Source organism: Burkholderia sp. BCC1640 (assembly GCF_902833125.1).
Lineage (GTDB): Bacteria > Pseudomonadota > Gammaproteobacteria > Burkholderiales > Burkholderiaceae > Burkholderia > Burkholderia diffusa.
This window is the reverse complement of sequence record NZ_CADFEF010000016.1, coordinates 56,204-112,756: the sequence shown is the minus strand read 5'-3', so window position 1 is coordinate 112,756 and position 56,553 is coordinate 56,204. Positions and strand designations below refer to the sequence as shown.

At 68.6% G+C, this 56,553-nt stretch carries 49 protein-coding genes and 1 riboswitch (2 of these 50 only partly in view); of the genes, 24 read left to right on the top strand and 25 right to left on the bottom strand.

All coding sequences use genetic code 11. The features are described 5' to 3' along the window. Positions 1–942, bottom strand: the 5' portion of a protein-coding gene (locus HWX25_RS18810; protein ID WP_175909639.1) for a Fe(3+) ABC transporter substrate-binding protein. The gene continues 102 nt to the left of window position 1, outside the view; 942 of the gene's 1,044 nt are visible here — the first part of the coding sequence; it begins with the start codon at positions 940–942; its stop codon lies beyond the left edge, outside the window. Between the two features lie 242 nt (positions 943–1,184). On the opposite strand from HWX25_RS18810, the gene HWX25_RS18805 reads away from it, so the two are divergent. Next, positions 1,185–1,346, top strand: coding sequence for a hypothetical protein (locus HWX25_RS18805; protein WP_006476417.1), 162 nt, complete (start codon positions 1,185–1,187; stop codon positions 1,344–1,346). A gap of 160 nt (positions 1,347–1,506) precedes the next feature. Here HWX25_RS18805 and HWX25_RS18800 read toward each other — a convergent pair whose 3' ends face one another. After that, on the bottom strand, positions 1,507–2,874 hold the full coding sequence (locus HWX25_RS18800; protein WP_059815875.1) for an amino acid permease: 1,368 nt from the start codon (positions 2,872–2,874) through the stop codon (positions 1,507–1,509). A 301-nt stretch (positions 2,875–3,175) separates the two neighbouring features. Beyond that, positions 3,176–5,467, bottom strand: a complete 2,292-nt coding sequence (locus HWX25_RS18795; RefSeq protein WP_175909637.1) for an FUSC family membrane protein — start codon at positions 5,465–5,467, stop codon at positions 3,176–3,178. 181 nt (positions 5,468–5,648) lie between these two features. Between HWX25_RS18795 and recC the strand changes: the two genes are divergently transcribed. Genes recC through arfB form a run of 4 tightly spaced genes read left to right on the top strand, consistent with a single transcriptional unit; the run spans position 5,649 to position 15,374 of the window. Beyond that, positions 5,649–8,987, top strand: coding sequence for an exodeoxyribonuclease V subunit gamma (gene recC, locus HWX25_RS18790; protein ID WP_175909635.1), 3,339 nt, complete (start codon positions 5,649–5,651; stop codon positions 8,985–8,987). Beyond that, positions 8,984–12,688, top strand: coding sequence for an exodeoxyribonuclease V subunit beta (recB, locus tag HWX25_RS18785; RefSeq protein ID WP_175909633.1), 3,705 nt, complete (start codon positions 8,984–8,986; stop codon positions 12,686–12,688). Before recC ends, recB begins: the two co-directional genes overlap by 4 nt. Next, positions 12,685–14,973: an AAA family ATPase gene (locus tag HWX25_RS18780; protein ID WP_175909631.1), complete on the top strand. Its 2,289-nt coding sequence runs from the start codon at positions 12,685–12,687 to the stop codon at positions 14,971–14,973. The genes recB and HWX25_RS18780 overlap by 4 nt, the downstream gene beginning before the upstream one ends. Beyond that, positions 14,970–15,374 (top strand): alternative ribosome rescue aminoacyl-tRNA hydrolase ArfB, encoded by a 405-nt coding sequence (gene arfB, locus HWX25_RS18775; protein ID WP_063548829.1) that lies wholly within the window; start codon positions 14,970–14,972, stop codon positions 15,372–15,374. Before HWX25_RS18780 ends, arfB begins: the two co-directional genes overlap by 4 nt. 55 nt (positions 15,375–15,429) lie before the next feature. On the opposite strand, the gene HWX25_RS18770 is transcribed toward arfB, so the two are convergent. The 5 genes from HWX25_RS18770 to thiC all read right to left on the bottom strand — a co-directional run bounded on the left by HWX25_RS18770 (position 15,430) and on the right by thiC (position 21,073). Beyond that, positions 15,430–16,710, bottom strand: a complete 1,281-nt coding sequence (locus HWX25_RS18770; protein WP_175909629.1) for an EAL domain-containing protein — start codon at positions 16,708–16,710, stop codon at positions 15,430–15,432. 438 nt (positions 16,711–17,148) lie between these two features. Next, on the bottom strand, positions 17,149–18,075 hold the full coding sequence (locus HWX25_RS18765) for a DMT family transporter (protein WP_059815859.1): 927 nt from the start codon (positions 18,073–18,075) through the stop codon (positions 17,149–17,151). A gap of 134 nt (positions 18,076–18,209) precedes the next feature. Then, positions 18,210–18,458 carry a hypothetical protein gene (locus HWX25_RS18760; protein ID WP_059523584.1) on the bottom strand — a complete coding sequence of 83 codons (249 nt, stop codon included), beginning with the start codon at positions 18,456–18,458 and terminating at the stop codon, positions 18,210–18,212. Between the two features lie 209 nt (positions 18,459–18,667). Next, on the bottom strand, positions 18,668–18,883 hold the full coding sequence (locus HWX25_RS18755) for a glycine zipper 2TM domain-containing protein (protein ID WP_059449419.1): 216 nt from the start codon (positions 18,881–18,883) through the stop codon (positions 18,668–18,670). A gap of 258 nt (positions 18,884–19,141) precedes the next feature. After that, positions 19,142–21,073, bottom strand: coding sequence for a phosphomethylpyrimidine synthase ThiC (gene thiC, locus HWX25_RS18750; protein ID WP_175909627.1), 1,932 nt, complete (start codon positions 21,071–21,073; stop codon positions 19,142–19,144). Positions 21,074–21,197: 124 nt separating this feature from the next. Further along, positions 21,198–21,314, bottom strand: a riboswitch (TPP riboswitch). Positions 21,315–21,583: 269 nt separating this feature from the next. Between thiC and HWX25_RS18745 the strand changes: the two genes are divergently transcribed. The 3 genes from HWX25_RS18745 (at position 21,584) to HWX25_RS18735 (ending at position 23,359) form a co-directional block, all read left to right on the top strand. Further along, complete coding sequence (locus HWX25_RS18745) at positions 21,584–21,820, top strand: pentapeptide MXKDX repeat protein (RefSeq protein WP_175909625.1); 237 nt, start codon at positions 21,584–21,586, stop codon at positions 21,818–21,820. A gap of 88 nt (positions 21,821–21,908) precedes the next feature. After that, complete coding sequence (locus tag HWX25_RS18740; protein ID WP_059523575.1) at positions 21,909–22,541, top strand: cytochrome b/b6 domain-containing protein; 633 nt, start codon at positions 21,909–21,911, stop codon at positions 22,539–22,541. 29 nt (positions 22,542–22,570) lie between these two features. Beyond that, positions 22,571–23,359, top strand: coding sequence for a molybdopterin-dependent oxidoreductase (locus tag HWX25_RS18735; RefSeq protein WP_059523572.1), 789 nt, complete (start codon positions 22,571–22,573; stop codon positions 23,357–23,359). Between the two features lie 50 nt (positions 23,360–23,409). Here HWX25_RS18735 and HWX25_RS18730 read toward each other — a convergent pair whose 3' ends face one another. Together HWX25_RS18730 and HWX25_RS18725 are read right to left on the bottom strand one after the other, a co-directional pair. Beyond that, a complete protein-coding gene (locus tag HWX25_RS18730; protein WP_059523570.1) occupies positions 23,410–23,682 on the bottom strand; it encodes an XRE family transcriptional regulator in 273 nt (90 codons plus the stop codon). Next, positions 23,679–24,032: a type II toxin-antitoxin system RelE/ParE family toxin gene (locus HWX25_RS18725; RefSeq protein ID WP_059691135.1), complete on the bottom strand. Its 354-nt coding sequence runs from the start codon at positions 24,030–24,032 to the stop codon at positions 23,679–23,681. The genes HWX25_RS18730 and HWX25_RS18725 overlap by 4 nt, the downstream gene beginning before the upstream one ends. Positions 24,033–24,526: 494 nt before the next feature. On the opposite strand from HWX25_RS18725, the gene HWX25_RS18720 reads away from it, so the two are divergent. Then, entirely contained in the window at positions 24,527–25,708 is a 1,182-nt protein-coding gene (locus HWX25_RS18720; protein ID WP_175909623.1) for an EamA family transporter, read from the top strand. Between the two features lie 21 nt (positions 25,709–25,729). Here HWX25_RS18720 and HWX25_RS18715 read toward each other — a convergent pair whose 3' ends face one another. The 7 genes from HWX25_RS18715 to HWX25_RS18685 all read right to left on the bottom strand — a co-directional run bounded on the left by HWX25_RS18715 (position 25,730) and on the right by HWX25_RS18685 (position 32,929). Then, the gene (locus tag HWX25_RS18715) at positions 25,730–26,929 is read right to left on the bottom strand and encodes an MFS transporter (RefSeq protein ID WP_175909621.1); all 1,200 of its coding nucleotides are present in this window, start codon (positions 26,927–26,929) and stop codon (positions 25,730–25,732) included. Between the two features lie 214 nt (positions 26,930–27,143). Beyond that, positions 27,144–27,968, bottom strand: coding sequence for a phosphodiesterase (locus HWX25_RS18710; RefSeq protein WP_175909619.1), 825 nt, complete (start codon positions 27,966–27,968; stop codon positions 27,144–27,146). Positions 27,969–28,006: 38 nt separating this feature from the next. After that, on the bottom strand, positions 28,007–29,038 hold the full coding sequence (locus tag HWX25_RS18705; protein WP_059691138.1) for an ABC transporter ATP-binding protein: 1,032 nt from the start codon (positions 29,036–29,038) through the stop codon (positions 28,007–28,009). A 24-nt stretch (positions 29,039–29,062) separates the two neighbouring features. Then, positions 29,063–29,959, bottom strand: a complete 897-nt coding sequence (locus HWX25_RS18700; RefSeq protein ID WP_059691139.1) for an ABC transporter permease subunit — start codon at positions 29,957–29,959, stop codon at positions 29,063–29,065. A gap of 10 nt (positions 29,960–29,969) precedes the next feature. Next, positions 29,970–30,794, bottom strand: a complete 825-nt coding sequence (locus HWX25_RS18695) for an ABC transporter permease (protein ID WP_059815829.1) — start codon at positions 30,792–30,794, stop codon at positions 29,970–29,972. 16 nt (positions 30,795–30,810) lie between these two features. Beyond that, entirely contained in the window at positions 30,811–31,839 is a 1,029-nt protein-coding gene (locus HWX25_RS18690) for an ABC transporter substrate-binding protein (protein ID WP_059523556.1), read from the bottom strand. 64 nt (positions 31,840–31,903) lie between these two features. Further along, positions 31,904–32,929 (bottom strand): substrate-binding domain-containing protein, encoded by a 1,026-nt coding sequence (locus tag HWX25_RS18685; RefSeq protein WP_175909617.1) that lies wholly within the window; start codon positions 32,927–32,929, stop codon positions 31,904–31,906. Positions 32,930–33,971: 1,042 nt separating this feature from the next. Here HWX25_RS18685 and HWX25_RS18680 point away from each other — a divergent pair. The 9 genes from HWX25_RS18680 (at position 33,972) to HWX25_RS18640 (ending at position 44,715) form a co-directional block, all read left to right on the top strand. Next, a complete protein-coding gene (locus tag HWX25_RS18680) occupies positions 33,972–35,120 on the top strand; it encodes a porin (RefSeq protein ID WP_175909615.1) in 1,149 nt (382 codons plus the stop codon). A gap of 200 nt (positions 35,121–35,320) precedes the next feature. Further along, positions 35,321–35,947: a flavin reductase family protein gene (locus tag HWX25_RS18675; RefSeq protein WP_175909613.1), complete on the top strand. Its 627-nt coding sequence runs from the start codon at positions 35,321–35,323 to the stop codon at positions 35,945–35,947. A gap of 406 nt (positions 35,948–36,353) precedes the next feature. Beyond that, positions 36,354–37,586, top strand: a complete 1,233-nt coding sequence (locus tag HWX25_RS18670) for a 3-methyl-2-oxobutanoate dehydrogenase (2-methylpropanoyl-transferring) subunit alpha (RefSeq protein ID WP_175909611.1) — start codon at positions 36,354–36,356, stop codon at positions 37,584–37,586. Positions 37,587–37,588: 2 nt separating this feature from the next. After that, entirely contained in the window at positions 37,589–38,632 is a 1,044-nt protein-coding gene (locus HWX25_RS18665; RefSeq protein ID WP_059465554.1) for an alpha-ketoacid dehydrogenase subunit beta, read from the top strand. A gap of 1 nt (position 38,633) precedes the next feature. Next, positions 38,634–39,971 carry a dihydrolipoamide acetyltransferase family protein gene (locus tag HWX25_RS18660; RefSeq protein ID WP_175909609.1) on the top strand — a complete coding sequence of 446 codons (1,338 nt, stop codon included), beginning with the start codon at positions 38,634–38,636 and terminating at the stop codon, positions 39,969–39,971. Between the two features lie 5 nt (positions 39,972–39,976). After that, positions 39,977–41,368: a dihydrolipoyl dehydrogenase gene (gene lpdA, locus HWX25_RS18655; protein WP_175909607.1), complete on the top strand. Its 1,392-nt coding sequence runs from the start codon at positions 39,977–39,979 to the stop codon at positions 41,366–41,368. Positions 41,369–41,530: 162 nt separating this feature from the next. Then, a complete protein-coding gene (locus tag HWX25_RS18650; RefSeq protein WP_175909605.1) occupies positions 41,531–42,160 on the top strand; it encodes an NAD(P)H-binding protein in 630 nt (209 codons plus the stop codon). A gap of 131 nt (positions 42,161–42,291) precedes the next feature. After that, positions 42,292–42,969, top strand: coding sequence for an SOS response-associated peptidase family protein (locus HWX25_RS18645; protein ID WP_175909713.1), 678 nt, complete (start codon positions 42,292–42,294; stop codon positions 42,967–42,969). Between the two features lie 315 nt (positions 42,970–43,284). Next, positions 43,285–44,715, top strand: a complete 1,431-nt coding sequence (locus tag HWX25_RS18640) for a cytosine permease (protein WP_059523535.1) — start codon at positions 43,285–43,287, stop codon at positions 44,713–44,715. Between the two features lie 161 nt (positions 44,716–44,876). Here the strand turns inward: HWX25_RS18640 and HWX25_RS18635 are convergent, their stop codons facing one another. Together HWX25_RS18635 and HWX25_RS18630 are read right to left on the bottom strand one after the other, a co-directional pair. Further along, positions 44,877–46,082, bottom strand: a complete 1,206-nt coding sequence (locus tag HWX25_RS18635) for an MFS transporter (RefSeq protein WP_059523533.1) — start codon at positions 46,080–46,082, stop codon at positions 44,877–44,879. A gap of 478 nt (positions 46,083–46,560) precedes the next feature. Continuing rightward, on the bottom strand, positions 46,561–47,472 hold the full coding sequence (locus HWX25_RS18630; protein WP_175909603.1) for a LysR family transcriptional regulator: 912 nt from the start codon (positions 47,470–47,472) through the stop codon (positions 46,561–46,563). Between the two features lie 172 nt (positions 47,473–47,644). Between HWX25_RS18630 and HWX25_RS18625 the strand changes: the two genes are divergently transcribed. Then, positions 47,645–48,565 carry a pyridoxal-phosphate dependent enzyme gene (locus HWX25_RS18625; RefSeq protein WP_175909601.1) on the top strand — a complete coding sequence of 307 codons (921 nt, stop codon included), beginning with the start codon at positions 47,645–47,647 and terminating at the stop codon, positions 48,563–48,565. A gap of 276 nt (positions 48,566–48,841) precedes the next feature. Here the strand turns inward: HWX25_RS18625 and HWX25_RS18620 are convergent, their stop codons facing one another. Continuing rightward, the gene (locus HWX25_RS18620) at positions 48,842–49,858 is read right to left on the bottom strand and encodes a DUF2242 domain-containing protein (protein ID WP_175909599.1); all 1,017 of its coding nucleotides are present in this window, start codon (positions 49,856–49,858) and stop codon (positions 48,842–48,844) included. A gap of 129 nt (positions 49,859–49,987) precedes the next feature. Next, positions 49,988–50,881, bottom strand: a complete 894-nt coding sequence (locus HWX25_RS18615; RefSeq protein WP_175909597.1) for a LysR family transcriptional regulator — start codon at positions 50,879–50,881, stop codon at positions 49,988–49,990. 109 nt (positions 50,882–50,990) lie between these two features. Here HWX25_RS18615 and HWX25_RS18610 point away from each other — a divergent pair, with 109 nt between their 5' ends. Both HWX25_RS18610 and HWX25_RS18605 read left to right on the top strand, forming a co-directional pair. Then, positions 50,991–51,746 carry a TerC family protein gene (locus HWX25_RS18610; RefSeq protein WP_059523522.1) on the top strand — a complete coding sequence of 252 codons (756 nt, stop codon included), beginning with the start codon at positions 50,991–50,993 and terminating at the stop codon, positions 51,744–51,746. Between the two features lie 60 nt (positions 51,747–51,806). Further along, complete coding sequence (locus HWX25_RS18605) at positions 51,807–52,109, top strand: zf-TFIIB domain-containing protein (RefSeq protein WP_059523520.1); 303 nt, start codon at positions 51,807–51,809, stop codon at positions 52,107–52,109. Positions 52,110–52,217: 108 nt separating this feature from the next. On the opposite strand, the gene HWX25_RS18600 is transcribed toward HWX25_RS18605, so the two are convergent. Both HWX25_RS18600 and HWX25_RS18595 read right to left on the bottom strand, forming a co-directional pair. After that, positions 52,218–52,628 carry an Hsp20/alpha crystallin family protein gene (locus HWX25_RS18600; protein WP_175909595.1) on the bottom strand — a complete coding sequence of 137 codons (411 nt, stop codon included), beginning with the start codon at positions 52,626–52,628 and terminating at the stop codon, positions 52,218–52,220. Positions 52,629–52,644: 16 nt separating this feature from the next. Beyond that, the gene (locus tag HWX25_RS18595) at positions 52,645–53,085 is read right to left on the bottom strand and encodes an Hsp20/alpha crystallin family protein (RefSeq protein ID WP_175909593.1); all 441 of its coding nucleotides are present in this window, start codon (positions 53,083–53,085) and stop codon (positions 52,645–52,647) included. A gap of 251 nt (positions 53,086–53,336) precedes the next feature. On the opposite strand from HWX25_RS18595, the gene HWX25_RS18590 reads away from it, so the two are divergent. After that, the gene (locus HWX25_RS18590) at positions 53,337–54,254 is read left to right on the top strand and encodes a 3-hydroxyacyl-CoA dehydrogenase NAD-binding domain-containing protein (protein ID WP_175909591.1); all 918 of its coding nucleotides are present in this window, start codon (positions 53,337–53,339) and stop codon (positions 54,252–54,254) included. A 39-nt stretch (positions 54,255–54,293) separates the two neighbouring features. On the opposite strand, the gene HWX25_RS18585 is transcribed toward HWX25_RS18590, so the two are convergent. Together HWX25_RS18585 and HWX25_RS18580 are read right to left on the bottom strand one after the other, a co-directional pair. Continuing rightward, positions 54,294–54,572, bottom strand: a complete 279-nt coding sequence (locus tag HWX25_RS18585; RefSeq protein WP_059523512.1) for a DUF4148 domain-containing protein — start codon at positions 54,570–54,572, stop codon at positions 54,294–54,296. A 176-nt stretch (positions 54,573–54,748) separates the two neighbouring features. Then, positions 54,749–55,597, bottom strand: a complete 849-nt coding sequence (locus HWX25_RS18580) for a LysR substrate-binding domain-containing protein (RefSeq protein ID WP_039322076.1) — start codon at positions 55,595–55,597, stop codon at positions 54,749–54,751. A gap of 333 nt (positions 55,598–55,930) precedes the next feature. Here HWX25_RS18580 and madL point away from each other — a divergent pair, with 333 nt between their 5' ends. Beyond that, positions 55,931–56,326 (top strand): malonate transporter subunit MadL, encoded by a 396-nt coding sequence (madL, locus tag HWX25_RS18575; protein WP_059449382.1) that lies wholly within the window; start codon positions 55,931–55,933, stop codon positions 56,324–56,326. Between the two features lie 11 nt (positions 56,327–56,337). Next, on the top strand, positions 56,338–56,553 hold the 5' end (the start) of the coding sequence (gene madM, locus HWX25_RS18570; protein ID WP_175909589.1) for a malonate transporter subunit MadM. 552 nt of this gene lie beyond the right edge of the window; only the first 216 of its 768 coding nucleotides appear in the window; its start codon is at positions 56,338–56,340; its stop codon lies off the right edge, out of view.

The window sequence follows — 56,553 nt, the reverse complement described above, 5'->3', positions numbered from 1 at the left end:
CGCGATCACCGGATCGAGCTTCACGTTCGCGCGCACCGGATATTCGTAGTTCGCCTGCGCATACAGCGCCTGCGCTTCCGGCGACACGAGGTACTCGAGCAGCTTCACCGCGTTGGCCTTGTGCGGTGCGTGCTTCGCGACCGTCGCGCCGCTGATGTTCACGTGCGTGCCGCCGCTTTTCGCGTTCGCGAACGTCGGCCGCACGACCTTGATCGCGTCGCCCCACTTGCGCGCATCGGTGCCCGGCTCCGCGTTCTTCATGTGACCGACGTAGTACGCGTTGGCAAGACCGACGTCGCAGATGCCACCGAGGATGTCGCGCGCGACGTCGCGGTCGCCGCCCGTCGCCTTGCGGGCGAGGTTCGCCTTCACGCCCCGCAGCCACTTTTCGGTCGCGGCTTCGCCGTCGTGCGCGATCATCGCCGCGACGAGTGCCGTGTTGTACGGATGCTGCCCCGAGCGGATGCAGACCTTGCCCTTCCATTTCGGATCGGCGAGATCCTCATAGCGGAACGCGTCGACCTTCAGGTCCTTCTCCACGTACAGCACGCGATCGCGCAGCGACAGCGCGTACCAGTCGCCTTGCGCGCCACGCAGGTTCGCGGGAATCGCCTCGTCGAGCACCTTCGAGCGCACCGGCTGCGCGAGGCCGCCGTCGACGAGGTCGAGCAGGTTGCCGATGTCGACCGTCATCAACACGTCGGCGGGCGACTGCGCGCCTTCCGCCTTTACGCGCTCGAGCAGGCCGTCCTTCACGAACACCGTGTTGACCTTGACGCCGCTCTGTTTCGTGAACGCGTCGATCAGCGGCTGGATCAGCTTCGGTTCGCGGGTGGTGTACAGGCTCACTTCCTCGGCCGCGTGGGCCAGTGGCGCGAATGCGGCGGCGGCAAGGGCGAGGGCGCCGGCGAGCGGCAGCAGGCGGGTGCGCGGATTCGACATGGAGACTCCGATGAGGCAGGCGGACGAAGAAGCGTTCCGGGGCGTGCCTGCCGCCCGAGCAACCCGAAACATTACAAAGCGAAAGATTTCGGATTCTAGATCGAAATGGGAATGATTATCAAATGAAAGGTGTCGGAAAGCCGGGAGGAAGATGGGAGGGAGGTGTGCTACCGGGGCGTCGCAGCGCAGGCGCAAGCGCGTAGAATGCCCGCTTCAACGAAATCGACGGAGCCGTACCGACCATGAACGATCAGCGCAAGAAGAACCCTGTCCGCAACGTGAGCATCCTGATCGTCGTGGCCGTGCTGCTCGTGATCGGGACGATCCTGTATAACGCGATCTCGCAGAAGCACGCGTACGACGAGGCCCATCCGGCCGAGGCCGCGAGCGCCGCGTCGCACTGACTCCGGCGCGGATGCGCATGATCGCTGCACGGCCCGGACGGGCCGCCAGCGATGCGCAGGAACGGCAGGAAGAGTGGAAGCGGGGGGGCGGCGCGAGGCGTCGCGCCGCGATAGATGCGGACGCCGAAGCCCGCGCGCCGCGTGGAAGGTCAGTCGCGCGTCAACGTGACGCAGGCGCAAATTTCGGGCGGATTCGTGCGTAGAACACGAGCGCGAGCAGCGCGAGCCATGCCGCGCCGACGTAAAGCGCGACGCGCGTATCTTCGAACCAGCCGAGCATCACGATCACGAAAGCCATGAACGCGATCGTCAGCGCGGGTGCGACGGGCCACAGCGGCACCTTGAACTTCAGCGCCGCGACCTCCGTGCTCGACAGGCGGCGGCGCATCGCGACCTGCGACAGCAGGATCATCAGCCACACCCACACGGTCGCGAACGTCGCGATCGCCGCGACCACCAGGAACACGTCCTTCGGCATCAGGTAGTTGAGCAGCACGCCGATCAGCAGCGCGCCGGCCATCACGAGCACCGTGACCCATGGCACGCCGTGCCGCGACGTCGCCATCAGCACGCGCGGCGCCTGGCCCTGCCGCGCCATCCCGAACATCATCCGGCCCGCGCCGAAGATATCGCTATTGATCGCCGAGATCGCCGCGCTGATCACCACGAGGTTGAGAATGGTCGCCGCCGACTTCACGCCGAGCGCCGAGAAGATCTGCACGAACGGGCTGCCGTCGCTGCCGACGCCTGTCCACGGGCTGATCGACATCAGCACGACCATCGTCAGCACGTAGAACAACAGGATGCGCGCGGGCACCGCGTTGATCGCGCGCGGAATCACGCGCTCAGGATCCTTCGCCTCGCCGGCGCTCATCCCGATCACCTCGATGCCACCGTACGCGAAGATCACGACCGACAGCGATGCGATCAATCCGCCGATCCCGTTCGGGAAGAAGCCGCCATGGTTCCACAGGTTCGCGAATGTCGGCACGTCGGCCGAATGGCCGAAATGCATGCCGGTCAGCAGGATCGCGACGCCGCCGCCGATCATCGCGACGATCGCGCCGACCTTGATGATCGACAGCCAGAACTCGAGCTCGCCGAACACCTTCACATGGCACAGGTTCAGCCCGCAGATGATCGCGACGACGCCGAGCACCCAGATCCATTGAGGGACATCCGGAAACCAGAAGCCCATATAAATGCCGAATGCCGTGATGTCGGCGATCGCGACGATCACCATTTCGAGCGTGTAGGTCCAGCCGGTGACGAAGCCCGCGAACGGGCCGAGGTTTTCGGTTGCGTAGTGGCCGAACGAGCCGGCGACGGGCTCGCGCACGGCCATCTCGCCGAGCGCGCGCATCACCATGTAGACAGCCGCGCCGCCCAGGATATAGGCCAGGATTACCGCCGGGCCCGCGAGCTGGATCGCGGACGCCGAGCCGTAGAACAGGCCGGTGCCGATCGCCGAGCCCAGCGCGAGAAAGCGGATGTGCCGCGCGCTCAGATGGCGCTGCAAGTTCTTCATCGAGTCTCCGATATCGTTATGCGACGGACCGGGCGAACGGGGCCGGCCCGGTTGGCTCAAGTTGTATATACAACTTGAAGATGTCGGAATGATAACAAGCCGGAGCCAGCGACCGGAATCGGGTATTCCCTGACTGGCGCAACCGGTGTAATCGGAGGTGGGGCCGTCGCGCGGCGGACGCGTCGGCCGTATGTGGCGTGCGGGTCATGCTTCGGGAGGGAGTTGCGGGAGCGGGGAGCGCCGCCGGCCGGCCCGCTTGCGTGCGTGCGCGGGCGGCCGGCGGCGGAACGACGTCAGGGCCTCATGCGGGCAGGCGGATGACGCTCGCGTCCTTGCGAATCAGCAGCGACGACGCGAGCATCTGCTTGCACTGGTGCGCGAGCACCTTCAGGTCGTGCGTGAGCTCGGCGCCCACCGCGTCGGATTTTTCCGCGGACACGACCATTGCGTCGAGGTCGCGGGTGATCTGCTTCGTCGTGTCGAGCTGGTCGGCCGGCGGCGGCTCGCCGGCTTCCGCCTTCTCGAGGTTCTCGAGCACGGCGGACAGGCCGCGGCGCAACGCATCGTCGTGGACGATGTTCTCGTCGGCCGCGCACGCGCTGCGGATCAGCGGCGCGGCGGCTGTGATCTGGGCACCGAGCACGTGCGTCTGCACGAGCAGGTCGTTCAGCTCCGGCACGAAGCGCTGGTGCGCCTTTGGCTCGATCATCATTCGCTGGAACGCCTGGCCGAGGTTCGCGAACGCGATGTGCACGTCCTTGCGTGCGAGGCGGTAGCGGTAGTCGTCGTCGAGGGCGGTGGCCGGCGTCTCGATCGCCGCGGCGACGACCGGCACGACCGCTGCGCCGTCGGCGGCCGGCACGGGCGGCGGCGACACGCCGCGCCCGGCGCGCCACACGGCCTCGAAATACTTGCGGGTCGAGGTCAGCATGTCGGTGACGAGCTTGCCCATCAGCCGGTATTCCCAGTACGGGAACAGGCGGCTCGCTGCGATCGCGATCATGCAGCCGACCACGGTGTCGATCGCGCGCTCGCCGATGATCCGCATGCTGCCCGGCGCGAGCAGGTGGAACATCAGCAGCACGTAAGACGACGTGAACACGACGCTCGCCGCGTAGTTGAACAGCAGCAGGCTGTAGCTCATCACCATCGACCCGAACATGATCGCGATCAGCAGGTGCGGCTCCTTGACCGTGTAGATCAGCGCAATGCTCGCCGCGCAGCCGATCAACGTGCCGACGATACGCTGCGCGTTGCGCTGCTTGGTGAGCGAGTAGCCGGGCTTCAGGATGATGATGGTCGTCATCACGATCCAGTAGGCGTTCGTGAGCGGCAGCAGCCGGCCGAGCCAGAAGCCGACCGCGACCGCGATCGTCACGCGCAGTGCGTGGCGAAAGCTCGGCGAGCGCATGTTCAGGTTGGAGAAGATCAGCAGCGGCGACATCCGGCGCCGCTGCAGGAAGCGCGTGAGCGCCTTGTCGATCTTCAGTTCGGTCTGCTGCGGGTCGGTATGGCCCGACAGGTTGCGGCGCATCCGGTCGATCAGGCGCGTCGCGCTCCAGATGCGCCGGAACGTCGCGAGCACGGCTGCGTAGGCTTCCGCGTTGGTGGCGGGGAAGTTCTTCTTGCGCATCAGCTCGATCTCGTACTCGATCGCGCGCAGTTCGGCCTTGACGCTGATCCGCGAATGCGGCGCGCGATTCTCGAGCACCGCGAGGCCGATTTCCTCGAGGTCGCGGGCCGCCTTGCGGATCAGGTCGCGGTAGAAAATGATCAGGTCGGAGCCGCCGAACGTGTTGCGCACGAGCGGGTAGTCGGTGTGCGCGCCGACGAACAGCTCGTGCAGGTCGACGCTGTTGATGAACAGGTTGTACATCGTCGTACGGCCGGGGTCGAGCTTGCCGCGGCGCAGCTTCGGCAGGTTGCGCAGCACGATGTCGCGCGCGGTTTCCTGCGTTTCGACCGCGGTGATCTGCTTCGCGACGAGATTGCGATAGCACTCGTCGAGATCGGCATCGAGATCGTAGAACTGCGCACGCGCGAGCAGGTAGTCGGCGCACGCGAACAGGCTTTCGGCGAGCGCCTGCTGTTCGATCCGGCGCGCCTGCCATTGCGACACGAGCGTCGCCCAGTACGTGTACCAGAGGCCGCCCGCGAGAATCCAGCCGGCATTGACGAACGCTTGCAGCGGCGTGAACTTCTCCTCGAGCGTCATTACCATCATGAACAGCGTCGCGAAGCTGATCTGCGGCCAGCGGTTGCCGTAGACGACGATCAGCGACAGCACGAACGTGAGCGGCACGATCGTCAGCCATAACGCGAAGATGTTCGGCGTGGCGAGGCCGGTCGCGAGCGCGGCCAGGAAGCCGATCACGCTGCACGCGAGCATTTCGTTGTGCTTGTACTTCAGCGGGCCCGGCATGTCGACGACGCACGCGCCGAGCGCGCCGGTCGAGATCGTGAAGCCGAGCTCCCGGTTGTGAAACACGATCAGGCACAGCACGGCCGGCAGCGATACGCCGACCGCGATCCGCAGGCCACCGAAAAAGTACTGGCTGTAGAAAAACTTTCTGATTTCGACCGAATAGCGCATCGATGGGCTGAATGACAGACGAAGACGCCCGGGGCGGCGTATTGACTGGCGACGAGTCTATCGTATTTCGTGATCCGCAAAACCTGGCCTTTCGGACGAGGTTCGCCGCGACGGTCCTTTTGCTATCCTTGGTGCTCCCGTTCGCACGGCTTGGCCGGCGCGAGGCTCCGACACCCGCTTCATGCTCCATCTCTTCTATTCGAACCGTCACGAAACGCTGGCCGACGCGCTGCTCGACGACCTGGCCGCGTTTCCGGCCCGCAACGGCCCGTGGGCGCCGCAACAGGTCATCGTGCCGAGCGCGGCGCTGCGCCGCCGTCTGGAACTCGACATCGCCGTGCGCCACGGCGTGTGCGCGAACGTCGAGTTTACGTATCTCGCGCAATGGCTGTGGGCGCAGATCGGCCGCGTGCTGACGGTGCCCGCCCGCTCGCCGTTCGCACCGGACCGCCTCGTGTGGCGCTGCTACCGGCTGTTCGCGCAGGGCGCGAGCGGCGCGCCGTGGCTCGCGTCGCCGCGGCTGGCTGCGTATCTGTCCGCGTCCGACGACGCGATGCGCTACGAGCTCGCACAGCGCGTCGCGGCCGTGCTCGATCATTACCTGACCTATCGGCCCGAATGGCTGGCCGCATGGCAGGCCGGCGAGTCGGTGCTCGCGGGCGACGTCGCGCCGCGCGGAATCAGCGATGCCGCACACGACGACGAGCACTGGCAGGCGGCGCTGTGGCGCGCGCTGCTTGCGGAGCTGAGCGACAGCGGCACGCCGCCCGCGCATCGCTTCCTCGTGGAGGCGCGCAACCTCGATCCCGAAACCGTCGCGCGTGCCGACTGGCCGGAATCGGTCAGCGTGTTCGCGCTGCCGACGATGCCGCCGCTGCACGTCGCGCTGCTGCGCGAGCTGTCGCGCTGGATCGACGTGCGCGTCTATGCGCTCAATCCGTGCCGAGAATTCTGGTTCGACATCGTCACCGCCGCGCATGCCGAGGCGCTCGACGCGGCCGGCCGGCTGGACTATCAGGAAGTCGGCCATCCGCTGCTCGCGGAGTGGGGCCGGCAGACGCAGGCGCAGCTGCACATGCTGCACGAACTGACTGAAAGCGCCGCTTCGGGCGATGCGTCGCGTTTCGTCGGGAATCCCGCGCCGACCTGGCTCGCGCGCGTGCAGAATGCGATCCTCGACCTGCAACCGGAGGCGGAGCTCGGCGAAGCGCCTGCCGAGCGCGGGATCGAGGTGCACGTATGCCACAGCCTCGCGCGTCAGCTCGAGGTGCTGCATGACCGCCTGCTCGCGTGGTTCGATGCGGACGCGACGCTGCAGCCGTCCGATGTGCTCGTGGCGGTCGCCGATCTCGCGGCGGCCGGGCCACTGATCGATGCCGTGTTCGGCACCGCGGGCGCCGGCGGCGCGCGCGTGCCTTACCGGATCACCGGCCTGCCGCCGTCGCAGGCGAACCCGGTCGCGCGCGTGCTGCTCGAATGGCTCGCGTTGCCGGAACGGCAGGTCGGCGCGCCCGAGTTGGTCGAATGGCTGCGCGTCGACGCGGTGGCGGCCCGTTACGGCATCGACGCAACCGCGCTCGAGACGGTTCAGACCTGGCTCGCGGCCGCCGGCGCGCGGCGCGGGCTGTCGCCGACGGTGAGCGACGATGCGGCGGTGCCTGCGCCGCGCCATACGTTTTCCGATGCGCTCGCGCGGCTCTTCCTCGGCTATGCGATGCCCGAGGGCGCGGCACCGGTCGGCGCGTGGCTGCCGATCGAGGCGGCAACCGGCAGCGAGGCCGAACTGCTCGGCCGGCTCGCGCGCTTCACGGACGATCTCGACGGCTTCTCGCGACGGCTCGCCGACGCGCACACGCCACGCGCATGGAGCGAACTGTTCGCCGACACGCTTGCTCGGTTCTTCGACTCCGGTGCCGCGTATGCCGATGCGCTCTCGGGCGTGCGCGACGCGCTCGACGCGATGCTGGCCGCGATGACGGAAGGCGCGCCCGACGAAGCCTTGCCCGCGGCCGTCGTACGCGCGGGGCTGGCAGCCGCGCTCGACGATCCGGCGCGCGGCGGGGTGCCGTGGGGCGGCGTCACGTTCTCGTCGCTGACGAGCCTGCGCGGGCTGCCATACCGCGTCGTGTGCCTGCTCGGCATGGACGACGGCGTGCTGCCGAGCCTCGCGCGCGCGGACGAGTTCGACCTGATGGCCGTGTTGCCGAAGCTCGGCGACCGGCAGCGTCGCGACGACGAACGCAACCTGTTCCTCGACCTGCTGCTCGCCGCGCGCGACCGGCTGCTGATTGCCTATACGGGGCGCAGCATTCGCGACAACGCGCCGTTGCCGCCCGCGGCGCTCGTCGACGAACTGCTCGACCATCTCGCGCTCGTCACGGCCGGCGAGGATGCCCCACCGGACGCGGTCGATGCCGCGCGGCGCGCGTTCATCGTCGAACATCCGCTGCAACCGTTCGCGGCCGAGTATTTCCGGCCCGGCAGCGAACTGGCGTCGTACGACGCCGAGCGCGCGACGCTGGCGTCGCTGCTGGCAGCCGAAGCCGCGCGCGACGCGACGCGCGAGCAGCCGTTCTTCGCGCAGCCGCTGCCGGCCGAGCCGGTCGAACCTGTCGCGTTCAGCGAATTCGAACGGTTCTGGCGGCATCCGGCCCGCGCGCTGCTGCGTGCGCGGCTCGGCATCGTGCTGTCCGACGCGCAGGCCGAACTGCTCGACACAGAGCCATTCGCACTCGACTTTGCGGGCAGCGACGCGCTCGCCGAGCGCGTGCTGCCGCTCCTGATCGAATCGGACGAAGGCGGCGTGCACGATCATGCGCTGCGCATCGCGGACGCCAGCCCGGAACTACCGGGCGGCGCGACGGGCGCGGTCTGGCGCGACCAGGCGCTCGGCTCGATGACGCAGCTTGCGTCGAACGTGCGGCGTGCGCTGGCCGACGGCATGGAACGGCGGCCGTTCACGCTCGCGATCGCGCCTGCCTGGCCCGACACCGAACAGGCGCTGTTCGGTGCCGATGACGCGATGCTGTCGAGCGATGCGGTGAGTGCGCCGCTCGAACTGCACGGCATGCTGAACCGGCTGACGCCGGCAGGCCAGATCATCTATCGCTATGCACGGCCGAGCGCGCGCGACTACCTGTCCGCGTGGCTCGCGCACCTCGTCTACTGCGCGGTGGAGCCCGACGGTCCGCGCCGCACGCTGTGGTTCGGCAGCGGCGGCGCGTTCGAGCTCACGCCGGTCGCGGCACCGCTCGAGCGCCTCGCGCCGCTCGCCGCGCTGTTTCGCGCGGGGCGGCGCATGCCGCTGCGGTTCTTCCCGCGCAGCGCGTGGGCGCGCATTTCCGACGGCGAGGCGAAGGCGGCGAGCGTCTGGATCAACGAGCGCGTGGTGAGCGAAGCCGACGATCCGGCGATCGCGATCGCATGGCGCGGTGCGCATCCTTCGCTCGACGAGCCGTTCGGCACGCTCGCGCGGCTCGTGTTCGAGCCGATGCTGGAACATCTGAAGGAGGTCGCATGAGCGCCGCATCCCAGCCGCAGGCGGCGCTCGAACTCGATGTTTTCGCGTGTCCGCTCGACGGCGTCAACCAGATCGAGGCGTCGGCCGGTACCGGCAAGACGTGGAATATTTGTGCGCTTTACGTGCGCCTGCTGCTGGAGAAGGATCTCGGCGCGGATGAAATCCTCGTCGTGACCTTCACGAAGGCGGCGACGGCCGAGCTGCACGAGCGGATCCGCGGGCGGCTGGCGCAACTCGCGCATGCGCTCGATACCGGCGACGACGGCGGCGATCCGTTCGTCGCGCGCCTGCTCGAGACGACGCTCGGCGAAGCCGGCGCGCTCGACCCCGAGACCGCCGCGAAGCGGATCCGGCGCGCGCTGCGCGCATTCGACCAGGCGGCGATCCACACGATCCACGCGTTCTGCCAGCGTGCGCTGCAGGAAGCGCCGTTCGCGGCCGCGATGCCGTTCGCGTTCGAGATGCAGGCCGACGATGCGGCGCTGCGCTTCGAGCTCGCGGCGGACTTCTGGCGCACGCGCGTCGAGCCGATGGCCGCGCGCTGGCCCGGCTTCGCGACGTGGCTCGTCGATTCGGGCGCGGGCCCGGCCGCGCTCGACGCCCAGCTCGCGCGGCGGCTAAAGAAGCCGCTCGCCGCGCTACGCTGGGACGGCGTCGTCGAACCGGACGCCTCGGCGGAGGCCGCTGCCGTCGAATGCTTCGCGGAGGCCGCGCGGATGTGGGCCGACGAGCGGGAGGCGATCGACGCGCTGCTGCGCACCGCGCAGCCCGTGCTCAATCAGCGTTCGCACAAGCCCGACGCCGTCGCCGATGCGCTCGGCGCGTGGTCCGCGCATTTCGCGCAAAGCAATGCCGCCGCCGCGCTGCCGAAGGCGGCGCTCAAGCTCACGCGCACGGCGCTCGCGAAGGCGACGAAAAAGGGTGGCGCGACCCCCGAACACCCATTCTTCGACGTCGCCGACGCGCTCGAAGCGGCGGTGGCCGCCGCCGAGGCCACGCAGCGCGCGCGCTGGCTCGCGCTGGTCGCCGACTGGCTCGACACCGCGCCGGGCGAGCTGGCCGAACGCAAGCGTACGCGCCGCGTCGTGTCGTTCGACGATCTGCTCGCGAACCTCTATCACGCGCTGCATGCGCATCCGTGGCTCGCCGAGACGCTGCGCGCGCGCTATCCGGCCGCGCTGATCGACGAATTCCAGGATACGGACCCGCTGCAGTTCGCGATCTTCGACCGGATCTTCGCACCGGGCGGGCCGCTCTTTCTCGTCGGCGATCCGAAGCAGGCGATTTACAGCTTCCGCGCGGCGGATCTGCATACGTACCTCGCCGCGCGGGCAAGCGCGAGCGCGTGCTATACGCTCGCGGTCAACCAGCGTTCGACGCCGGCGATCGTCGATGCGTGCAACCGCTTCTTCATGTCGAACCCGCGCGCGTTCGTGCTCGACGGGCTCGACTATTACGCGGTGCGCGCCGGCACGCGCGTGCGTGCACCGTTCGTCGACGGCGCCGACCCGGGCCCGGGCGGCGATTTCCGGATCTGGGCGCTGCCGGGCGGCGACGGCACGCTGCTCAAGCGCGACGCGCAGGCACAGGCCGCCCAGGCGTGCGCGGCCGAGATTGCCCGGCTGATGCGCGGCGCGCGCGAAGGACATGTGCGGCTCGGCGATACGCCGCTGTCGCCGGGCGACGTCGCGGTGCTGGTGCAGACGCACCGGCAGGGGAGCCTCGTGAAGCGCGTGCTCGCCACGTGGGGCATCGGCAGCGTCGAGCTCGCGCAGGCGTCCGTGTTTTCGACCGGCGATGCGGAGCAGCTCGAGCGCGTGCTCGCGGCGATCGATGCGCCGGGCGACCTGCGGCGCTTGCGCGCGGCGCTGGCCGCCGACTGGTTCGGCCTCGATGCCGGGGCGTTGTGGCGGATGGAGCAGGGCGACGGCGATGTGTCGCGTGCAGCGGCCGACAGCGCGGACGCGATGAGCTGGGTCGAGCGCTTCTCGCGCTATCGGCTGTTGTGGCGCGAACGCGGCTTCGCGGTGATGTGGCGCACGTTCACGCGCGAGCTGCGGATCGCCGAGCGGCTGATGGCCGGCGCGGACGGCGAACGCCGCGTGACCGACATCAACCATCTGGCCGAACTGACGCAGGCGCGCGCGTCCGCGCAGCCGGGCATCGCGCCGACGCTGCGCTGGCTCGCCGCGCAACGGCTCGACGGCGGCGGCGAGGAAGCGCAGCTGCGTCTCGAGTCCGATCGCAACCTCGTGCAGATCGTGACGGTGCACAAGTCGAAGGGCCTCGAATACGCGGTCGTGTTCTGTCCGTTCCTGAACGACGGCGGGCTGCGCGAGCCGCCCGCGTCGGCGCTGCCCGACGCGCGCGAGTATCACGACGATGCGGGCGACGCCGTGCTGCATTACGGGTGCGACGACGAAGCCGCCGAGCATGCCGCGCGCCAGGCGCTGCGCGAGCAGGCGGCGGAACGCGCGCGGCTCGTCTACGTGGCGCTCACGCGCGCGGTCTATCGGTGCTATCTCGTCGCCGGGCTTTATCTGTCGTCGCGCTCGACCCGCGAGGCGCGGCGCAGCGTGCTGAACTGGCTCGTGGCCGGGGCCGGCCAGTCGTTCGACGCGTGGCTTGACGAGCCCCCCGACGAAGCGGTGCTCGATGCTGCGTGGCAAGCGCTCGCCGGTGGGCCCGTGAGCGTTGCACCGTTGCCGGTGCCGGCGCGCCGTGAGCGGCTGGCTGCCGGCCACGATGCATCGCAGACGCTCGCCGCCCGCCATGCGACGCGCGTGCTGCGCGACGCGTGGCGGATGGCGAGCTTCAGTTCGCTGACCGCGTCGATGGCGCGCGAGGAGGCGGGCGTCGCGGTCGTGCCGGACGACGAGCTGCGGCCCGATCACGATGCGCTTGCCGCCGGCGCGCCGGACGGCGCGCTTGCCGTGGACGACACCGTCGCGGTCGAGCCGCCGGACGACGACATCCTCGTGTTTCCGCGCGGCGCGGCAGCGGGCGAGTGTCTGCACCGCCTGTTCGAACTCAGTCGGTTCACCGAGCCCGATTCATGGCACCAGGCGGCGCTCGGCGCGCTGCATGACCGGCCAGTCGAGGCCGAGCCCGAACTCGCGACGCGCCTGCCCGCGATGATGGCGCGGCTCGTCGACGATGTCGTGCGCACGGAGCTCGTGCCGGGCATGCGGCTTGCGGATCTCGATCCCGCCAAGCGGCTCGACGAAATGGGTTTCCTGTTCCCGGCGCCGTCGCTCGAGCTGGGCGCGCTGCGCCGGCTGCTGGTCGCACACGGCTATCCGGACGTTGCGCTAGACGCTGGCGTGCTCGCCGGTTTCATCAAGGGTTTCATCGACATGATCGTCGAACACGACGGCCGCTTCTGGATCGTCGACTGGAAGTCGAACCATCTCGGCAATACGCCGGACGCTTACGGCCCGCGCGCGCTCGACGTCGCGATGGCCGATCATGCCTATCACCTGCAGGCGCTGCTCTATACGGTTGCGCTGCATCGCTATTTGCGCGGGCGGCTGCCCGACTATGACTACGACACGCATATCGCGGGCTATCTGTACCTGTTCGTGCGTGGCGTGCGGCCGGACTGGCGCAGTGCCGGCGAACCGGCCGGCGTGCATGCGCGGCGGCCCGCGCGCGAACTCGTCGACGCGCTCGACCGGATGATGGAAGGGGGCCGCACATGAACGTGTCCGACGATACGCTCGAATTCACCGGCGGCCTCGTCGCGCGCCTGCCCGAGCCGGCTGATTTCGGCATCGCGCTCGCGGAAGGGTTCGCGCGACGCATCGGCGACCTGTCGCGCCGTGCGGGTGCGCCGGCCGCGGCCGCGCGCTGGGCGGCGCGTGCCGCGTTCGCGACGAGCCGGGCGACCGCGGGCGGCCACGTATGCGTGTCGCTCGGCGCGCTCGCGCAGCGCTACGAGGAACCGGTCGACGACGTGCGCGCGGCGCTTGCAGCAAGCGGCGTGGTGGCGTTCGGCACGCTCGCGCGCGGCGACGAGCGGCCGCTGATCGTCGACCGGCACGACCATCTGTATCTGTCGCGCTATTTCGACTACGAACGGCGGCTCGCCGATGCGCTCGTCGCGCAGGCCGGCGTCGCCGCGCCGGGCGACGTGCTGTCGCCCGACCGGTTGCGCGACAGTCTCGCGCGTTACTTCGGGCCCGCGACGGGCGAAATGGACTGGCAGCGCGTCGCGGCGATCGTTGCGCTGACAGGACGCGTGACGATCGTCAGCGGCGGCCCCGGCACCGGCAAGACGACGACCGTCGTCGGCGTGCTGGCTTGTCTGCTCGACGCGCATCCGGGGCTGCGCATCGCGCTGGCGGCGCCGACCGGCAAGGCCGCGCAGCGGATGCAGGAAGCGCTGCACGCACGGGCGGGCGACCTGCCGCCGGAACTTGCCGCGCGCCTGCCCGACACGTCGTACACGTTGCATCGCCTGCTCGGCGGCGGCGGGGCGGCGGGCTTTCGCCATCAGCGCGACAATCCGTTGCCGTACGACCTGATCGTGGTCGACGAGGCGTCGATGATCGACGTCGCGCTCGCCGCGCATCTGCTCGATGCGCTCGCGCCGGGTGCACGGCTCGTGCTGCTCGGCGACAAGGATCAGCTTGCCGCGGTCGAAGCCGGCGCCGTGTTCGCCGAACTCAGCGCACGGCCGACGTTCACCGCCGCTGCGCGCACGCGCATCGCGGATGCGCTCGGGATCGACGAAGCGGCTTTCGTCGCGGCCTTGCCGGTGCCGGACGGCGAAGTGGCGGGGGCGGTTGCTGTTGCGGCTCAAGCCCCGGCCCCGGCTTCCGCGCCATTGTCGGCGAGCGCGGCGCGCAAGCCGCCCGCACGGCGCAACGTGGATACGCGACAGGCGTCGCTGTTCGATGACGACCCGCAGGACGAAGCGGTTTCCCCGGCTGATGCGGTGCCTCTGGCCGCTCCGTCGTCACCTGCACCGACAGACCTCGCTAGCGCATCCGCGGCCACCGATCCTGCATGGATCGAGGCCGACGAACTCACATGGCTCGACGCCGTCGAGCTCACGCCGCTCGATCAGGCCCACGCGGGAGGTTCGGCAACACGGGTGTCGACTGTTGCAACGGTGGCCGACGACATCGCCGCCGCGTCGCCCGCACCGCTCGCAGACTGCGTCGTGTGGCTCGAACGCAATTACCGTTTCGGTCTCGATTCGCCGATCGGCCGCCTGTCGCTCGCGATCCGCCGCGGCGACGTGCAGGGCGCGCTCGACGCGCTGCCGGCCGACGCGGCCGCTGCCGCGTCGTTTCACGACGACGCGGGCGAGACGCTTGCGGCGTCGACGGTCGAGCGGCTCGCGCGCCGGTTCGGCGCGTACCTCGATGCGTTGCGCATCGCGTTGTCCGGGCCGGAGCCCGATCCGCTGCCGTTGTTCGATGCGCTCAACCGCTTCCGGATCCTGTGCGCGACGCGCACGGGATCGCGCGGCGCCGAGCACGTCAATGCGCTGGTGGCCACGCACGTGCGGCATGCCGCACGCGTGCCGCTCGCGGTCGGCGCACACTGGTTCACCGGGCGCCCGATCATGGTGACGCGCAACGACTATGCGCTCGGGTTGTTCAACGGCGACATCGGCATCGCGTTGCCGGACGCGCAGGGCGTGCTGCGCGTATGGTTCCGCCGCGCGGACGGCACCGCTCGCGCCGTGTCGCCCGCGGCGCTGCCGCCACATGAAACGGCGTTCGCGCTGACCGTCCACAAGTCGCAGGGCTCCGAATTCGACGAGGCCGCGCTCGTGCTGCCGGCATCGTTCGGCCGTGTGCTCACGCGCGAACTCGTCTACACCGCGGTCACGCGTGCGCGCACGCGCGTGCAGGTGATCGGCCCGCGGCGCGTGCTGGCGCAGGCGGTCGCGACACGTACGCAACGCGATTCGGGCCTGGCGGCCCGCGTCGACGAGGCGCTCGCGCGGCGCCGCAAGGAGACGTCGCGATGATGATCCGCTACACGCTCGATCCGGCCGAAGTCGAATGGACCGCCGTGCGCGCGCAGGGCGCCGGCGGCCAGAACGTCAACAAGGTGTCGAGCGCGATTCATCTGCGTTTCGACATCCGCGCGTCGTCGCTGCCGCCCGTCATCAAGGAACGGCTTCTCGCGCTGTCCGACCAGCGCATCACGCGCGACGGCATCGTCGTGATCAAGTCGCAGGAATACCGCACCCAGGAGAAAAACCGCGACGCAGCACTCGCGCGGCTCGATGCGTTGATCGGCAGCGTCGCGTTCACGCCGCGTGCGCGGGTGGCGACACGGCCGACACGCGCATCGAAGGAGCGGCGGCTCGAACACAAGTCGCGCCGCAGCGTGGTGAAGTCCGGAAGAGGGAAGGTGATCGACTGATGAAACGAATCGCCGGCCAGCCTGCATGGCGGGCGGCGTCGTGCCGCCGTATGCGCTACCGCATCACGGTGCCCGCGCTGTCGAGCACGAAGTCGACGCAGAACACGACGAGACGGTTTTGCGCGCGAATCGCGACGGCTGCCGTGTAGCAATCGCGGCCTTCGGTCAGCGAGAAGTGCGGGCCCATGAGCGCGACGCGCCCCGGCGCCGCGATCGCGCGCTGGAAGTACGGGCGTCGCGACCAGTTGCTGTGCGTCTCCGGGAACAGCGGCGAGAGTCGCGTGCCGCTCGTCTGGCCGTCCTCGGGACGCGCGCCGATCGACGGCAGGAACTGTTCGCCGATCTCGTCCGTGACGAACACCCGGCGTGCGGCCGGCACCACGAATACGCGCTGCGCGGCGTCCTGCAGGCTGCCGCTCGCGGAAAACGCGGCCGCGCCGGCGAGCACGAGCCGCTCGATCGCGTCGAAGCCCGGCTGCTCGGCGATCGCCGGCGTATGCCGGTGGGCGATGTAGCGTTGCCACGCGGCGTCGAGCATCGCGGGCGCCGCGGCGCTCGCGTGCGCGATCGATGCATCGGGCTGGCCGAACTGGAAACCCTGGACGAAATCGATATCGGCCTCCATCAGCGTCTGCAGCGCGTCGTCGCTTTCGACGCCCTCGGCGAGCACCATCGCGCCGGCCTGGTGGAGCATCGATACCAGATGATGCATGATGCGGCGATCGTCGGCCGACGCGTTCGCGCGTTCGACGAGCGATCGATCGAGCTTGACGATATCGGGTCGTGCGCGCCACACGCGGTCGAAATTGGAGAACCCGGTGCCGAAATCGTCGATTGCGATCAGGAAGTCCCGGTGCTGGATCATGTCGATCGTGCGGGCGAGCGCGGCTTCATCGCGCGCCGGCTGCTCGACGACTTCCAGCACGATGCGGTTCGGCGGCAGCGCGAAATGACGGCACAGCGCCTCGACGAATTCGCGCTGCACGAGGCCGGAATCGAGCACGCGCGGCGTCACGTTCAGGAACAGCCAGCCGTCGCCGATGCCTTGCGCGACGAAATTGGCCGTATGCAGGCAGCGGGCGAGCCGGTCGAGCAGCAACGCGTCGGCAGCGGCACGCGTCCTGTCGAATAGCGCGACCGGCGAAACCAGCGCGCCGTTCTCGTCCATGACGCGCAGCAGCGCTTCGTAGCCGACCACGCGCTTGTGCGTGATCGACAGCACCGGTTGAAACACGCTGCGCAGCGTCGTCTCGCGATACGTTGCGATCCAGCCGCTGGGCGTCGGCGTGAGGCGTTCGAGCAGGGAGTCGAGCGAGAGGTCGCGGGAGGGCTTCATGTCAACGGTGCCCTGGGGCGATCGGGGGGCGGTATCGTGCGCGCCACGCAGAAGCCGTCGCACGCGCAGGTGGACGCGAAAGAACGTGGTGCATCGTAACCGCCTTCTGCGGATGAGTGATCCGAGTGTAACGGGAATGGTGCGGCGCGCGTATCAGGGTAACTCCAGACGCAAACGCTACACCGACGGCTGGAAGGGGCCGTCCGCCCGGCGCGTGATACGCAAGGGCCACCGGCCGTGTATGCGGCGACGGCTCCAAATATGCCGCGTGCATCGCGTGCGAAGAATGCGGCAAAGCGGCAAAGCCGGGCGGTTGCATCGCCATCAGGCGAAATTCGCTATGCGCCGTCGCGCACCGGTCGACCCGCGGCGCTCGCGGATTGGCGGCCGGCGCGTCGCGGGCAACCCGCACCGGCGGGTGCCGGCCCCGCCTGCCGCTCAGGCCGCTTCGCCGCCGCGCGGGCGCAGCCCGGGAATCCGCTTGATCACGCCGGTGGCGAGCGCGGTGCCGACGAGCACGATCGCGCAACCTTCGATCATTACGAGCGATACGTGTTCGCTGAGGAACAGCGCGCCCCACAGCAGGCCGAACACCGGGATCACGAACGTCACGGTAATCGCGCGGGCCGGGCCGATGTGCGCGATCAGGTGGAAGAAGATGAAATACGCGATGCCCGTGCAGGCGATGCCGAGCGCGAGCACGGCGCCCCATGCATGCGCGCTGACGGCCGCGGCGGGCCAGGTCGCGATCGCGAACGGCGCCAGCAGCACGGTCGAGCCGATCATGCTGCCGGTCGCGTTGACGAGCGGATCGACGCCGCTGAGCGTGCGCTTCGTGTAGTTGGCCGCGATGCCGTACAGCAGCGTCGCGCCGAGCGCGGCGGCGGCGGCGAGCGCGGTCGCGTTGGCGCCGGTGCTGCCGTGCGCGTTCGCGATCTGATCCCACACGAGCGTGAGGACGCCGGCAAAGCCGATCACGAGGCCGAGCGCGCGCGGCAGCGACAGCTTGTCTTTCAGCCACAGATAGGCGACGAGCGCGCCCCACAGCGGCGTCGTTGCGTTGATCACCGACGTCACGCCGGCCGACAGCGTCAGTTCGGCGAACGCGAACAGGCAGAACGGGATGCCTGAGTTGAGCGCGCCAACGACGAACAACGGCCACGCGCGACGGCGCAGCTGCGCGCCGAGCTCGGCGGGCCTGAAGCGCGTCAGCGCGAAGCCTGCGAGAAACAGCGCGCCGATGCCCACGCGCAGCGCCATCAGCGGCGCGACGCCGAAGTCGGCGACGCCGATCCGGATGAACAGGAACGACGCGCCCCACAGGGCAGCGAGGACGGTCAGCAGAAGGGCGTTCTTGGGCGACATTGAGCGTGGCGGCGACGGGACGGGATGCGAGGAATCTTACACCGCGTTCCCGTGCCGTCGTTTCACGATCGGATGAAATGGCAAGAACCGGGGAAATCCGCTGGCCTCCGCCGCGAACCGGCCCGTGCGGTCGTTCAGTGATGGTGCCAGCCGCCGCGTCCGCCGAAGCCGAAATTGAGCGACACCGCGGGGCCCCAGTAACCGCCCCAGGCCGGGGCATAGGCGGGCGCCGGATAGTAGTACGCCGGGCCCGGATCGACATAGACGGGCGCGGGCTGCACGGGCGCCGCCGTGTAATAGCCGGACGGATAGTAGCCGTAAGGGTAGTAACAGCCGGCGAGCGTCGTGCACGCGAGCGCCGCGGCGACGAGGGTCCTGTTCATGATGTCTCTCCGGCGGAGCCGGCAATCGGCAGATGCTTAAGCTTAGGCCGCGCGGCGATGACAAGGTGCGCTAAACGGTAACGGATCATTTCCGGGCCGCTGCGGCGTGTTGCGGCGCCGCATACGAAAAACGGCGCTTCCGCCGTGCGGAAACGCCGTCAGGCCGGCGCTTGCCGCGCGTCGCGCGGCAGCCGGGTAAGCCGGTCGGCTTATTTGCCGACCTGGTTGCCGATGATGCCGCCTGCTGCCGCGCCGCCCAGCGTCGACAGCGCGTTGCCGCCGATCGCCGCGCCGGCGACGCCGCCGACACCCGCACCGATCGCGGTATCGCGCTGGCGCCGCGTCATCGAATCGCAGGCCGAAAGGCTGGCCACCGTCGCGACGAGCAGCGCGCATACCCCAAAACGCCGAATCGAATGGTTCATGATCGCTGTCCTTGTGGTAGTGAACGGAGGTCGCGCGGCCGCCTGACGGCCGCGCATGAATCCAATCTACGCGTCGCTCCGTGGCGCTGCTGTAAGGACTTGTTAAGGCTCGAGCGGTTTCGTAATCAATTGTTTCGCTTGCGCCGGCAGGCACACGGCATGCGCGCGAATGCAAAAAAAGCCCGCTCGAAAGCGGGCTTCCTGCCGTGCTTCACGAGGCGAAGCGGTCCGCGCGGACCGCCGCGTTCGCTTGCCGACTTACTGACGGTGATAAATCTCGGCGCCGGTCTTCACGAACTCGACCGCCTTGACCTCCATCCCCTTCTTCAGCGCCTCGGTTTCCGACACGCCTTGCTGTGCCGCGAACTCGCGCACGTCCTGCGTGATCTTCATCGAGCAGAAGTGCGGGCCGCACATCGAGCAGAAGTGCGCGACCTTCGCCGAATCCTTCGGTAGCGTCTCGTCGTGGAATTCGCGCGCCTTGTCCGGATCGAGACCGATGTTGAACTGGTCTTCCCAGCGGAACTCGAAACGCGCCTTCGACAGCGCGTTGTCGCGCACCTGCGCGCCGGGGTGACCCTTGGCCAGGTCGGCCGCGTGCGCGGCGAGCTTGTACGTGATGATCCCTTCCTTCACGTCGTCCTTGTTCGGCAGCCCGAGGTGCTCCTTCGGCGTCACGTAGCACAGCATCGCGGTGCCGAACCAGCCGATCATCGCGGCGCCGATGCCCGACGTGATGTGGTCGTAGCCCGGTGCGATGTCGGTGGTCAGCGGCCCGAGCGTGTAGAACGGCGCTTCCTTGCACCAGTCGAGCTGGAGATCCATGTTCTCCTTGATCAGCTGCATCGGCACGTGGCCGGGGCCTTCGATCATCACCTGCACGTCGTGCTTCCACGCGATTTGCGTGAGCTCGCCGAGCGTCTTCAGTTCGCCGAGCTGCGCTTCGTCGTTCGCGTCGTAGATCGAGCCGGGACGCAGGCCGTCGCCGAGCGAGAAGCTCACGTCGTACGCCTTCATGATCTCGCAGATCTCTTCGAAGTGTTCGTACAGGAAGCTTTCCTTGTGATGCGCGAGGCACCACTTCGCCATGATCGAGCCGCCGCGCGACACAATGCCCGTCATCCGGTTCGCCGTGAGCGGCACGTACTGCAGGCGGACGCCCGCGTGGATCGTGAAGTAGTCGACGCCTTGCTCGGCCTGTTCGATCAGCGTGTCGCGGAAGATTTCCCAGGTCAGGTCCTCGGCCTTGCCGTTGACCTTTTCGAGCGCCTGGTAGATCGGCACCGTGCCGATCGGCACCGGGCTGTTGCGGATGATCCACTCGCGCGTTTCATGGATGTGCTTGCCGGTCGACAGGTCCATCACCGTGTCGCCGCCCCAGCGGATCGCCCACGTCATCTTGTCGACTTCCTCGCCGATCGACGACGTGACAGCCGAGTTGCCGATGTTCGCGTTGATCTTCACGAGGAAGTTGCGGCCGATGATCATCGGCTCGGATTCCGGGTGGTTGATGTTCGCGGGGATGATCGCGCGGCCGCGCGCGACTTCCTCGCGCACGAACTCGGGGGTGATCTCGGCGAGTGCGTTCGCGCCGAAGGCCGCGGCGCCGAACGCCTGGCCCGGGTGCTGGCGGCCCATCATCGCGGCGAGCTTCGCGCCGTTCGGGCCGCTCGACTTGAGGCTCTCGATGTACTCGGCGCGGCGCTGGTTCTCGCGGATCGCGATGTATTCCATTTCCGGCGTGATGATGCCCTGGCGCGCGTAGTGCATCTGCGTGACGTTCTTGCCGGCTTGCGCGCGGCGCGGGTTGCGGTGCAGGCCCGGGAAACGCAGGTCGGCGGTGGCCGGGTCGGCCGCGCGCTCGAGGCCGTACCGGCTCGACAGGCCGTCGAGCACCTCGGTGTCGCCGCGCGCTTCGATCCAGCGCTGGCGCAGTGCCGGCAGGCCGGCGCGGATGTCGATCTTCGCGTCTGGATCGGTGTAGGGGCCCGACGTGTCGTACACGTAGATCGGCGGGTTCTTTTCGCCGCCGAAGCCGGTCGGGGTGTCGGCCTGCGTGATTTCACGCATCGGCACGCGGATGTCGGGCTGCGAGCCGGTTACATAAACCTTTCGCGAATTGGGCATCGGGGCGACGGCGGCGGCGTCGACGTGGGCGTCCGCGGACAGAAACTTCGGATTGGCGTTCATGCAATCTCCTGTGTGAGCGCCGGACAGGCGCCACGGCGCTTGCCCGGAGCCCTTGACGAATGTGGGGCTCGAGCTAAGCAGGAGACGAGGCTTGGTGAGGCGGCGGATTTCGTCAGAAGGATGGCGGCGAAATCCGTACGCTTCCCTGCGCTGGCATTATCCAGATCAGGTTCAAAGGGTATTTCTCACCCGCAATGCCGGTTGTTTGACCGAACGCATTGCAGGACCCCCGCGTTAGCAGCGCACACGATACACTGGCTTCGCGGCGGTTTCAACCGGTGGCAGACCGGTGGCCGCGGTGCAGTTGCAGCAATGCGGGCGGCGCGCCCGCCGCGCAAGCCGCGATGCATGACACCGCCGCACGGCCCTGCGGCCCGGCTGACGATGACGGCGCGGTGCAGCATTGGAGCGGTTTCGGCAGTCCCTGAAAAAAATTCTCGAAACGACTGTCATATCCCGCGACGTCCTCCGTCTATTCGGCTCCTCAAACCCATGTTTCGGAGAGATGTCATGAAAAAAGTACTGATCGCAGCCTGTGTCGCCGGTTTCGCCATGGCCGCAACGGGTGCGTATGCGCAGAACGACGCGATGTCGAAGGAAGGCGCGTCGATGTCGAAGGATGCGATGGGCCACGACGCGATGGCGAAGGACGGCGCGATGAAGAAAGACGCCATGAAGAAGCACGCGATGTCGCACGACGCGATGGGCAAGTCGACGTCGGGCGACAAGATGGCGCCGTCGAACTGACCGACGCGGGCGGGGCGCGGCCCGCGCGTGCGGTACACGAGGCCGCCCGCGCATCGCGCACCGCCGCTACGTTCCGGGAGTCTTCACCATGCAAACCGTTCCCGCTGCCGGGCGCACGGCTGCCACGCCGCCCGCGCGCAACATTCATCCGCTGTGGGTGCGTGTGAGCCACTGGCTCAACGCGCTCGCGGCGATCCTGATGGCATTGTCCGGCTGGCGCATCTACGATGCGTCGCCGATCTATCCGCCGTTCACGTTCGCGCACGGCATCACGCTCGGCGGCTGGCTGGGCGGCGCGCTTCAATGGCATTTCGCGGCGATGTGGCTGCTGGTCGGCAACGGGCTGTTCTACCTCGCGATGTCGATCGCGACGGGCCGCCTCGCGCGCAAGATGCTGCCGGTCACGCCGGCGTCGATATGGCGCGACGTGCGCGCGGCGCTGGGCGGCCGGTTGTCGCACGACGACCTGAGCGTCTACAACGCGGTGCAGCGTGCCGCGTACCTGACCGCAATCGTCGATCTGATCGTGCTGGTGCTGTCGGGGCTCACGATCTGGAAGTCCGTGCAGTTTCCGCTGCTGCGCGAGCTGTTCGGCGGTTACGACAACGCGCGCGTCGTGCACTTCTGGGCGATGTCGCTGCTCGTCGCGTTTTTCGTCGTACACGTCGCGATGGCGCTGCTGGTGCCGCGCTCGCTGCTCGCGATGCTGCGCGGCCGCTGACCCGCACGCCGCGGGCGAAGGAACTCATCATGTCGGAATCCGGAAACAACCGCGGTCGGCCGAGCTGGACGCTCGACCGCAAGTCGCTCGAGCTCGACGTGCGCCGCGAACTCGAGATGCCGTCGCGGCGCCTCTTCAACCGGCGCGTGCTGACGCTCGGCGGCCTGACGATGCTGACCGGCTGCACGCTGCAGGACGACGCGTCGGTCAACGCGTTTCTCGAGAAAGTGTCGCGCATGAACGATCGCGTGCAGGCCTGGCTGTTCAGCGGCGAGCGGCTCGCGCCGACCTATACCGAGGCCGACATCACGCGGCCGTTCCCGTTCAACGCGTATTACGGCATCGACGACGTGCCGCACGTCGACGCATCGACGTACCGCCTCGTGCTGTCGGGCCGGGTGACGGGCAAGCGCGTGTGGACGCTCGACGAGCTGTATGCGCTGCCGCACGCGGAGCAGATCACGCGGCACATCTGCGTGGAAGGGTGGAGCGCGATCGGCCGCTGGGGCGGCACGCCGTTCGGCGCGTTTCTGGCACGCGTCGGCGCCGATACGCACGCGAAATACGTCGGCTTCAAATGCGCGGACGATTACTACGAAAGCATCGACATGCCGACCGCGCTGCATCCGCAAACGCTGCTCGCATTCGATTACGACGGCCGCCGCCTGCCGCCCGAATTCGGCTTTCCGATGAAGCTGCGGATGCCGACCAAGCTCGGCTACAAGAATCCGAAGCACATCATGGAAATCTTCGTGACCGATACCTACCCGGGCGGCTACTGGGTCGATCAGGGCTACAACTGGTTCGGCGGATCGTGAGCGGCGGGGCGCGGCCGCGCCCGCCGTGCTTCACGGGTGCGTCACGCGGATTAGCGCACTTGCAGATCGACGCGCAGGCCGACCGCCGCTGCCATGTTCACGAGCGCGTCGAGCCCGAACAGGTTGATCTTGCCGCGCAGCAGATCGGACACGCGCGGCTGCGTGACGCCGAGCTGTTTCGCGGCCTGGGCCTGGCTGAGTTCGAGCTGCGCGATGCGCTGCTTGAGCGCGATCATCAGCTCGGAGCGCAGCTTCATGTTCTCGGCCTCGGCCGGCTGGCCCTCGATGGCGTCCCAGACATTCGTATAGCGTTCGTTGCTCATCGTTTCCTCTCGATCGTCAATGCGCGATAGCGCCGGGCGGCCAGTTCGACGTCGGCCTTGCAGGTGCGTGCCGATTGCTTGCGGAAGCAGTGCAGCACGTAGATCGCGTCCGCGAAGGTCGCGACATAGATGATCCGGAATGCCCCGCTCGCATCGCGCAGGCGGATTTCCCGCACGCCGACACCGATGGTGCGCATCGGCTTCCAGTCGTCGGGCGTCAGGCCGCGCTGCACCTGGTCGATCTGGTGGCCGGCTTCGCGGCGCGCCGCCAGCGGAAAGCCGCGAAGCGCATCCAGCGCGCTGCCGACGAAGACGACCGGCTTCGGCGGAAGGATGGTGGAATTATACAAAATCTTGTATGGATGTGTGCGGGTTGAACGGACAAAATGTCGGCGACCGGATCGGCAGGCCGACCGTCACGATAAGCGCGAAGCAACCCCCGCGATGCATGACTGGCCGTCAGGCCGATGGATCGATCGCGATGGGCGGGGAAGGGTGTCGGACGATGTCCGCGACGTCCGTGCAGCGCGTTTCCGGCCCCGGATTCGGTTCGTCCGGATGCCGAAAAATGTCGCGCCGAAACGTCAGTCGATATCCTTTCAGACAGGTCCGATGATGCTTTCGAATCCGTGATGCCATAATGCCGAGCGTGCGCAACCGAAGCGGTCTGCGCACGTTTTCCTGACCCTCTGCCGCCGCTTGCCGGTTCTTATTCGTCGCCGTTCGCACTGCCATGTCGTTCCGCACGTTCGTCTCCGCCTTCCTGGTCCCGTCAGGGCCGTTTGCCGGCATCGCCGGCGTCTTTCAGCGGAGCACGCGACACGTCGTGCGGGCGGGCTGATCGATGACACCGCTCGACCGCCTCCTCGATTTCCTCGCCCGCCTGCCGATCCGGATCCGCCTGCCGCAAAGCCGCGGCGGCCGTGTCGCACTGGCCCTGGTATTCATCTATTTCGTCTGGGGTTCGACCTACAGCGGCCTGCATTTCGCGCTGCAGTCGTTCCCGCCGTTGCTGCTGTCGGGGCTGCGCAACCTGCTCGGCGGGATCGGCCTGTTCATCTTCGCGCTGAGGCGCAAGCCCGAATGGCCGACGCTGCTGGAAATCCGCAACTCGGCGATCGTCGGCACGATGCTGGTCGCGCTGTCGTCCGGCACGATCGCGCTCGGGATGCGCACAGTCAGCAGCGGCTCGGCCGCGGTGATGGTCGCGACGGTGCCGCTGTTCGCGACCGTGATCGCGGCGGTCGCCGGGCGTCCGGTGACGAAGGGCGAGTGGGCGGCCGTCGCGCTCGGGATGGTCGGCATCGTCGTGCTGAATTCGGGCGGCGCGGGCGCCGCGAACTCGGCGCTCGGCACGATCTGCGTGCTCGCCGGCGCACTCTTCTGGGCGGGCGGCGCGCATCTCGCGACGCGGCTCAAGCTGCCGTCGGACCTGTTCCTGTCGACGTCGCTGCAGATCGGCCTGGGCGGGTTGATGTCCACGATCGCCGCATGGCTGATGGGCGAGCGCATCGAGCAGGTCGCGGTCGGCCCGGTGTTCGCGTTCGTGTACCTGATGGTGTTCTGCACGATGGCCGCGTACGTCGCGTACGGCTACCTGATCCGCCATACGAGCCCGATCATCGCGAGCAGCTGCATGTACGTGAACCCGATCGTCGCGGTCGCGCTCGGCGCGCTGATGCTCGGCGAGCCCGTGACGACGGCGACCGTGATCGCGACGGTCGCGATCCTCGGCAGCGTCGGGCTGTCGTTCGTGTTCGATCCCGCACGCCGGCCCGCGGCGCGCGCGGCGGCCGACGCTTCATCGGCCCCGGTGACCGTGGCCGCCGAACCGGCGGCGGGGGCGGCGTCCGTGCCGGATCAGGCCGCGATGCCGGACCCGGCGCCGATCCTCGCGCCTTCCGCGGTACCGCTTGCGGTGCCTGCACCGGGCGCCGTCGTGGACCCGGCCGCGGTCATGGATCCCGCGCCGGCATTCACGCTTCCGCCGGCCGACGAACCGGCCGCGTCCCGCGCCGACGCGTGACGCCGGCGCGCGCGGCGGCGTTCAGCCGCGCCGAGCGCCGCGATGGTGGGACCAGCCGGCGAGCGCGGCAAACAGCAGGCCGGTCGCGCACATGCCGGTCCAGCCGAACGCGTGCCACGCGGCGACGCCGGCCGACGAGCCGAGCGCGCCGCCGATGAAGTAGCACACCATGTACACGGTGTTGACGCGACTGCGCGCCTCGGGCTTCAGCGCATAGATGCGCGACTGGTTCGAGATCTGCGCGGCCTGCACGCCGACATCCAGCACGATCACGCCAATTACGAGCCCGACGAGGCTCGTCCCCGACAGCGCGAAAATCACGAACGACGCCGCGAGCAGCGCGATCGCGAGCGAGATGATTGCGCGCGGGCCGCGCTTGTCCGCGAAACGGCCCGCGTATGGCGCGGCCAGCGCACCCGCTGCGCCGACGATCCCGAAGAGACCCGCGGCCTGCGGGCCGAGGTGGAACGGCGCGCCGGCGAGCAGCAGCGTGAGCACCGGCCAGAACGCGCTGAACGCGGCGAACAGCGCGGCGCCGGTCAGCGATGCCTCGCGCAGCCCGCGCAGTTCGACCGCGAGGTGCCACATCGAGCCGAGCAGCTTGCCGTACGACAGCGTCGACGTCGGCGAGCTGCGCGGCAGCCGCAGCACGATCACCGCGGCCAGCGCGACGAGCGCCGCGACCGATGCACCGAACACCGCCCGCCAACCAAAATATTCGGCGACGAAGCCGGCCGCCGTGCGCGCCAGCAGGATGCCGAGCAGCAAGCCGCTCATCACGGTGCCGACCGCATGCCCGCGCTCGGCCGGCGGCGCGATTTCGGCCGCGAACGGCACGGCCTGTTGCGCGATCGTCGCGAGCACGCCGATCGCGAGGCTCGCGCCGGCGAGTACCGCCAGCGATGGCGCGGTCGCGGCCACGATCAGCGCGATCGACAGGCCCGCGATCTGCATCAGGATCAGCCCGCGGCGATCGAAACGGTCGCCGAGCGGCGCGAGCAGGAACATGCCGGCCGCATAGCCGAGCTGCGTCGCGGTCGGCACCGCGCCGATCCACGACGCGCCGTCGGGAAAGGCCGAGCGGAAGCTGTCGAGCAGCGGCTGGTTGTAATAGATGTTCGCGACCGACACGCCCGCGATCGTCGCGAGCAGCAACAGCAGGCTGCGCGAGTAGTGGGGCGAGGCGGCGTCGGTCGGGCGGTCGGTGGAGGCGGCGGACATGGCGGCAACGGAACGGAGTTGGGCGGCGTGGGCGCGCGGCACGGCGTCGGCTGCGCAGGCGGCCGGGCGCCGATCGAGGCTGCCGATCATACCGGAGCACGGTGAATCCTGCCGGCCGTGCCGCCAGGCGGCCGGGCGGCGCGACAGGGGCGCGATCGACCACCACGGGCCGCGACCGCTCGCAGCCGCCCGTCATCGCGCGCGACGCGCGCCTTCAGTCGACCAGTTCGCCGCTCGGCTCATAGAACGGGTAAGGCCCGTCGCCTTCGTCCACGTACACGTGATGGGACATCATTCCCGCTTCCGGCGTATAAGCGTGCACCGCGAATGCGGGCGGCTCGAGCCGGAACGCGGACGGCGCGTCCGCGCGCAGGTCGAACGCGACCTGGTGCGCGGGCGCCGGCACGGCCGACGCAAGCGTGCCGCCGAAGCGCGTGAACATCGTCCGGTGCACGTGGCCGCACAGCACGCGTTCCACGTTCGGATGGCCGCGCAGCAGCGCATCGAGTTTCGCGGCGGCGGCGGGCGCGAGGCGCAGCGCGTCCATGTGCCCGATCCCGCATGCGAACGGCGGATGGTGAAGCGCGACGATCACCGGCCGGTCGCGTGCGGCGTCGAGCTGCGCGGCGAGCCACGCGAGCCGCGCATCGCACAGGTCGCCGGGGCTCGCGCCGGGCACCTGCGAATCGAGCGCGAGCACGCGCACGGCGCCGACGTCGAGCGCGTACTGCACGAATTCGCCGTCCTGCAATTCGGGGCGATCTGCGAACGCGCGGCGCAACCCCGCGCGATCGTCGTGATTGCCGACCATCAGGTAATACGGAATCTCGAGCGGCGCGAGCAGGTCGCGCAGATGGCGGTATTCGTCGTCGTGACCGAAGTCGGTCAGGTCGCCCGTGACGAGCACCGCGTCGGGACGCGGCACCAGCGCGTTCAGCTTCGCGATGCAGCGCGCGAGCGCGGCGGCGGTGTCGACGCGCCGGTACGCGAGCTGGCCCGGACGCTTGATATGAAGATCGCTGATTTGAGCAAGCAGCATCGTCGTTCCTCGGAATGTCTGGTTATCGTGGGGCGGTGTTACGCGGCGAGTGCGATCAGGCCTTCCGCCGCGATCGTGAGGCCGACCGCCGTGCCGCGCGCGAGCTCGATGCGGCCCGGCACGTCGATCACGAGTGCATCGGGCGCCGCCTGCTCGATCGTGAGCCGCGTGCGCTCGCCGAGGAACGCGCACGCGCCGATCGCGCCGCGCAGCGGCGCATGCGCGGGATCGGCGAGCTGCGCATCCTCCGGGCGGAAGAACCACTCGTCGGCGGCGTGCGGCGTGACGATCGAGCCACCGGTCGTCACGAGCGCGCCGTCGCGCCATTGTCCCGCAAGCCGGTTCAGCGTGCCGATGAACTGCGCGACCGTGCGGTTCGCCGGCCGGTAATAGATGTCGCGCGGCGTGCCGATCTGCTCGATGCGGCCCGCGCCCATCACGACGATCCGGTCGCCGAGCTCCATCGCCTCCGCCTGGTCGTGCGTCACGTACACGGTCGTCACGCCGAGTTCGCGCAGCAGCGCGTTCATCTCGCGGCGCAGCACGTCGCGCAGTTTCGCGTCGAGCGCGGTCAGCGGCTCGTCGAGCAGCAGCACGCGCGGGCGCACCGCGAGCGCGCGCGCCAGCGCGACACGCTGGCGCTGGCCGCCCGACAGCTGATCGACCGGTTTGTCCGCATGCGCGTCGAGCCGCATCATCGCGAGCAATTCGTCGACGCGTTCGCGCAGCGCGCGCGGCTCCGTCTTGCGGATCTTCAGCCCGTAGCCGACGTTGCCGCGCACCGTCAGGTTCGGGAACAGCGCGTAGTTCTGGAACACCATGCCGACCTGGCGACGCTCGATCGGCAGCGCGGTCACGTCGTCGCCGCCGAACCGGATCGTGCCGCCGGCGTCCGGCGTGTCGAGGCCGGCGATCAGGCGCAGCGTCGTCGTCTTGCCGCAGCCCGACGGGCCGAGCAGCACGAGCGTCTCGCCCGCGCCGATCGACAGGTCGAGCGGTTCGAGCACGCGCGTGCCGCGGAACGTCTTCGCGCAGCGGGTCAGGGTGATGGGAGTGGAATCGAGTTTCATGGGAGCGGGAAAGTCAACGCAGGGTCAGCGCGGGCGACGCTTCGGCGCGCGCGTGCCGGACGGATCGACGCCGAGCCACTGCATCGCAACGAGAAGCGGCAGCGTCATCAGCAGGAACACGATCGTGTACGCGCTGCCGACTTCGAGGCGCAGCGATGCATAGGTGTCGGCGAGACCGACGGGCAGGGTCTTCGTATCGGGCGTATGCAGCATCCACGTCAGGTTGAATTCGCCGATCGACAGCGTGAGCACCGCGAGCGCGCCCGCGACGATGCCGGGGCGCAGGTTCGGCAGCACGATCGTGACGAAGCGCGTGACGAACGACGCGCCGAGACTCGCCGCGCCTTCCTCGATCGTGCGCAGGTCGGCGCCGGCGGCGACGGCCGCGACCGCGCGCACCATGAACGGCAGCGTGAACACGACGTGGCCGACGACGATGAACCACAGGCTCATCCGGAACGCGGTGAAGCCGCCGTACACGACCAGCAGCGCGAGCGCCGACGCGAGGCCCGGCAGCGCGACCGGCAGCACGAGCGCCTCCTCGATCACGCGGGCGACGCGGTTCTTGCTGCGCGCGAGCGCATAGCCGGCCGGCACGCCGACGACGAGCACGATCGCGAGCGTCGCGAACGCGACGCCGAGCGACAGCGCGACCGAGCCCTGGTATTGCTGCCACACCTGTTCGAGCCAGCGCAGCGTGAGGCCGCTCGACAGCCCGCGGAAATAGTTGACGGTGAGGCCCGCGAGCACCGACATCACGACGGGCACGATCAGGAACGCGCACAGCAGCAGCGTGACGCCCCATTGCAGCGCGGCGATCGCGCGCGCGCCCGACACGCGCGGCGCGCGGCGTGCGGCGCCGTTCGCATGCGACGGGGCGGGCGCCGGCGACGGCGCGGATGAACCGGAAAGCGATTGCATGAAGAAATCCTCAGGCCGCGGCGGCGGCGGTGTGGCCGGTAAAACGGCGCGCGAGCGCGAGTACGGCCCAGGTGACGATGCCTAGCACGATCGACAGGCCTGCCGCCGTCGCGATGTTCGCGTTCAGCGTGAACTCGGTGTAGATCGTCATCGGCAGCACGTTCAGGTCGGTGGCGAGCGTGAAGGCGGTGCCGAACGCGCCCATCGCGGTCGCGAAGCAGATCGCGCCGGCCGCGATCAGGCCCGGCGCGAGCGCCGGCAGCACGATGTCGACAAAGATGCGCCACGGCGACGCGCCGAGCGAGCGCGCAGCTTCCTCGAGCGATGCGTCGAGCTTCGACGCGGCCGCGATCACCGTGACGATCACGCGCGGAATCGAGAAGTACAGGTAGCCGACGAACAGCCCGGCGACCGAATACGCGAACACCCACTTGTCGCCGGTCAGCTTCGCGGACAGCATCCCGATCAGCCCTTGCCGGCCGGCGAGCATGATCACCATGAAGCCGACCACGACGCCCGGGAATGCAAGCGGAAAGGTGAGCAGCGCGAGCAGCACGCGCTTGCCGGCGAATTCGCGGCGCGCGAGCAGCAGGCCGGAGATCGTCGACAGCGCGAGCGTCGCGAGCGTGACGCCGGCCGACAACGCGACCGTTTCGCCGAGGCTCTTCATGTAGCGCGTGTTGCCGAGCAGCGCCCCGTACTGCGTGAGGAAGGCGCCGTCGGCGGACACCCGCACGAGTGCCGCCATCGGCAGCAGCCAGAACGCGGCGAACACCGCGAGCGCCGGCGCGACGAGCGCGACGCGCCAGCGCAGCGGGAAAGTCAGGTCGAGCATGGCTTGAGTCCGGTGCTTACTGCATCACCTGCAGGTATTGTTGGCCGAACGCTTGCTGACCGGCCGCCATCTTGCCGAAGTCGACCGATTTCGCCCGGGCGTATTCGCTCGCCGGCAGGAACTTCGCGGCGACGTCGGCGCCGAGCGTCTGCGCGCGCACCGGACGCAGATATGCGTTGGCCCACAGCTTCTGGCCTTCGTCGGACAGCACGAAGTCGAGCACCTTCCTGCCGTTCGCATCGTGCGGCGCGCCCTTGACGAGGCTCATCACGTACGGCACCGCGATCGTGCCTTCCTTCGGAATCACGAACTCGACGTTCGCGTGATCCTTGTACTTCGCGCGATACGCGTCGAAGTCGTAGTCGAGCAGGATCGGAATCTCGCCGGACAGCACGCGCGCATACGCGGTCTGCTTCGGCACGATCGGCGCGTTGGCCTTCAGCTTGCGGAACCAGTCCAGCGCCGGCTTGAAATTGTCGAGGCTGCCGCCGAGCGCCTGATTGACGGCGACCGCGCCCGCATAGCCGACGAACGCGCTCGACGGATCGAGGTAGCCGACCATGCCCTTGTATTCGGGCTTCAGCAAGTCGGCCCACGAGCGCGGGACCGGCTTGCCGTCGAGCGCGTCCTTGTTCACGAAGAAGCCGAGCGTGCCCGAGTGGATCGCGAACCAATAGCCCTGCGGGTCCTTCAGGTTCGCGGGGATGTCGTTCCAGTGCGCGGGCTTGTACGGCGCGATCACGTCCTTGTCCTTCGCCTGGAATGCCGACGACACGCCGAGATAGACGACGTCGGCGACCGGGCTCTTCTGCTCGGCGATCAGCTGCGCGATCGCCTGGCCCGAGTTCTTGTTGTCGAACGGCACGCGGATGCCGGTCTTCTGCTTGATCGCCGCGATCTGCGCGGCCCAGTCGGCCCATTCGGGCGGGCAGTTGTAGCAGATCGCGGTTTCGTCTGCGTGGGCAGCGGGTGCGAACGCGACGAGCGCGGCGCAGGCGATGGGTGCCGCGAGCACGCGCAGCAGCGAGGTCAGGCGAAAGGACACGGTGGGTCTCCGGGCGGGGTAAGGGTATGTCGCCGCGCCGCGCACGCTGGCGCGGCGCGCGCGTTCAGGCTTGGTGAAACTGAAGGTGGGCGGCCGGCGGCGCGACCGTCGCGCCGTCGCGCACCGTGTGCGGCAGGATCAGCGACGTACGCTCGATCGTCGCGCCGCCGATGCATTCGACGAGGCGTTGCCATGCATGGCGGCCGATGTCCTGGTTCGGCGTCGCGACGCTCGCGAGCGGCGGCGCGAGCAGCTCGCCGATCGCGATGCCGTCGAAGCCGAGCACCGACAGGTCGTCGGGAATCGAGAAGCCCGCGCGGCGCAGGCCGCGCATGACGACCATCGCGAGCAGGTCGTTGCTGCAGAAGAGGGCGGTCGGGCGCGTGGCCTGCGCGGTGAGGTGCGCGAGCACCGCGTCGGGCAACTCGGCCGCGTTGAAGTCGACTTCGACCGGCGGCAGCGTCGCGACGCCGGCTTCCTCGAGTGCCTGCGCGTAGCCGAGATGGCGCTGGCGTGCGCGATCCGACGCGGCGAGCGAGCCGGCCAGCATCAGCACGCGGCGATGGCCGCGCGCGGTCAGCAGACGGACGCCGTCATAGGCGGCGCGGCGGTTGTCGACCGACACCGACGGGCGGCGTTGCGTATCGTTGTGCATCAGCACGTAATGCGGGCCGTCGCGGTCGAGCATGTCGAGCAGCGGATGCGTGTCCGCATCGGCGACAGTCAGGATCAGCCCTTCGACGCGCTGTTCGCGCAGCGTCTCGATCGCATGGCGCTCGCGTGCCGCGTCGTATTCGGTCGTCATCAGGATCAGCTTGAATCCGGCCGCGGTCGCGAGTTCGTCGATGCCTTGCAGGCAGTCGGCGAATACCGGGTTCGACAGCGTCGGCACGACGACGCCGACGAGCCGCGTGCGCTCGCCGCGCAACTGCCGGCCGAGCGGGCTCGGGCGGAACTGCAGCGTGTCGATGGCGGTGCGGATCGTCGCCAGCGTGGCGGGGCTGACGGTGTGCGGCGCGTTGATCGCGCGCGAAACGGTGGCGATCGAGAAGCCGGCGAGCGCGGCGACGTCCTTGATGGTCGGGGTCATGAAGTTACGCGATGTAAACGTTTTCGGCGGGAAAATTATCGAAAACGTTTGTGACTTCGCGATGACGTCCGAGCCGTTTGTTTCGCAAAAAACACGATACAAACCTCAGACGTTTGACGCCCGGCGAGCGGGGCGGATTCGATTGTATCGGCGGATGGTGCGGCGCGGGACGAAATCGATGAAGGTGTCGCGTCGATGTCGACGACGGCGGATGAATCAGGGCGCGGACGGTGCGCGCCGACATGCTGCATCGCGATGCAATGCGTGTGAATCGGCTAACGCATGTGCAAGCAATGGTAGAATCGCGTCCGCCCTTTTGCCGGGGTGATGAAATTGGTAAACATAGCGGACTTAAACGATTGAGTGCCCGGCCGGAAACGGTCGGTGCAGAACCCTTCAAATTCGGCGAAACCCCTGACGCGCGATGCGCATCGAGGCAACGCCGAGCCAAGCCTCGCGGTACAGCTCGCGCGAGGAAGGTGTAGAGACTAGACGGGGGGCGCCTAAGGCGCACGGGTGGCGATCACATCCGCGCGAGACGGCGAAGGCATAGTCCAGCGCACGAACGGTTTCGTTTCGACGACGCCGGCTTTGAAAGAAGCAGTGTGACGAAAATCCGCCGCCTTGATTGGCTTGCCGGTTCAAGTCCGGTCCCCGGCACCATATTCGCTTCGATGCGATTTCACGAAGCCCGGAAGACCCGCGAGAAACACGTTTCTCGCGGGTTTTTTTGTTTCCAGGTCCTGCTCGGATGTCATTCGCGTTCGCGGGCATGCGAGTGCATGCCGGCGTAGCGATACGGGCTGTCACGAATCGTACGTCGTCGCCCTCGATGAAGTGGTCTTGGCCACCGTGTTATCCGGTTTCCGTACCGAAAAACAGTCTCCGTTCCGGAGAGCACCTTTCCGCTGCCGGTCACTAACAGTGGAAAAACGGCTCATTACACTGCGCCCGTCGCATCGCGGGATACATCGACGCGGCACGCATTCGCAGCGCGCAAGCATTGCGACCAGCAAACGAGAGACCTGGGGGGTAAATCATCATGAACAAGCGTTGGGGGATCATCGTGCCCGCCGCGTTGCTTGCCGGCGCCGCGCATGCACAAAGCAGCGTGACGCTCTACGGCAAGATCGAGGACGGTATCAACTACACGAGCAACGCACGCGGTCACGGAACCGTGCAACTGCAAAGCGGCTACGATTACGGCAGCCGCTGGGGCATCAGGGGTACAGAGGACCTCGGCGGAGGCTACCAGGCCATTTTCACGCTCGAGAGCGGCTTCGACGTCAACAACGGGAAAATGAGCCAGGGCGGCCGGGAATTCGGCCGTCAGGCTTTCGTCGGCATCAAGTCGGAGCGTTACGGCACCGTGACGTTCGGCCGCCAGTACGATCCGAGCGTCGACATTTTCTCGCCGCTCACCGCGAACGGAAACTGGACGGGCTATCTGTTTGCGCATCCGTACGACAACGACAACACCGATTACTCGTTCCGGGTGAACAACGCGGTGAAATACGTATCGCCCGTGTGGCACGGGATTACCGCGGAAGCCATGTACGGATTCAGCAATCAGGCGGGCGGCTTTGCGAACAATCGTCTGTACGGCGCCGCGCTGCAATACCAGCAGGGCGGGCTGACGGTCGGCGCGTCGTATTTGAAGATCAACAACGCACGCAATGCCGATACGACCGGTGCGATCACCGGCGACAACACGTTCGACGCGTCGTCGCAGCAGAACATCGGCATCGGCGTGAACTACGCGTTTGCGAATGCGCTCGTCGGGTTCGCCTACTCGCACGTGGATGTATACGATCCGACGTCGAATGCGTATTTCACCGGGACGACGCAGCCGGCCGGCGGCGCATGGACCGCGTGGAAATTCGATAACTTCGAGGTGAACGGGCTCTATCACTTCACGCCCGCGTTGTACCTTGGCGCGGCTTACACCTATACGCAGGCTCGTGTCGCGTCGACGGTCGGCGCGTTCAATCCGAAGTGGCATCAGTTGAGCACGAAGCTGAATTACGACATGTCGAAGCGCACGTCGGTGTTCGTAGAAGGGGTCTATCAGCACGCGATGAACGCGCACACCGGGACCGACTTCGACTACGCGTACGTTCCTGGCGCGGCCGACATCTCGTCGGGCCCGAACCAGTACGTCGTGCGTGTCGCGCTGCTGCATCATTTCTGACATGGCTGCCGGTCGCGGGCGCCGTTCGCCAGCCATCGCATCGGCGTGTGCAACGCTGCCCGCGGTGCAGCTTCGCTGCGACGAACGTGACGCCATGTGATACTTGGAACACGCGTTGCGCCGCACGCATGTGCGTCACCGGCGCACGCACCTCCGCCGAGCGCTTTCAACACAACTTGCCTGTCGCAAAACGTTCCGCCATGACCGATTCGAACTACCACTATTACGAACCCGCACAAGGCCACGGCCTCCCGCACGATCCGCTGAACGCGATCATCGGCCCGCGTCCGATCGGCTGGATTTCATCCCGTGGCGCCGACGGCACGGTCAACCTCGCGCCGTACAGCTTCTTCAACGCGTTCAACTATCGTCCGCCGATCATCGGCTTTTCGAGCACCGCCGCGAAGGACAGCCTGCGCAACGTGCAGGAAACCGGCGAGTTCGTCTGGAACCTCGCGACGCGCGACCTTGCCGAGCGGATGAACCAGACTTGTGCCGCGGTGCCGTACGGCGTCAACGAATTCGAACTCGGCGGCCTGACCGCGATTCCGTCGCGCCTCGTCGACGTGCCGCGCGTCGCGCAAAGCGGCGTGAACTTCGAATGCAAGGTGACCGACGTGATCCGGCTGCGCGATCATCGCGGCGTCGAGACGCCGGCGACGCTGGTGCTCGGCGAGGTCATCGCCGTGCATATTCGTCATGACCTGCTGAAGGACGGCATCTTCGACACGTTCGGCGCCGGCATCATTCTGCGCGCCGGCGGCCCGTCGGCCTACGTGCACGTAACGTCCGACAGCCGCTTCGATATCGCGCGTCCCGACGCGTGATTCATCACCCGCCGGGCCACCCGGCCGGCCAGGCGCGCGCGGAAGCGCCCCGACGCACCGAGACCTCGCCGGGATCCACGATTTCGCGGGGTCTTTTGCTCCGTATCGTCCGACATGACCGGCGTGTACCGATCGGCCCGGCTCGATACGCACGCTCCACCGGCCGTTGACGCAGCGCAGCACGGGCGACCTGCGTTCGCGCCGCCGCCACCATCGATCGTCCGTCGACATCCGCCATGGCAAATCTGCTCACCCGGAGCGAGCGGGTTGGTCATCGACGTTTCGCGCCATAAGGCATAGATTTCCAAGGTTGGCGTGCTTATCCGCGCGCCAGCTCGCGCGTGAGCCGGCAACCGGCCGCGCGCTTCCATCAGCGTGAGACACAATCGAGCGTGGAGACGACACGATGAGCCTGTCAGAGCCATTGCGTCTGCATGTGCCGGAGCCCACCGGGCGTCCGGGCTGCAAGACGGATTTTTCCTATCTGCATCTATCGCCGGCCGGCGCGGTTCGCCGCCCGCCGATCGACGTTGCGCCGGCGGACACCGCCCATCTCGCCCGCAGCCTGGTGCGCGTGCTCGACGACCACGGCGAAGCCCTCGGCCCGTGGGCGCCGGACCTCGACGATGCGCGCCTGATCGCCGGGATGCGCGCGATGCTCAAGACCCGCATCTTCGACGCGCGCATGATGATCGCGCAGCGTCAGAAGAAGATCTCCTTCTACATGGTGAGCCTCGGCGAGGAGGCGATCGGCGCCGCGCATGCGATGGCGCTGCGTCATGGCGACATGTGCTTCCCGACTTACCGCCAGCAAAGCATCCTGATCGCGCGCGAGGTGTCGCTCGAACGGATGATCTGCCAGTTGATGTCGAACGAAGGCGACCCGCTGAAGGGGCGCCAGCTTCCGGTCATGTATTCGGACCGCGAAGCCGGCTTCTTCTCGATCTCGGGCAACCTCGCGACGCAGTTCATCCAGGCGGTCGGCTGGGCGATGGCGTCGGCGATCAAGGGCGACACGAAGATCTCGTCCGCATGGATCGGCGACGGCGCGACCGCGGAATCCGACTTCCACACCGCGCTGACGTTCGCGCACGTGTATCGTGCGCCGGTCGTGCTGAACGTCGTCAACAATCAGTGGGCGATCTCGACATTCCAGGCGATCGCGGGCGGCGAGGGGACGACGTTCGCCGGGCGCGGCGTCGGCTGCGGCATCGCTTCGCTGCGCGTCGACGGCAACGACTTCCTCGCGATCTACGCGGCATCGACCTGGGCGGCCGAACGCGCGCGCCGCAATCTCGGCCCGACGCTGATCGAGTGGGTGACCTATCGCGCCGGCGCGCACTCGACGTCGGACGATCCGACGAAATACCGGCCGGCCGACGACTGGGCCCATTTCCCGCTCGGCGACCCGATCGCCCGCTTCAAGCAGCACCTGATCGCGAAAGGCATCTGGTCGGACAGCGCGCACGACGCGCTCACGGCCGAGCTGGAAGCCGAGGTGATCGCCGCGCAGAAGGAAGCGGAGAAGTTCGGGACGCTGGCCGACGACCGGATTCCGTCGCCGGCCTCGATGTTCGACGACGTGTACAAGGAGCTGCCCGCGCATCTGCGCCGTCAGCGCCAGGAACTGGGAGCGTGATCATGGCGCAACATGAAACGACGACGGCATCGGCGCAGCCGATGACGATGATCCAGGCGCTGCGCTCCGCGATGGACGTGATGCTCGGCCGCGACGACGACGTGGTCGTGTTCGGGCAGGACGTCGGCTACTTCGGCGGCGTGTTCCGCTGCACCGAGGGCCTGCAGGCCAAGTACGGCAAGTCACGCGTGTTCGATGCGCCGATCTCGGAAGGCGGGATCGTCGGCGCCGCGGTCGGGATGGGCGCGTATGGATTGCGGCCGGTCTGCGAGATCCAGTTCGCGGACTACTTCTACCCGGCGTCCGACCAGATCGTGTCCGAAGGCGCGCGGCTGCGCTATCGCTCCGCAGGCCAGTTCACCGCGCCGATGACGATCCGGATGCCGTGCGGCGGCGGCATCTACGGCGGCCAGACGCACAGCCAGAGCCCGGAGGCGATGTTTACGCAGGTCTGCGGATTGCGCACGGTGATGCCGTCGAATCCGTACGACGCGAAAGGACTCCTGATCGCCTCGATCGAGAACGACGATCCGGTGATCTTCCTCGAGCCGAAGCGCTTGTACAACGGGCCGTTCGACGGCCATCACGAACGTCCCGTCACGTCGTGGCTCAAGCATCCGGGCAGCGCGGTGCCGGAAGGCTATTACACGGTGCCGCTCGATACGGCCGCCGTCGTGCGGCCCGGCAACGACTTGACGGTGCTGACGTACGGCACGACCGTGCACGTGTCGCTGGCCGCCGCCGAGGAGACCGGCATCGATGCGGAAGTGATCGACCTGCGCACGCTGTGGCCGGTCGATCTCGACACGATCGTCGCGTCGGTGCGCAAGACCGGCCGCTGCGTGGTGGTGCACGAAGCGACGCGCACCTGCGGCTACGGCGCCGAGCTGGTGTCGCTCGTCCAGGAGCACTGCTTCTATCATCTGGAAGCACCGATCGAGCGGACGACGGGCTGGGACACGCCGTATCCGCACGCGCAGGAATGGGCGTATTTCCCCGGCCCGGCCCGGGTCGGCGAAGCGTTGCGACGCGTGATGGAGGCCTGAGATGGGGATTCATGTCATCAAGATGCCGGATATCGGCGAAGGGATTGCCGAGGTCGAGCTGGTGGCCTGGCACGTGCAACCGGGGCAGACGATCGCCGAAGACCAGCCGCTCGCCGATGTGATGACCGACAAGGCGGCGGTGGAAATTCCGTCGCCGGTGGCCGGCAAGGTGCTGGAGCTCGGCGGGCGGATCGGCGAGATGATGGCGGTCGGCAGCGAGTTGATCCGTCTCGAAGTCGAAGGCGACGGCAACCTGAAGTCGGGCGCGAAGGCGCGCGAGGCCAGCGCGGAGGTGGCGCAGCCTCCGGCGGCGGTCGATGTGCGTGCGGAGTCGTCTTCCGTCGATGAGGGATCCGAAACACATGCGTCGCCGAAGGCGACGCCGCACGCCGCGTCCCGCGCGCCGGCCGAGCCGCGCCGCGCGGAACATGCGGTGCCGCCGCGCGCGGCACTGGCGCCGGGCGAACGGCCGCTCGCGTCGCCGGCGGTGCGCCAGCGCGCATGGGACATGGGCATCGAGCTGCGCTACGTGCGCGGCACCGGCGAAGCCGGGCGGATCCTGCATGCGGACCTCGATGCGTATGCACGCACGGGCGGCGGCGCGGCACGCGGATCCCAAGCGCGCGGCTACGACGAGCGCAACGACGAAACCGACGTGCCGGTGATCGGCCTGCGGCGCGCGATCGCGCGCAAGATGCAGGAGGCGAAGCGCCGCATTCCGCACTTCACCTACGTCGAGGAGATCGACGTCACCGAGCTCGAATCGCTGCGCGCCGAGCTGAACCTGCGCCACGGCGACACGCGCGGCCGGCTCACGCCGCTGCCGCTGCTGATCCGCGCGATGGTGATCGCGCTGCGCGACTTCCCGCAGATCAACGCGCGCTACGACGACGAAGCCGGTGTCGTCACGCGCTACGGCGCGGTGCACATGGGCGTCGCGACGCAGACGGACAGCGGCCTCACGGTGCCGGTGCTGCGTCATGCGGAAGCGCGCGACGTGTGGTCGATCTCGGCGGAAATCGCGCGGCTCGCCGACGCGGTGCGCGCGAACCGCGCGCAGCGCGACGAGCTGACCGGCTCGACGATCACGATCTCGAGCCTCGGCGCGCTCGGCGGCATCGTGTCGACGCCGGTGATCAACCATCCCGAGGTCGGCATCGTCGGCGTGAACCGGATCGTCGAGCGACCGATGATCCGCGACGGCGCGATCGTCGCGCGCAAGATGATGAACCTGTCGTCGTCGTTCGACCATCGCGTCGTCGACGGCGCGGACGCGGCCGAATTCATCCAGGCCGTGCGCGGCGTGCTCGAGCGTCCGGCGCTGCTGTTCGTGGAGTGAGAACGATGAAGAACGAACACACCACGCTGCTCGTGATCGGTGGCGGGCCGGGCGGTTACGTCGCCGCGATTCGCGCGGGGCAGCTCGGCATTCCGACGGTGCTCGTCGAGCGCGAACGGCTCGGCGGCACGTGCCTGAACATCGGCTGCATTCCGTCGAAGGCGCTGATCCACGTCGCCGACGCGTTCGAGCAGGCGTGCGGGCAGGCCGGCGACGGGGTGCTCGGGATTCGCGTGCGCACGCCGGAGATCGACATCGCGAAAAGCGTCGCGTGGAAGGACGGCATCGTCGAGCGGCTCACGCGCGGCGTCGGCGCGCTGCTGAAGAAGCACGGCGTGCGCGTGCTGCACGGCGACGCGCGCGTGGTCGACGGCAAGACGGTCGACGTCGTGGCCGGCGACCACACGACGCGGATCGCCTGCGAGCATCTGTTGCTCGCCACGGGCTCGGAACCGGTCGCGCTGCCGTCGATGCCGTTCGGCGGCCACGTCGTCTCGTCGACCGAGGCGCTGTCGCCCGCGTCGTTGCCGAAGCGGCTGGTCGTCGTCGGTGCCGGGTACATCGGGTTGGAACTCGGATTCGTTTATCGCAAGCTCGGCGTCGACGTCGGCATCGTCGAGGTGGCCGAGCGCGTGCTGCCCGCATACGACGCGGAACTCGCGAAGCCGGTCGCCGATTCGCTCGCGCGGCTCGGCGTCGGGCTCTGGCTGGGCCACAAGGTGCTGGGCCTCGCGAGCGACGGCGCGGTGCGCGTGCAGGCACCCGACGGCGCGGAGAGGACGCTGCCGGCCGATCGCGTGCTGGTCGCGGTCGGCCGCCGGCCGCGCGTCGACGGCTTCGGGCTCGAATCGCTGCCGCTCGATCGCAATGGCCGCGCGCTGCGCATCGATGACGAATGCAGGACGTCGATGCGCAACGTATGGGCGATCGGCGACGTCGCCGGCGAGCCGATGCTCGCGCATCGCGCGATGGCGCAGGGCGAGGTGGTGGCCGAGCTGATCGCCGGACGCCGCCGCAAGTTCACGCCGGCATCGATCCCGGCCGTGTGCTTCACCGATCCCGAGGTCGTCACGTCCGGCTGGTCGCCCGACGACGCGAAGGCGGCCGGCGTCGACTGCATCGGCGCGTCGTTCCCGTTCGCGGCGAACGGCCGCGCGATGACGCTGCAGGCGACCGACGGCTTCGTGCGCGTCGTCGCGCGGCGCGACACGCATCTGATCGTCGGCTGGCAGGCGGTCGGGCGCGGCGTGTCGGAACTGGCCGCGGCGTTTTCGCAGTCGCTCGAGATGGGCGCGCGGCTCGAGGACATCGGCGGCACGATCCACGCGCATCCGACGCTCGGCGAAGCGATGCAGGAGGCCGCGTTGCGCGCGCTGGGGCATGCGTTGCATGTGTGAGCATGCGTCGGCATGCGCGGCCGCTCGAAGCCCCGCCACGGCGGGGCTTTTTTGCGTGCGCGGGTGACGGGCAGGACGCGGGTTGCGGTTGACCCTCCCGCGCGGACCGTTCATCGTGTCGATTCCACGCCGATTCACCGGCCTCACACGGAATGACTTGCCATGAAACTGTTGCTCGTCGGCGCGACCGGACTCGTCGGGCGTCACGTCCTTGAAGCCGCGCTGGCCGATGCGCGGGTGGACCAGGTCGTCGTGCTCGCGCGCCGGCCGTTGACGCCGCATCCGAAGATGCGCGCGCTGGAGGTCGACTTCGATCACCTGCCCGAGGCGGCCGACTGGTGGCAGGCCGACGCGGTGATCTGCACGCTCGGCACCACGATGCGCGTCGCGGGCTCGCAGGCCGCATTCCGCCGCGTCGATCACGACTACCCGCTCGCGGTCGCGCGTCTCGCGCACCAGGCCGGCACGCCGACCTACGTGCTGAATTCGGCGCTCGGCGCCGATCCGGACTCGCGCATCTTCTACAACCGCGTGAAGGGCGAGGTCGAGCGCGCACTCGCGGGCATCGGGTTCGCGTCGCTCACCTGCGTGCGGCCGGGCCTGATCGGCGGCAGCCGCGACGAATTCCGGTTCGGCGAGCGGATGCTGGTGCTTGCGTTGAGCGTCGCCGGGCCGCTGCTGCCGCGGAAGTGGCGCGTGAATCCGGCGCCGCGCATTGCCCGCGCGCTGCTCGACGCCGCGCTCGATGCGCGTCCGGGCGTGCATGTGATCGGATCAGATCGGTTGGCCTGAACCGGAACGGGCGACGACGCCATCAAGCGGGCCGAACGGTTGTAAGACTGTTTCGTCACACCACGCAAAAGCGGCATATGACGCGCACGCTGACCTACGATGAAGACATCGCGTCCATCGTCTGCCCAACCGTGTGCACGCACTACCGCGCCCCTGATGAAGACCCGGGTATCAGCGAGCTGAGGATCGGCATCGGCGACCTGTTTCGCCGCGAGCCGTGGGAACCCGACGTATATCCGGATTACGCGGCACCCATCGCGCGCGCCGACGGCGACGGCCTCGCGGTCGTCGGCGCGGTGTTCGGCTTCTGGCCGAAGTTCATGCAGCCCGAGCGTCTCGACGAGAACGGCCGCAAGCGAAAGAAGCTCGATACGGTGAACGCGCGCGCGGAAACGGTCGGTTCGTCGCGACTCTACGGCAACGCCTGGCGCAACGGCCAGCGCTGCCTGATTCCGGTGCGCTGGATCTTCGAGCCGTGCTACGAAACGGGCCGCAATGTGTGGCACCGGATCGGCGTCGACGGCTGGCAACCGTACTGCGTCGCCGGCCTCTGGCGGCGTTACGAAACGGTCGATGGCCGCGAGCGAATCGGCATGACGATGCTCACGGTCAATGCCGACGATCATCCGCTGTTCGCGCGCATGCATCGGCCCGGCGACGAGAAGCGGGGCGTCGTGATCCTGCGCCGCGACGACTACGACGAATGGCTGCACGCGCGCGACATCGAGGCGGCGCGGCGCATGCTGACGCTCCTTCCCGCCGGCGACATGGTCGCCGCACCCGATCAGGCGTCGCCCGCCGGCGCCTGAGTTTTCGTTTTCCCGGCATTTTTCATACGGTCGACCGACACCTGCGATCGCCGGATGCGCTCCGTTTTCCCGGACGATCCGGAAAGCTGCCGGACACCGGGTAATCACCGATATCTGCCGGGTTGTATATACAAGATCATCCGCTGGCACTGTCGGCCACGGGGCGTGCCGGCTGCGCGCCAGCGTGCGCACCGTGCGTGGCGCGTGTCCCGGCGATTCACGGCGCGCCGCACCCGACGAGTCGAAAGGGCGGCTCGGCACGTTCCCCGTCTCGTCCAAACCGTTTGCGATCCTCAGTATCTTGGAGATTTTCCCGTGTCAACGAATCCCAGTGGAAAAGCCGGTGGTCTGATCGAGGTACGCTCGATCGATTTCATTCCCGACGCCGAACGCCACGGCGGCCTGTTGAGCCAGTTCACGCTGTGGCTGTCGGCGAACATGCAGATCACGGCCATCGTCACGGGGGCGCTGGCGGTCGTGCTCGGCGGCGACGTGTTCTGGTCGCTGGTCGCGCTGCTGCTCGGCCAGCTCGTCGGCGGCGCGGTGATGGCGTTGCACGGCGCGCAGGGGCCGCAGCTCGGCTTGCCGCAGATGATCTCGAGTCGCGTGCAGTTCGGCGTCTACGGCGCGATGATTCCGATCGTGCTCGTGTGCCTGATGTACATCGGTTTTTCCGCCAGCGGCTCGGTGCTCGCCGGGCAGGCCGTCGCGCAACTGCTGCACGTCGACGACGCGGCCGGCATCCTGCTGTTCGCGGCCGTGATCGTCGTGCTGACGGTGTTCGGCTATCGCGCGATCCACTTCGTCGGCCGGATCGCGAGCGTGGTCGGCATCGTCGCATTCGTCTACATGTTCGCGCAGCTGTTCGCGAACCACGACGTCGGCGCGCTGCTCGCGAACCGGCACTTCTCGCTCGCGAGCTTCCTGCTGTCGATGTCGCTGTCCGCGTCGTGGCAGATCGCGTTCGGCCCGTACGTCGCCGATTATTCGCGCTACCTGCCGCGCTCGACGTCGTCGGTCGCCACGTTCCTCGCGGTGGGCCTCGGCTCGGTGATCGGCGCGCAGGCGGCGATGGTGTTCGGCGTGTTCGCGGCCGCGCTGGCCGGCAGCCAGTTCGCGCACCATGAGGTGTCGTATATCGTCGGGCTCGGCTCGACGGGCGCCGTGGCTGCGTTGCTGTATTTCACCATCGCGTTCGGCAAGGTGACGGTGACGGCACTCAACGCGTACGGCAGCTTCATGTCGATGGCGACGATCGTCAGCGGTTTCCGCGGCAAGGGTGCGGTGTCGTCACGCAGCCGTCTCGTGTACATCTTCGGGATGATCTGCGTGTCGACGCTGATCGCGCTCGCCGGCCGCCATTCGTTCCTGAAGGAATTCACGGCGTTCATCCTGTTCCTGCTCGCGTTCTTCACGCCCTGGAGCGCGATCAACCTGGTCGACTACTACTGCTTCACGCGCTCGCGCTACGACGTGCCGGCGCTGTCCGATCCGGATGGCCGCTACGGCCGCTGGAACGTGATGGCGATCACGATCTACGTGGTCGGCATCCTGGTGCAGTTGCCGTTCATGTCGACCCACATCTACACGGGCGCGCTCGTCGACGCGCTCGGCGGCACCGACATCTCATGGATTCTCGGCCTCGTCGTGCCGGCCGGGCTGTACTACGTCGGCGCGCGTGCGTCGCGGCGCAGCATCCCCGAGCGCCTGATCCTGCCGCTCGAACGCGGCGAGGTTCACCACTGAACTGACTGAAGCGTCGCGTCGCCCGTCGTGCCGGCCGGCAGTTGGCCCGAGCGATCAGGTGTACCGAGCACGACGCGGGCGGGAGCCGCGCTGTCCATCCCGTCGCGGGCGTTTCCCGATTGCGGTGCCGCGTGCCGGCAGCCGTACGGATCGCCGCGTGCTTACGAACTCGCGGCGACCGGCGCGCGGCGGCGCTGGATCATCTGCAGCGCAACCAGCGCCAGCCCGGCCGCGGCGATCAGCCCGCCGACGAGCGGCACCGCCGCGTAGCCGAAACCGGCCGAGATCGCCGCGCCGCCGGCTGCCGCGCCGACCGCGTTGCCGAGATTGAACGCGCCGATGTTGACGGCCGAGGCGAGGCCCGGCGCGTCGTGTGCGGCACGCATCACGCGCATCTGCAGCGGCGGGACCACCGCGAACGTCGCGACACCCCAGACCAGCAGCGTGACCGCCGCACCGACATGCGTGCGGGCGAGCAGCGGGAACGCGGCCATCGTCACGATCAGCAGCACGAGGAAGCCGATGAGCGTGCCGTCGAGCGAGCGGTCGGCGAGGCGGCCGCCGGCGATGTTGCCGATCGAGAAGCCGACGCCGATCAGCACGAGCATCGCGGTGACGAAGCCGGGTGTCGCGCCGGTCAGGTGTTCGAGCGTCGGGGCGACATACGTATACAGCGTGAACATTGCGCCGGCGCCGAGCACCGTGGTCCCGAGCGCGCCGAGCACGACGGGGCGCGTGAGCACCGACAGTTCGGCACGCAGGTTCGGCATCTTGCCGGCTTCGCCCTTCGGCAGCGCGGCGAACAGGCCGGCGATCGCGATCAGGCCGAGCGCCGCGGTCGCCGCGAACGACATGCGCCAGCCGATCATCTGGCCGAGCCAGGTCGCGGCCGGCACGCCGCCGACGTTCGCGATCGTGAGGCCCATGAACATCGTCGCGACCGCGCTGGCCTGCTTTTCACGCGGCACGAGGCTCGCCGCGACCACCGAGCCGAGCCCGAAGAACGCGCCGTGGTTGAGGCTCGTGACGAGCCGTGCGAGCAACAGCGTCGTGTAGTCCGGCGCGACGGCCGACAACAGGTTGCCGATCGTGAAGATCGACATCAGCGCGATCAGCGCCGAGCGACGCGACCATCGCGCGAGCAGCAGCGTCATCAGCGGCGCGCCGACCATCACGCCGATCGCATACGCGCTGATCAGCATGCCGGCCTGCGGAATCGACACGTGTACGCCGTCGGCGATCACGGGCAAGAGGCCCATCGGCGAGAACTCGGTCGTGCCGATGCCGAATGCGCCGGCGGCAAGCGCCAGCAGCGGCAGCGCGGCGCTGCCGCCCGGGCGGGAAGGGGAAGAGGTCGTGCTGTTCACGCGATGAGCTCCTGCAAGCATGGGGCAACGGCACCTGGCCATTGCGGACAGGGTGAAGTGTGCCTGCATTACTTTTGCGGAAAAAGCCGCGCTCGGGCGAAATTATCTTGATTCGATGTCAATAATTCGGAGTCGAGCCGGCATGCGTGTGCGGCCCGAGTGGCGCGGTTTCGGCGATTCGCCGGCGCGGCTTGCCGACGAAAAAAGCCCCGGTCACAGGGGGACCGTGACCGGGGCGAAAAGCATCCTCTCTTTGGCACGAGGGTTGGATGCGGGCGCAGTATATTTCGGGGCATAACATTTCGAAATGACGTTAAAGGGCCTCTTTTGGTGCCAATTTAAAAATTCCGACGTGACGGCGTCGTCCGTCATCGATCTGAAAGATTTTTCGTTTGTCCGAGCCAATGTTTAGTGCGCGATGACGACGAAGCCGACTGAATCCACCGTCGGCGCGCGGCTCGCGCGTGCCGTCGATCGATCATTCCGCTTGGCCGGCCGCGTCGCGCACCGCTTCGAGAAACCGCGCGACGACGGGAGACGTCGGCACCGCCGCACCGTCGAATACGAACTCGATATCGAAGCGGCTCGCGAGTTCGTCGAGCGCGACGAGCCGAACCGTGCGCGGGCATGTCGGCGACGCGCTTTCCGGCACGAACGCACAGCCCATGCCGGCCGCCACGAGACCGATCAGCGTCGGGATGTCGCTGCCCACCTGCGCGATGCGCGGCGTGAAGCCGGCCCGTTCGCACTGCGCCATCAGGAAGCGGTGATGCGCGGCGGAGCGCTGCGCGTCGAACCAGACGAACGGTTCGTGCGCGACGTCGGCAAGCGTGCGCGGCGCGCGGAAGCGGCCGCCGGGTGGCGCAGGCATCGCGAGCACGAAGCGGTCGCTCAGCAGCCGCACGCCCGACAGATGCGGCGCTTCGTCTCGGCGCCACGCCATGATGCCGCCGTCGAGCTGGCCGCGCATCAGCGCTGCCGCCTGTTCGGCGGACAGCATCGGCGCGATCGACAATTTCACGTCCGGACACGCGTCGCGAAACGCCTTCAGCACGTTCGCGACGACCGGCAGCGGCAGGCAGTTCGGCAGCGCGCCGAGGCGCAGCTCGCCGAGCTGGCCGGATGCGCTGCGCAACGCGCGCTCGCGGCTGTCCTGCAACGTCGCGAGCAGGCCCGTCGCATCCTGCAGGAAACTTGCGCCAGCCGCCGTCAGCGTGACGCCCGTCGTGCGGCGGATCAGCAGTGGCGTGCCGATCGCATCCTCGAGCTCGCGGATCTGCCGCGACAGCGCGGGCTGGACGATGCCGGCCGCGCGGGCGCCGGCCATCACGCTGCCGGCTTGCGCGACGGCCACGAAGTAACGCAGGTGACGCAGTTCGATCTGGCGCATGCGGTGTCGACTCCGGTTGTCGGACTTGATTCGGTGGATATGCCTGCCAAGCATGGCAAGCACCATCCGATGGTATTGGAAAAGCATGGCGGGCGTGCCGTACGATGATCGACGTTGCCGGGCCTGTTCACGGGCCGCGTGCGTTCCCTTTGTCCCGACCGTGTCCCGCACCATGCCGCTTCATATCCCGACCCCCTATGTCCGCTCGCAAATCGCGTCGCGCCGTCTCGGCAAGCACATCCGATTGAAGCTCGACGCGCTGCAGCCGTCCGGTTCGTTCAAATTGCGCGGCATCGGCGCGGTGTGCGAAGCGCGGCATGCGGCCGGCGCGCGCCGGTTCGTGTCGTCGTCGGGCGGCAATGCGGGCATCGCGGTCGCGTATTGCGGTCGCGAGCTCGGCGTGCCGGTGCTCGTCGCCGTGCCGGAAACCGCATCGGCCCGCGCGCGGGCGCTGATCCGCGCGGAGGGCGCGGAGGTGGTCGTGCACGGCGCGAGCTGGGCTGAGGCGAACGCGTACGCGCTGTCGGCCGTCGGCGCGCAGGACGCGTTCGTGCATCCGTTCGACGACCCCGTGCTGTGGCGGGGGCACGCGACGATGATCGACGAGATGGCGGCGGCCGGCCCGAAACCCGACGCGGTCGTGCTCGCGGTCGGCGGCGGCGGGCTGCTGTGCGGCGTCCTCGAGGGGCTCGCACGCAACGGCTGGCACGACGTGCCGGTCGTCGCGGTCGGGACGGAAGGCGCGGACAGCTATGCGCGCTCGGTCGCGCAAGGTCGTCCGGTCGAATTGCCGGCGATCACGAGCATCGCAACGTCGCTCGGCGCGAAGCGGCCGTGCGACGCGGCGGTCGAATGGGCGAAGCGGCATGCGATCCATCCGGTCGTCGTGTCGGATGCGCAGGCGGTGGCTGCGTCGCTGCGGTTCGTGGACGAGCACCGGATCGTCGTCGAGCCGGCGTGCGGCGCCGCGCTGGCCGCGCTCGAACAGTCGGTGCCGGCGCTTGCTTCTGCGTCGGAAATCGCGGTGATCGTGTGCGGCGGCGTGACGGCGACGGTCGAGCAGTTGCAGGCGCTGAACGCGACGTTGCGGTAGCGCGCCAGTGCGCGTGCCGCGGCGCGGCCGGGCGGCGCTGCGGGGGCGAAGACGTAACGACGGAGTGATCGCGCGGCGGGAATGATCGCGGGCGTTCGAGGAATCGGGATTCGCGTGGTTCTCGCGCCGGGCTGCGCCCGATTGCCGATTACGTCACGGCGAGCACGCGCGGCCGGTTTCTCGGGTGTGCGGTGATCTCGCCGGAGGACGGCGGGAAGGGGAGCATGTGGCGCGCCGCGCGCGATGGGCGCACGGCGCGGTGAGCGGGATGCGCGTTCAGTTCGCGGACGGCGCGCTGGCACCGGTCGGTGCGGACGAGGCGACGGGATCGGCGGCAGCGGGCGAGGGCGCCTTGTTCGCCGATGCCGGAGCAGCGCTCGCGGGGGCAGGTGCGGAGGCTGCCGATGCGGGCGATGCCGAAGCAGACGCGGGCGTCCGCACGGAGGCGGGTGCCGAAGCCGACGTCGAAGCAGGCACGGCCGCCGACGCAGGTGCCGCAACCGATGCCGGCACGCCACCCCGCATCGCCCCCGGCGCGACCACGGCCGATGCCGCGGCAGGCGCAGCAGGCACGGCCGACGCGCCCGAAGCCGGCGCGACGCCCGGCCCCGACAGCGGCACCGGCGCGGCAGGCGGCGTCGGCACGACCGGCGTCGTCATCTTCATCGGCTCGCCCTGCGGCGTCGGCGCGGGTTCGGGCAGCGGTGTGACGGGTTCCTTCTCGGCCGCCTTCACGGTCGCGCGGTCGCGGCGGGCCGGATCGATCTTCAGGAAATGCTCGACGAGATTGAAGAAGCGCTCGTAGAACACGCCGGCGGGAATCGTCTCGCTCGCGGTCTTCACGAGCGCGTCGTCGCTCGACCCGATCGGCAGCGACAGCGAGCCGAACACGCTGAGCCCGACGCTCGCCGACGTATTCGACTTCTTCAGCGTGTAGCGGTCCTGCACCGCGTTCACGTACGCGATGCTCGACGAGCCGTCGGCATTCGCGTCCGCGCACACGACGTGAAACTCGATCACGACGTGCATGTCGTTGCTCGGCTGGAAATTCTTGCTGCCGTCGACCGCATCGTTGCGCGACGACGACACCACGTAGCCCTGGCTCAGCAGCGCGCGCCGCGCGGCCTCGCAGGCCGCGTCGGATTTCGAGCGGAACGTGTGCGCATACGGGCTGCTCGTCGCGTCGAACTGCTCCTGCTGGTAAATCGGCTTGGGCGGCGACGAGCACGCCGCCAGCACGGTCGCGGCCGCGAGCGCGCACGAAACGGAAAACAGGCGAAATCGGTTGTGCATGGCGTCTTTCAAAAGGCTCGGCGAGATGCCGCGCGGGGCTGCGGGCGCAGCGGCGGGGCCGGTGCGATGCGCGTGGCAATCTCGTATGGCCGGGGCGTCATTATAGTTTCGTTTGATGTCGCGCTCGCTTCAGGCGGCCGGCGCAGGCCGCGCGGCGGCGAGCAGTCGCGATGCCAGCGGGTGGTGTTCGCCGCGCCGCGAGCGGATCGCGTGGATTTCCTCGGTCACGTCGCCCGCCCGGCCGAGCCGGCGCAGCCCACGCAGCAGCGATGCATCGTTCGCGCCGAGTTCGCTGAGCGGAAACACGCCGAGGCCCCGCGCCGCGAACACGGCCATCAGCGCGCTGTCCTCGAATTCCCCGGCCACGCGCGGCACGATCCGTTCCCGTTCCAGCCACAGGTCGAGGCGTGCGCGCAGCGCCGAGTGGGCGGTCGGCAGCAGCACCGGCAACTCGGCGAGGCACTCCGGAAAGCGCTGCCGCGCGGCCGTCGTGACGAGCGCCGCGGGCCCGTACCAGTCGACCGGCGACGCGACGAGCCGCTCGCTCGTCACGCGCAGATTCGACCCCGACGGCGCGCCCTGGCCGGCCAGCACGAGGTCGAGGTGATGCAGCGCCAGTTCCGCGAGCAGCGCGTCGTGCTCGCCCTCGTGGCACAGCAGCCGCAGCGTGGGCGTGTCGAGCACCGGCGCGAGGATCGCATGCGCGGCGAGCTTCGAGATCCCGTCGGCCAGGCCGACCGCGAGCCGCACGGTCGGCTGGCTGGCCGCCGCGCGCACCTCGTCGGGAATCAGCCGGCCCATCTCGAAGATGACCTCGGCGCGCGCATACGCGGCCTGGCCCGCATCGGTCATCGCGACGCTGCGCCCGACCGGGCGCAGCAACTGGTGGCCGAGCGCCTTTTCCAGTTCGCGGACCTGCGCGCTGATCGTCTGCACGGCCATGTCGAGCCGCTCCGCGGCGCGCGCGAAACCGCCTTCCTTCACGACGACCCAGAAATAGTACAGATGGCGAAAATTCAGCATCGGATCGATATTTCGGAAAAACCGAACCAAAGATCAGATTCTCTCTGATTTTTTCGAAGTCGTGGGGTGGCCTATCATCGGGCTTTCCACATTCGAATCGGCCCTTTTCATGGACTACCTGCTGACGCTTGCCGCCGACCCCGCCGTCTGGGCCGCGCTCCTGACGCTCGTCGTGATGGAAGTCGTGCTCGGCATCGACAACCTGATCTTCATCTCGATCCTCAGCAACAAGCTGCCCGAAGCGCAGCGCGCCCGCACGCAGCGCCTGGGCATCGCGCTCGCGCTCGTGATGCGCCTCGCGTTGCTCGGCAGCGTCGCGTGGATCGCGAGTCTCACCGAGCCCGTATTCACGCTGTTCGATCACGCGTTCTCGTGGCGCGACATGATCCTGCTGTCGGGCGGCCTGTTCCTCGTATGGAAGGCGACCACCGAGATCCATCACCACGTGTCGCACGACGGCGACGGCGCGGGTGCGTCCGGCGGCGCGGCCGGCCTGACGGTATGGGCCGCGATCGGCCAGATCGTGATGCTCGACATCGTGTTCTCGATCGACAGCATCGTGACCGCGATCGGCATGACCGAGCATGTCCCGATCATGTTCGTCGCGGTGATCGTCGCGGTGAGCGTGATGCTGTTCGCCGCGCAGCCGCTCGCACGCTTCATCGACCGCAACCCGACGATCGTGATGCTCGCGCTGTCGTTCCTCGTCGTGATCGGCATGACGCTGATCGCGGAAGGCTTCGGTTCGCACGTGCCGAAGGGCTATATCTACGCGGCGATGGCGTTCTCGGCGTTCGTCGAAGGCATGAACATGCTGGCGCGGCGTGCGAAGGCGAAGCGCGCGGCGCGGGTCGAAGGTCACTGAGAAAGCGGGCGGGCGAGGGCCCGCCCTTGGTTCGGAATGCTCAACGAAGGGAGAAGCGCGATGAAATGTCCGGTCTGCAAGACGCCCGACCTGCTGATGGCCGAGCGCCAGTCGATCGAGATCGATTACTGTCCGACGTGCCGCGGCGTGTGGCTCGATCGCGGCGAGCTCGACAAGCTGATCGCACGCGAAACCGGCGATGCGCCGCCGCGCCGCGACGAGCCGCCGGTGCGGCACGATGCGCAGGCGCCGCGCGGGCGCGACGACGGCTGGGGGCGCGACGGCCGCTCGCACGACGACCGCTATCGCCACGACGGCCAGCGTCGCAAGAAATCGGTGTTCGACCTGTTCGATTTCGATTGAGCGTGACGGCGGGCGTGCACCGCGCCGCACGATGAAACAAAGCCCCGCCGGGTGTCATGCCCGGCGGGGCTTTGTCATGCGAGTCGCGCGATCGGCACGCGCCAGCGCTTACGCGTTGCCGGCCGTCACGTCGATGCGGCGCGGGCGTGTCTCCTCGCGACGCGGAATCGTCAACGTGAGCACGCCGTCGCGCAGGCTCGCATCGATTCGCGACGTGTCGAGATCGGGGCTCAGCACGAACGTGCGCGCGAAGCGCGGCGCGCGGACTTCGGCATGCCGCACGCGCAGGTCGGCTGGCGTGTCGATGCGCGTGTCGGCTTCGATCGTCAGCGTGTTGTCGTGCACCTTCACGTCGAGATTCTCGCGCGGCACGCCCGGCAGGTCGGCGCGCAGCGTGACGCGCCGTTGGTCTTCGACGATGTCGACGGCCGGCGTGATCGCGGGCCGGCGTGCGGCCTCGGCGGCGGGCGCGTGGACGGCGCCGGCCTGGCGTTCCGTCAGGATCTGGCTCATATTCATGTCGTTCTCCTGAAGGTTACTGAACGTTGATCGCACGTGGCTTCGATGCCTCGCGCCGGCCGACGCGAATCAGCAGGCAGCCGTTTTCGTAGCGGGCGCTGACGTTGTCCGCGTCCGCGTTCTGCGGCAGCTCGACCACCCGGCGGAACGCACCGTGAAAGCGCTCCTGCGCATAGGTGCGCACGTCGTCGCCGGCGTCTTGCGGCACGGGCTTGCGCTCGCCGCTGATCGTCATCAGATCCCTGTCGATCGAGACGTCGAAATCGGCCGCGGCCGTGCCGGGGGCGAACGCGACGATCTCGATCGCGTCGTCGGTCGCACCGACGTTCAGCGCGGGAAACGCGCTCGGCCGCACCGCGCGGATGCCGGTCGGAAGCTCGCCGAACAGGCTCGCCATCTGCCGCTGCACGCGGGCGAATTCATCGAACAGGTCGTGGCCGTGATGGATACCGCTCATGAAGGTCCTCCGGAACAGGAAACGCGAAAAACGCGCCGACGCGACGCCGATGGCGAGTGCGAGTGCGATGCGCGGCTTTCCGCCGAGTCGAAACGGGGGCAGTGCGTGTGACGGGCACCGCCTGGCAACCGGTAATTAGAGGCCGTCGCGGCGGTTTTCAAGAGAGGAAGTGCAACCGGCATCAACGCGTCGTGACGTGAATCGATGCGACAATCGTCGCGCTATCCACAGACCACGGAGACGGGACGGACATGGACATTCAACGCATCGCGATCGTCGGGGCCGGCGTGATCGGCGCGAGCTGGGCGGCTTTCTATCTGTCGAAGGGCTTCGACGTCGTCGCGACCGATCCCGCACCGCAGGCCGACGCGCGTCTGCGCGACGCGCTCGCCGCATTCCTCGGTGACCGGGCCGCCGAACTTTCCGCGCGGCTGTCGTTCGATGCGGATCTCGTGCGCGCGCTCGACGACGTCGATTTCGTGCAGGAAAACGGCCCCGAGCGGCTCGACCTGAAGCGCGCGCTGTACCGGCAGATGGACGACGTGCTGCCCGCGCGCGTGCCGATTGCGTCGAGTTCGTCGGGCCTGAAGATGTCCGAGATCCAGACCGCCTGCGACAAGCACCCGGAACGCTGCCTGATCGCGCATCCGTTCAACCCGCCGCACCTGATTCCGCTCGTCGAGCTGGTCGGCGGCGACGCGACCGACCGGAACGTGATCGCGCGCGTGAAGGATTTCTACGACGCGCTCGGCAAGCAGACGATCGTGCTCAACAAGGAAATGACCGGCCACGTCGCGAACCGGCTCGCGGCCGCGCTGTTTCGCGAGGTGTATCACCTCGTCGGCGAAGGCGTGGTGAGCGTCGCCGACGCGGACAAGGCGGTCGCATGGGGGCCGGGCTTGCGGTGGGGGCTGATGGGGCAGTGCCTGACCTATCACCTCGGCGGCGGCGCGGGCGGGATCGCGCACTTCCTCCAACACCTGGCGGGGCCGATCACCACGTGGTGGGACGACCTCGGCACGCCGTCGTTCGATCCGGCCGTCGATCGCAAGCTGAACGACGAACTGCGCGCGATCCAGGGCGAACGTTCGATGCAGGAACTGGCGGCCGAGCGCGATCGGCTGCTCGTCGAGCTGATCGACGCGCGGCGCCGCAGCTTCCTGCCCTGAGCGCGTTGCCGCGCGGCGTTCCGGTCGTGCCGTGAGCGGCTATTGCTGGACGGCCGTTTGCGGTGCCCGCGGCGTCTGCGCGAGCCACGCGGGCTGCGCGGCCTGCACCAGTTCGCGATTGCGTGCGCGCGTCGCGGCATTCGGCGGATAGTTGCCGTCGTTGGTCGGCAGTTCGCCGTCGAGGTACGCCTGCTTCAGCTGCGCGACGACTTCCGCGCGCGTCAGGCCCTGCGCGGGGGCAGCGGCATCGGTTTGCGCAAAGGCGGGGGACAGCAGTGCGGCTGCGGCGGTCGCGACGGCGAATCGCAAGACGTTCATGGTGTGCTCCGATCAAGGGGACGGGATAGCGGATGCGCGGCACATTGCCGTGCGTTCCGATGGGTCCCATTGTCGCGAGCGAGTGCTGCGCGGACGCTGACGCGTTCCGGGCACGATTGTCAGTTGCGCGCTTACGCCGCGGCGCGGCGGCGTCGGCGTCACGGCGAAGGCGATCGCTACAGCTCGGCCGCCGCCGCGATCAGCGTCGCCTCGAGCGCGAGCGTCGAGCGCGAGGCGGCCGCCGGCCGGTCGATCACGTATTCGAGTTCGCCGAGTTCGGGGAGCCCCGCGTCGAGCCGCGCGAGCCCGGCCGGAATCACGTAGCCCGCAAACGCGCTGACGCCGAGCCCTGCGCTCGCGGCCGCGCGCAGCACCGCGATGCTGCTGCTCACGACGGCGATCCGGTACGGGCGGCCGACCGCCTCGAGCGACTCGAGCACGCGGCGGCGCGATACGCTCGGCTCCGGATGCATCGCGAGCGGCAGCACGGCCTCGTGGCCTGTGATCCGCGAATCGGGGCCGGTGCACCAGTACAGCGGTTCGCTGCGGATCACGCGGCCGCGCCGGCTGCCCGCGACACGCTTCGCGAACACCAGATCGTGGCGGCCTTCGTCGAGCGCGTCGAACAGGTCGCCCGACAACCCCGTCGAGATCGCAAGCTCGACTTCCGGATTGCGCTGCACGAAGCTCGCGAGCGCGGCCGTCAGGTGCGCGGACGCGAAATCCTCCGACATCGCGAGCCGCACCTTGCCCGACAGCGGCGGCCCGCACACCGACGTGACGGCCTCGTCCATCAGTTCGAGGATGCGCACCGCGTAGCGGAACAGCGCGTCGCCGTGCTGCGACAGATGCACGTTGCGCGTGTCGCGTTCGAACAGCGGCCGGTCGAGCAGCTCCTCGAGGCGGCGGATGTGCTGGCTGACGGTCGACTGCGACAGGCTCACGCGCTCGGACGCGGCGGTGAAACTGCCGGACTGGGCGACGGCGACGAAGCTGCGCAGCAGCTCGGGCGGTAATGGACGCATTGCTAAATCCACTGAATCGGTTTCGACAATTTCATAAATGGCCGGATCATGCGGCGCTAGTATCGGATCACGCCCCGGTGCGGCCCATGCAAACGGGGCGCACCGGACGCGTTGCCCGTGTCGTGCCGTCGGCTGCATCGGTCAGTCTAAGCCATCCGGCGTCCGGCCCGAAACCGCATCATCCCATCGACCGCCCGAGAACGCGCTCGCACGACGAGCCGCCGGGCCGCGGCGCACCGCCGCGGGAGACAGACCGTCCGCGCCCGGGATCGGCGTGCGGGCCTGGCTTCCGCACGCGTCAGGCGCCCGTCACGAAGAGACTGGAGACGACTCATGATCATCTACGGAACCGCGCTGCTGGCGTTCTGCCATCTGGCCGGGCTGTTCCTCGGCGACCTGCTGGGCGCCGCGATCGGCGTGAAGACCAACGTCGGCGGCGTCGGTATCGCGATGCTGCTGCTGATCTGCCTGCGCCTGTGGCTGCACCGGCGCGGCTGGCTGCCGAAGGAAACCGAGGCGGGCGTCGGTTTCTGGGGCGCGATGTACATCCCCGTCGTCGTCGCGATGGCCGCGAACCAGAACGTGGTCGCCGCGCTGAAGGGCGGGCCGGTCGCGCTGCTCGCCGCCATCGGCGCGGTCGCGATCTGCGCGTGCTGCATCGCGGTACTCGTGCGCACGGGGCGCGACGACACGGCCTTCGCGGGCGTGCCGCAATTCGAACAACAGTGACGGAGGCCGCCATGCTGCAGATGCTCGAAAAAACCGTCGCCCACAACGGGCTCGTCGCGTCGTTCGCGCTGGTCGGCCTGATCATGTGGCTGTCGTCGATCGCGTCGCGCAAGCTTACCTTCGGCCGCGTGCACGGTTCCGCGATCGCGATCGTGATCGGTCTTGCGCTCGCGTATGTCGGCGGTGCGTTCACCGGGGGCGAGAAGGGAATCGCCGACGTGCCGCTG

What these genes read in the sequence shown, in the direction of transcription:
- HWX25_RS18650 (WP_175909605.1), top strand. Translation starts at nt 41,531, where the DNA reads ATGAAACTGTTGCTCGTCGGCGCGACCGGACTCGTCGGGCGTCACGTC.
- HWX25_RS18700 (WP_059691139.1), bottom strand. Translation starts at nt 29,959, where the DNA reads ATGCAATCGCTTTCCGGTTCATCCGCGCCGTCGCCGGCGCCCGCCCCG.
- HWX25_RS18695 (WP_059815829.1), bottom strand. Translation starts at nt 30,794, where the DNA reads ATGCTCGACCTGACTTTCCCGCTGCGCTGGCGCGTCGCGCTCGTCGCG.
- HWX25_RS18720 (WP_175909623.1), top strand. Translation starts at nt 24,527, where the DNA reads ATGACACCGCTCGACCGCCTCCTCGATTTCCTCGCCCGCCTGCCGATC.
- recC (WP_175909635.1), top strand. Translation starts at nt 5,649, where the DNA reads ATGCTCCATCTCTTCTATTCGAACCGTCACGAAACGCTGGCCGACGCG.
- HWX25_RS18620 (WP_175909599.1), bottom strand. Translation starts at nt 49,858, where the DNA reads ATGCACAACCGATTTCGCCTGTTTTCCGTTTCGTGCGCGCTCGCGGCC.
- recB (WP_175909633.1), top strand. Translation starts at nt 8,984, where the DNA reads ATGAGCGCCGCATCCCAGCCGCAGGCGGCGCTCGAACTCGATGTTTTC.
- madL (WP_059449382.1), top strand. Translation starts at nt 55,931, where the DNA reads ATGATCATCTACGGAACCGCGCTGCTGGCGTTCTGCCATCTGGCCGGG.
- HWX25_RS18745 (WP_175909625.1), top strand. Translation starts at nt 21,584, where the DNA reads ATGAAAAAAGTACTGATCGCAGCCTGTGTCGCCGGTTTCGCCATGGCC.
- HWX25_RS18715 (WP_175909621.1), bottom strand. Translation starts at nt 26,929, where the DNA reads ATGTCCGCCGCCTCCACCGACCGCCCGACCGACGCCGCCTCGCCCCAC.
- HWX25_RS18665 (WP_059465554.1), top strand. Translation starts at nt 37,589, where the DNA reads ATGGCGCAACATGAAACGACGACGGCATCGGCGCAGCCGATGACGATG.
- HWX25_RS18595 (WP_175909593.1), bottom strand. Translation starts at nt 53,085, where the DNA reads ATGAGCGGTATCCATCACGGCCACGACCTGTTCGATGAATTCGCCCGC.
- HWX25_RS18670 (WP_175909611.1), top strand. Translation starts at nt 36,354, where the DNA reads ATGAGCCTGTCAGAGCCATTGCGTCTGCATGTGCCGGAGCCCACCGGG.
- HWX25_RS18770 (WP_175909629.1), bottom strand. Translation starts at nt 16,710, where the DNA reads ATGAAGCCCTCCCGCGACCTCTCGCTCGACTCCCTGCTCGAACGCCTC.
- HWX25_RS18630 (WP_175909603.1), bottom strand. Translation starts at nt 47,472, where the DNA reads ATGCGCCAGATCGAACTGCGTCACCTGCGTTACTTCGTGGCCGTCGCG.
- HWX25_RS18760 (WP_059523584.1), bottom strand. Translation starts at nt 18,458, where the DNA reads ATGAACAGGACCCTCGTCGCCGCGGCGCTCGCGTGCACGACGCTCGCC.
- HWX25_RS18685 (WP_175909617.1), bottom strand. Translation starts at nt 32,929, where the DNA reads ATGACCCCGACCATCAAGGACGTCGCCGCGCTCGCCGGCTTCTCGATC.
- HWX25_RS18705 (WP_059691138.1), bottom strand. Translation starts at nt 29,038, where the DNA reads ATGAAACTCGATTCCACTCCCATCACCCTGACCCGCTGCGCGAAGACG.
- thiC (WP_175909627.1), bottom strand. Translation starts at nt 21,073, where the DNA reads ATGAACGCCAATCCGAAGTTTCTGTCCGCGGACGCCCACGTCGACGCC.
- HWX25_RS18800 (WP_059815875.1), bottom strand. Translation starts at nt 2,874, where the DNA reads ATGAAGAACTTGCAGCGCCATCTGAGCGCGCGGCACATCCGCTTTCTC.
- HWX25_RS18780 (WP_175909631.1), top strand. Translation starts at nt 12,685, where the DNA reads ATGAACGTGTCCGACGATACGCTCGAATTCACCGGCGGCCTCGTCGCG.
- HWX25_RS18765 (WP_059815859.1), bottom strand. Translation starts at nt 18,075, where the DNA reads ATGTCGCCCAAGAACGCCCTTCTGCTGACCGTCCTCGCTGCCCTGTGG.
- HWX25_RS18660 (WP_175909609.1), top strand. Translation starts at nt 38,634, where the DNA reads ATGGGGATTCATGTCATCAAGATGCCGGATATCGGCGAAGGGATTGCC.
- HWX25_RS18675 (WP_175909613.1), top strand. Translation starts at nt 35,321, where the DNA reads ATGACCGATTCGAACTACCACTATTACGAACCCGCACAAGGCCACGGC.
- HWX25_RS18590 (WP_175909591.1), top strand. Translation starts at nt 53,337, where the DNA reads ATGGACATTCAACGCATCGCGATCGTCGGGGCCGGCGTGATCGGCGCG.
- HWX25_RS18730 (WP_059523570.1), bottom strand. Translation starts at nt 23,682, where the DNA reads ATGAGCAACGAACGCTATACGAATGTCTGGGACGCCATCGAGGGCCAG.
- HWX25_RS18585 (WP_059523512.1), bottom strand. Translation starts at nt 54,572, where the DNA reads ATGAACGTCTTGCGATTCGCCGTCGCGACCGCCGCAGCCGCACTGCTG.
- HWX25_RS18605 (WP_059523520.1), top strand. Translation starts at nt 51,807, where the DNA reads ATGAAATGTCCGGTCTGCAAGACGCCCGACCTGCTGATGGCCGAGCGC.
- HWX25_RS18580 (WP_039322076.1), bottom strand. Translation starts at nt 55,597, where the DNA reads ATGCGTCCATTACCGCCCGAGCTGCTGCGCAGCTTCGTCGCCGTCGCC.
- HWX25_RS18625 (WP_175909601.1), top strand. Translation starts at nt 47,645, where the DNA reads ATGCCGCTTCATATCCCGACCCCCTATGTCCGCTCGCAAATCGCGTCG.
- HWX25_RS18735 (WP_059523572.1), top strand. Translation starts at nt 22,571, where the DNA reads ATGTCGGAATCCGGAAACAACCGCGGTCGGCCGAGCTGGACGCTCGAC.
- HWX25_RS18680 (WP_175909615.1), top strand. Translation starts at nt 33,972, where the DNA reads ATGAACAAGCGTTGGGGGATCATCGTGCCCGCCGCGTTGCTTGCCGGC.
- HWX25_RS18740 (WP_059523575.1), top strand. Translation starts at nt 21,909, where the DNA reads ATGCAAACCGTTCCCGCTGCCGGGCGCACGGCTGCCACGCCGCCCGCG.
- HWX25_RS18615 (WP_175909597.1), bottom strand. Translation starts at nt 50,881, where the DNA reads ATGCTGAATTTTCGCCATCTGTACTATTTCTGGGTCGTCGTGAAGGAA.
- lpdA (WP_175909607.1), top strand. Translation starts at nt 39,977, where the DNA reads ATGAAGAACGAACACACCACGCTGCTCGTGATCGGTGGCGGGCCGGGC.
- HWX25_RS18710 (WP_175909619.1), bottom strand. Translation starts at nt 27,968, where the DNA reads ATGCTGCTTGCTCAAATCAGCGATCTTCATATCAAGCGTCCGGGCCAG.
- HWX25_RS18600 (WP_175909595.1), bottom strand. Translation starts at nt 52,628, where the DNA reads ATGAATATGAGCCAGATCCTGACGGAACGCCAGGCCGGCGCCGTCCAC.
- arfB (WP_063548829.1), top strand. Translation starts at nt 14,970, where the DNA reads ATGATGATCCGCTACACGCTCGATCCGGCCGAAGTCGAATGGACCGCC.
- HWX25_RS18795 (WP_175909637.1), bottom strand. Translation starts at nt 5,467, where the DNA reads ATGCGCTATTCGGTCGAAATCAGAAAGTTTTTCTACAGCCAGTACTTT.
- HWX25_RS18610 (WP_059523522.1), top strand. Translation starts at nt 50,991, where the DNA reads ATGGACTACCTGCTGACGCTTGCCGCCGACCCCGCCGTCTGGGCCGCG.
- HWX25_RS18805 (WP_006476417.1), top strand. Translation starts at nt 1,185, where the DNA reads ATGAACGATCAGCGCAAGAAGAACCCTGTCCGCAACGTGAGCATCCTG.
- HWX25_RS18755 (WP_059449419.1), bottom strand. Translation starts at nt 18,883, where the DNA reads ATGAACCATTCGATTCGGCGTTTTGGGGTATGCGCGCTGCTCGTCGCG.